Below are 46874 nucleotides of genomic sequence, written 5' to 3'. Positions count from 1 at the left end.
AGCCGGAGTGGTGGTCAAGCAGTAGTTATTATTCCATAATAGCTACTAGAGGAAGCGTAAATCTGAGCATGTAGTGATAAGGACTGAGCGAATTTTGCTCCGTTTTTTTAGTCCCACATATATCTGTCAGTAATTGTTCGATTGGTTCAAAGGCCTTTAATCATCCCCTTGTGGTACTAACAATCAGTGGGGAATAACAATACCCCCACTGATTGAAGTTTCACTTTATTGGATATGTGAACATCAGCGATCTCTAAAGCAGAACCCTTTTTTCAGAGAAGTTTTATTTTATAATATAAAATTATTTGTATTTAAAGTATAATTACAGTACAAAGCTTTACTTAATTGTCTAGTAAAAAGGAAGGTAATTCATGACGGAAGAGAATATAACGCGGATACATATAGGAAATAAAGAATATATCTTAATTGGAACTGCCCATGTTTCTAAGCATAGTGCTGAACAGGTAAAGAATGTGATTGAAGCAGAAAAACCAGATGCTGTCTGTGTAGAATTAGATGAGCAGCGCTTCCAATCGGTTCAAGATGGTAATAGCTGGCGGGAAATGGATATATTTAAGGTAATTAAAGAAAAGAAGGCAACCTTATTATTAATGAATCTTGCGATATCTTCTTTTCAAAAACGAATGGCGAAACAGTTTGGTATTAATCCAGGTCAAGAAATGATTCAAGGCATTAAGTCTGCAGAGGAGAATGATGCAAAACTTGTGTTAGCAGATCGAAATATCCAGATTACCTTTTCGCGAATATGGCATAATATTGGATTAAAGGGAAAAGCAATATTATTAACGCAAGTGATAGCTAGTATCTTCAGTAGGGAGAGTATTTCCGAAGAAGAGTTAGAAAAAATGAAGACACAAGATACTATAAATACCATTTTGCAGGAGTTTACCGATACATTTCCTAAGTTAAAAGAGCCGTTAATCGATGAAAGGGATCAATATTTAGCGCAAAAAATTAAAGATGCCCCGGGTAATAAGGTCGTTGCTGTACTCGGCGCAGCTCATGTCCCAGGAATTAAAGAAGAGATTAAGCGGGAGCACAATTTGCAAAAACTAGCAGAAATTCCACCAAAGTCGAAGATTCCCAAGATTATTGGTTGGTCTATCCCTGTGCTTATTCTCGCTATCATTGCTTATACGTTTTTTGCGAATCCAGCAGCTGGGTGGGAACAAACGCTGAGCTGGGTGATTTGGAATGGAAGCTTGTCCGCAATTGGAGCTTTAATAGCATTTGGTCACCCGTTAACAATTCTTACTGCATTTTTGGTCGCTCCTCTTACTTCATTAAATCCATTGTTAGCAGCTGGTTGGTTTGCCGGCTTTGTTCAGGCCTATATTCGCAGGCCACATGTGCGGGATTTTGAAACACTTTCGGAGGATGTATTCACCGTTAAGGGCTTTTGGAGGAATAAAGTGACAAGAGTATTATTGATTGTGGTTCTTGCTAATTTAGGAAGCTCACTCGGGACTTTTATCGGTGGTGTAGATGTCATCCGTGTGTTTCTAGAGAACCTATAACAGCTTAATGCTGAAAAGGAGTTTTGGATCACAGTGGATAAGGAAGCACGTATTATCGATGATTTGATGGAGAAAATGATTAAAAAAGCAATGGAGCCAGGAGAAAAGCTCCCCTCAGAAAACCAGCTAGCAACTGCCTATCGTGTACCACGAATTACTGCCAGAAAAGCTCTTATGGTACTAGAAGAACGTGGTTATATATACTCTGTGCATGGGAAAGGACGTTTTTTAAAGGAGGCACCTATTCCCATTCAGCTACATTTAACGGGGAAGGTAAGCTTTACAGATAAAATGAGGCAAGCTGGCTACAATCTAACAACAAAGAATGCGTTTTGTAAGAAAATCGATTATGAAGAGAAAATATTCAAGATACTAAAGGCAACCAACCGAGATACCGTTTATCAAATAGGTAGACTTCGATTGATTGATGATGAACCAATTGCCATTCACCAATCCTTTGTAAACGAGTTGAAGTTCCCGCAAATTGCTGAAGATGGCCCTAAGATTAAGTCGATGTTTTCTTATTATCGAGAATTAGGCTATACACAATTTACGAGTAATCAAACATTGCTTAGTATTACGTTCCCTACTTTTTCTGAGCAGCAATTATTATCTTGTAGCAGTATGGTACCACTTATTATCGTGGAAAGTGACTGCTTGGATGTAGAGACAGGGGATGTCCTCGAGTATACGAAAATACTCTACCGGAGTGATAAATTTAAATACGATATTACGATGCAATAGGAACTAGTAACACTCCTTATTTATAGGATAGCCAATAAGAAAAACGGAGCAAAATTCGCTCAGTCCTTATCACTACATGCTCAGATTTACGCTTTCTCTAGTAGCTATTATGGAATAATAGCTACTGCTTGCTTGACCACCACTCCGGCTACCCACTTCCCTTTCCGTGGGGTTTGTCCTTCAGCTAACTTTTTTAGCAAAACCCGCTCAAAAAAGTGGATCTTCAGGTCAAACATTTCCCACAGGAGTTGAAGTGGCCGGCCTTCGCTATTATCAGGCTCTACAACGCTAGCATGAAGTAACACAACTGCTTTTTATACTCACGGATAACGATTTTCACTTTACCCATTGTAAAAAAAGTCAACCTATTACTTATGACAAGAATTGTTGCACTTTCTCATAGCGGAGACTAATTACGTAGACTCCTGTGGGATTAGCGCGAGCCGAAAATCCACTTTGCAACGTGTTCTTCTTTGCAAAGTTAGTTGAGGCCGTGCCCGCCGAAAGCGAAGTGATTAGTCGGAGCATTGCCAATATACATCAAACATTTCAAAATAACTACTTGGCTTAACGCAGTCATTGCACTGATTTTATACTTTCTTAACTTATAAAAAAAACTAGATTCGTTTTACTTTACCTCTTTAGATAAACCAATATCTAAAGAGGTATTTTTATCCCATCTATTACTGGCAGTAAGACCCCCACTTTCAATTACTAATGAAATGGGAGATCGCCTGACAGTAAATGTCTGATTGGTTCAAAGCAAAGACCTCTAGGTCATACCCTTGTGGTACTAACAATCAGAGGGTAATAAACAAAACCCCTACTGATTGAAGGTTCGGGATTTTTAAAATATGTCGTCTTACACATACGATAGGATGGTGAAAATGGATGAAAAACAGGAAAGTAAAGGTACGCTTTCGATGAAAGAGAAAGCAGTTTCGTTTTTACGACTCGTAGCATCAGGGAAAGTCAGGAAAGCGTATAGTAGTCACGTCGGTCCAGGCTTTTGCCATCACCCCCCTTATTTTCGTGGTGATGCTAATTCACTTATGTTAGCAATGGAGGAAAATGCAGCAGAGAATCCTGACAAGCTATTTGAGGCCAAACGTATTATTGGAGATAGCGAATTCGTTGCGGTTCATTCACTTGTCAAACAAAACAAGGATGACCTTGGAGGTGTTGTTGTTCATATTTTCCGTTTCCAGGATGACAAGATTGTTGAATTGTGGGATGTGGGTCAACCCATTCCAGAGGATTCCCCTAATGAGAATGGGGTGTTTTAAACTCCTGAAAATGTGTATACCAAACGCTCTTTTCATCAATTCGGTCTCCTATAATTCGGTAATCTTAAATAGAATTTAGCAAAGATATCTTTAAAAATAAAAACCAGCTAAACCTTCTTCTGTGAAGATAGCTGTTTTTTTGATGTGTGAAATTGTATATACGAAACATGCCGGGATTAAATATTAAAAATTTAAAATATTGTAAATTTAGTGTAAATTAACAGCGATACGTCTTGTTTTTTATGTATAGCTCGTAGATAATGTGATTGTAATAAAACACCTTAACATTTAAATATAACTTATTTGAAATAAATTTACTACCTAAGGTTTTTATTTTTAAATTATATGTAATATTCAGATAATAAGTTATGGCTAATTTAGGAGGGCTCCATATGAAAATAATCTTAAAGAATATTTCCATGAAATTTGATGATGTAATTGCTGTAGACAAGCTTAATGTAACGATGGAGGAAGGTAGCCTAGTTTCTTTGCTAGGACCAAGTGGATGTGGAAAAAGTACTACCTTGTTCATGTTGGCTGGATTATACCAGCCTACTTCTGGCCAATTATTTTTTGGTGATCAGCTCGTCAATAACATCCCACCAGAAAAAAGAGAAATTGGTATGGTTTTTCAAAATTATGCACTATACCCACATATGACGGTGCTTAAAAATATTATGTTTCCTCTAAAAATGGAAAAGGTGCCAAAGAAGATTGCTATGGAAAAAGCTCGTGATATGGCGTCGCTCGTACATATAGATCACTTATTAGATCGAAAGCCTGGCCAATTGTCAGGAGGTCAGCAGCAGCGCGTTGCCATCGCTCGTGCACTTGTAAAAAAACCGAAGTTACTCTTGTTGGACGAGCCATTATCTAATTTAGATGCTCGACTAAGGTTGGAAATGCGTGAAGAGATTAAACGTATTCAACAAGCCACAGGTATTACGACCATTTTTGTGACACATGATCAGGAAGAGGCGTTAAGCATTTCAGATAAAATTCTCTTGATGAAGAATGGCAGATTTCAACAGTTTAGTGGGCCACAAGATATTTATGATCATCCTAAAAACGAATTTGTCGCACAATTTCTCGGGAATCCACCTATTAATCTTTTATCAGCAACTCTCAGTGGAGATAGGTATACCGTTCAGCTCACGGAAACGGGAGAAGTTATTCAACTTCCATACCCAGTTTCAAAGGAAGTTAAGTGGAATGAATTATTGCTCGTTGGTATTCGACCTGAGGATTTATATATAGAAGTCGATGAAAACAAGCAGGGTATTGGAGGAAAGGTGCTTATAGTCGAACGAATTGGTAGGGATAACTTGGTAAGTTTCCTTATAGGTGAACGAAAGGTAAGAGCAATCGTTCCGCTGGATGCCTCCATTACACAAGGACAGCGGGTTAAATTCGGATTACATCCAAATCGCTTTCATATTTTTAGAGAAACAGATGGAGAGAATCTATTAACAGGAAAATCGCTTAAAACCAGCCATCAGCATAGTGAGGAGGAAGTAGTTTGAATGAAAGTTCTACTATAAGAAAAACAATAAAAGCATTTTTCTATCTGCTTCCAGCATTGGCGGTGCTTATCGTATTTAACTTATATCCGATTATAAAGTCTTTTATCATGAGCTTTTATACGGATTACGACTATTTTAAAGACGAGGTATATGCTCGTGGGTTCGACAATTATCAGTATATCCTTCAAGATGATGAATTTTGGCGCTCTATGTATAACACGTTGATATATGTGATAGGGGTAGTACCGATTTCCATTCTATTATCATTAGGTATTGCTGTGATGCTAAACCAGAACATCCGTCTCAGAGGATTGTTCCGAACCATTTATTTTGTTCCGTTTGTTACCTCCGTTGTTGCAGTATCTATTGTTTGGCGATGGATTTTTCATACAGAATACGGCGTTTTGAATTATTTCTTAAGCTTTATTGGAATTGACGCGATTGAATGGCTAACAGATCCGCAGTGGGCAATGCCTTCATTAATTATTCTTGCAATTTGGAAGGGGCTCGGCTATAACATTATTATTTTTCTAGCAGGACTGCAAAATGTGAACAAGCAGTATTATTTAGCAGCACAGATAGATGGTGCTTCTAAATGGGAGAGATTTAAAAATATTACAGTACCACTAATCTCTCCGACGACCTTTTTTATTTCTATTATCTCGATTATCAATGCATTCAAGGTGTTTGATGAAGTGTTTGCACTGTTTGGCGGGCAGCCAGGTCCTGCTGGTAGTGCTCAAACCATTGTGTATTACATCTTCAATAGATTTTATGGGGGTTGGGACTTTGGCGTTGCTTCTGCTGCCGCGTATATGTTGTTTTTGGTAATCTTTATCTTTACCTTCATCCAGCTATATGTTGGGAAGAAAAAGGTAAATTATTAATAGGGAGGATGCGAAGAAATGGTAAAGAAAGAAGCGATGTCTAAAGGATTTATTTATCTGTTACTAACGCTAGGTGCTTTATTAATGCTCCTTCCATTCGTCTGGATGATTAGTACTTCATTAAAGGCCTCTAATGAAGTTATGATTATGCCTCCACAATGGATTCCTGGAGATTTTCAGTGGGAGAATTATTCGAAAGCTTTTGAGGTTGCCCCATTTGCGCGCTATGCCTTTAATAGTTTTTTTGTATTGATTGCAAGTACGCTAGGTGAATTAATAACGACCATTTTGGCAGCCTATGCTTTTTCGAGAGTTCAATTTTATGGGAAAAATATCATTTTTGCCATACTACTAGGAACCATGATGGTTCCAGGAGAAGTACTATTGACACCAAATTTTGTTACGTTGGTAAACCTAGGTTGGATTGATCAATATGAAGCTTTAATTGTTCCATGGCTTGCAAGTATATTTTCGATTTTTTTATTACGTCAGTTCTTTCTTGGAATTCCCCAAGAACTTTCCTATGCTGCCAAAATTGACGGTTGCAGTGATTTCAAGTTTCTTTGGACAATCATGGTACCACTTGCAAAGCCTGCGCTAATAACCATTGTAATACTAAAAGCAATTGGTAGCTGGAACGCATTCCTTTGGCCATTAATTGTGACTAATTCAGAGGAAATGCGGACACTTCCAGTAGGCTTGACTGCTTTCAGTACAGAAACAGGTACTGTCTATGAATTATTAATGGCTGCTTCGACTATGATTATTCTGCCGATGATCATTTTATATATTATTTTGCAAAAGTACATTATTGAAGGGGTAGCAAAGGCTGGTTTAAAAGGATAAGTTCGACTATCGGTGTGATGGAACCTCGAGCTTTACGTTCTAAAGCAGGGGCGGGTAGGTAGGTGCTAATTGTTCAACTTACTTCTGTTAGAGGAATCAATGCTCTACAGAGTGACGTTTTTACAATATAAAATACATAATGATGGAGGGTATAATATGAAAAAGTTTTTATTCGTTTTGCTTGTAGGTCTAATCGCAATTAGCTTAGTAGCATGTGGGAATGCTGAGAAACCAAATGAGGACAAGAAAAAAGAAACGGCTTCTGTTCCAGAAGAGCTAACAGGTCCAGTAGAAATTGAATTTTGGCATGCTATGACAGGTGGTCTAGAGGAGACGTTAAAAACAATGACAGATGAATTTAATCAGTCTCAGGATAATATTACGGTAAAGCTTGTTAGCCAAGGATCGTACGATGATTTGTCAAAAAAATTAATGGCTTCTGCTAAAGCAGAAAACGCGCCCGTCATGGCACAGGCTTATGAAGACTGGATGACGCAGTACATTGAGAATGATTTAATCACTGACCTAACACCATATATGGAACATAAGCAGCATGGTTGGTCTAAAAATGAATTAAACGATATTGTTTCGGTTTTCCGTGAAGCGAATACATGGGAGGACAAGATGTATGGTGTCCCATTTAATAAGAGTACTGAAGTTCTTTACTACAATACAGACATGCTAACAGAAAAGAATCTAGAGATACCAGCAACCTGGGAAGGTTATCAGGCTGCAGCAAAAGCACTTACAACGAATAAAGACGGTAAGCAAGTGGTTGGATTAGGCTTTGAGAATTCAATAGGGCTATCCTTCCCAACGTATGTGCGCCAAGCAGGAGGCAAAACAATCGATGGTGCAGTGGATGAAGTAACCTTCAATACTCCAGAAGCCAAAACAGCGCTTGAATTTTTAAATGGGATGATTGCAGAAGGTACTGCCAGGCTTGCTGGAGAAGATGGTTATATGTCGAGTCCATTTGGTCGGGGAGACGTTGCAATGTATGTAGGATCATCAGCTGGAATATCCTTTGTTGGTGCTGAAGCGGAAGGAAAGATCAACTGGTCTGTAGCACCATTACCTAAAGGTAAAGCAGCAGCAATGGCTTTTCAGGGTACCAATTTAGCTATATTTAATTCTGCAACCGACGAAGAAAAGCTTGCTGCTTGGGAGTATATGAAGTTTCTAACAAGTACGGAACAGACTGTTTTTTGGGCAAAATCCACTGGTTATGTGCCAGTACGTACGTCTGCATTAGAGACGGATGAATGGAAAAAGTATGTAGAGGAAAATCCAGCCTATGGAGTAGCAGCTTCCCAATTTGATGCTGGCTACTATGATCCCCATATCAAAGGGAAGTCTGGTATAAATGAAGCTTTGAATAAGGAGATCCAATCCGTATTATTACAAGAAAAGTCAATTGAAGATGGACTAAAGGACTTGCAAAAATCGGCACAGGATGCTGTAGATAAAGCAAATTAGTAGGTTTAAGCAAAAAGTGGAAACATTAAAAGTATATGGCAAGGTAGGAGCTGAACAGGCTCCTCCTTGAAATTATAAGAAGGTAGGCGAGTAGGTTGAAAGAAGCATGTAATCACACAAAAATCCGCTTTTGGGGAGGACTGCGTACGATTGGCGGTACAATTGTATCCATTGAATACAAAGAGAGTCGTGTAATTTTTGATTTTGGTTTAATCTTTAGTCCAGATACCAGTATGTTGGATGAGAAAATAGAAGAGCGATCAAGCAAGATCGTGAAGGATTACCTGAAACTCGGATTGATACCACCGATAGATGGTATCTATCAGGCTGAAGATCTCGAGGGATTAGCTGATCCTCTTCCAGAAGAACGGGACGCAAGGCATACAGCTGTGATTGTTTCTCATTTACATTTGGATCATATGGGAGGCGTGGGTATGCTGTCACCACAAATTCCTGTCTATTTCACAGAGGACTCCTTGAAATTGTATCGGTCATTGGAAGTAGTAGGGGAAGCCGTAAAGGGGCATAAACCAAGCCTTCGTGCTTGTACATATAATGAGACGTTTCAAATTGGCGAGATTTGTATTACGCCAATTCGGGTTGATCATGATGTCATAGGTGCCTGTGGTTTTCATGTGCAGACACCAGATGGAGCCGTATTTTACACCGGTGATTTTCGTCTTCATGGAAAAAATCCTCAATGGATGGAAACCGCGATCGAAAAAGTGAAGGACCGAGGCTTTGATGTACTCATCATGGAAGGAACAACATTACGGGGAATCGAAGAAAGGAAACAGCCAATTATTGCTGATCGAGCATTGCCTACGAGCTTAGTAAAGGAAGCTAGTATTGCTGGTCATATGATGGAAATCTTACAGGAGACAACCGGTCTCGGGTTATTTAATATCTATCACCGCAATATTGAACGTTTAAAAACAATGCTGGAAGTTGCCAATCTAGCTAAGCGAAAGCTTGTGTTTGAATTAGAAACAGCATATATAGCTGAACAATTTCTCGGCAAAAGGAATTTTTCAGTATATCTTCCAGCAAATACGAAGCATGAGAGCATCATAGGGACATTACCTGGTTGGAAGGAGGATTTAATGAGTCGCTATGAAACAGTGGATGCAAGCGTTATTAACAGAAATCCATCGGCGTATTTATTACAAATGAGTTATGAAAATTCATTAGAGCTATTTGATTTACATGTAAGTCAAGGAGTGTATCTTCACTCTAACGGTACACCTTTAGGAGATTACGATCCGGCTTATCATCATCTGATAAATTTATTGAATATGCTTGGTGTGCCAAGATTTTTAGCAGGTACTGGAGGGCATGCCATTCCGCAGCATTTAAAGTATATATTGGAGAGGTTGAACCCAAAAACATTGATCCCGTTACATAGTTTTCATCCCGAACGACTCATTCCAGACCATGGTCGGCTAGTAATGCCTGAATATGGGGTAACGTATGTATTGAAAAATAATGAACTCTATAAATCTAACGGTTGAGACCGGGAATAGCATTAGTATTTCCGGTCTTTTTGTTTGTCTCGTTTTATCCCACATCTAACTGGCAGTTAGACCTCATCTAATTTGAAGCTTCACTTTATGTGAAAATAGTATCCTTTGGTATGCTGTTTTGTTATATGGACTAAAGGTCATCTGTCTTCGTTCGTTTACATGATAAAGGATTCCTTTACAAATTCTTTACGATATTTTAAAACACAGCAACTTGGCAACAAGTTACGATGGGTTTGTAAAGGAGGGTGCATGAAATGAAGAGGCGCAGAAGAACCGAAATTCTTATTCAAGATGATACAACATTGGCAAAGCAGCTCGCAGAAGGCCTTTTACAGAACTATACTTATCGGGAAATTGTCGCTCCGCACTACGGATTAACGATGGTTAAGATGCGAGAGTCGGCTAAGAACTCCTTATTCTATATTGGCGAAGTACTTGTAACAGAAGCAAAAGTAGAAATCAATCAGCATGTCGGCATTGGTGTTGTCCAGGGAATGGAAGACGAATTAGCATTACAGCTTGCCATTATCGATGCTGCTTACAATGCCAATTTACCGCAAACGAAGGAATGGCATGATTTACTTCTACAGGCAGAGGCCGAAATAACGATGAAAAAAGCTAAAAAACAGGCAGAACTATTTGAAACAAAGGTAAACTTTGAAACGATGGACAATTGAGTTGAAGCTAATAGGGAAGTCTCAAAAGGTACAGGTAGACACAACGACTAGAAGATACCAGACTCCTGGGAAAGAGTTATCGTACGGAACGAGTAGTTGTTGACCGGTAGCAATCAGTGGCGGATAAACAAAACCCATACTGATTGAAGTTTCAGTTTATTAAAAATAGGGGATTAGGGGAGATTGTATGGCTATAGATCAAGTGCATGATTTACAGCAAGTATATAGGAAGATCTTGTATAGTATGTCTCGACCTGGTGACATTTCAATTCTTCGAGAACAGGCAGAGCAGGTGGATTATCAATTACCATGTTATGATGCTACTTTACTTAGCGCAATGGCTTTATTAGATGGAGAGGTTTCCTTTCATCTTATATCAGAAAAACAGCAGCAGGTTGGCGGAAAAATATCGGAATATACCTTAGCAAAGCAAGCACCTGCTGATAAGGCAGATTATATTATCGTTTTACAGGATGCAACGGAGCTATCCATCTTACAGGCGATCTATCAGTGTAAAATAGGTGATTTAATTGATCCCCAAAATTCCAGCACGTGGATCATCGAAACAACAAAACTTTCGAATACGGCTGAATTGAAATTAATGGGACCCGGTATTAAAAATGAGGTCAAGCTGTTTACGGGCATTTATACAAAAGCATGGCAAGCTCGTAAGGAACGAATAAATGAGTACCCCTTAGGCATCGATCTGATTATAACAGATGCGCAGGCACATATCGTTTGTATCCCTAGAACGACTACAGTTGAAATTACGGGGGTGGAATAAATGGGGTATGTAGCAGTTAAAGGTGGAACAAAGGCGATTGAGGCTTCGATTAAACGATTAACCTATGAGCGTTTAAAGGAAAGTGAGATTATTGAGGTTAAAACGATAATGGCAACAATGCGATCCCTATTGGATCAAGTTATGTCGGAGAGTAGCTTGTATTCTCCCTTTCTAGCAGCATTATCCATCAAACAGGCTGAGGGAAGTATGGAAGAGGCCGTTTTTATTATGCGAGCACATCGATCAACCTTGCCTAGACTATATTACAGTCAAACCGTAGAATCGGAGTCAATGTTTGTTGAGCGTCGTATCTCTGCAAGCTTTAAAGATATTCCTGGGGGGCAATTGCTAGGAGCAACCACAGATTATACACATCGATTATTGGATTTTTCTTTATTGGATGAGCGTGTTAAGCAGAATGAAGAATGGGTAAAAGCTTATGAACGGGAGCTTGCAAACATAAAAGCTACGGATAAGGTTAGCTATTTCCCTAAAGTGGTGGAATATCTAAGAAAAGAAGGGTTATTTGATACCTATGAGGCTGATGATACGAAACCGGTTGATATCACGAAGGAAAACCTTCCATTCCCTGCTCCAAGAAGTGCAAGGCTGCAAGTATTAACTCGTGGTCAAACAGGAGCGGTAACTGCATTGGGATATGCATCTTTACGGGGATATGGGCAAGTACATCCAACCGTTGGAGAAGTACGTGTGGGCGCACTACCTGTCTATGTTGACCAGCCGAATGGTACAGGACAGAATCATGAAGATCCATATTATATTGGGGAAATTAAAGTTTCGGAAGTGGAGTCGTTTGTACCAGTATCAACGAAAAACCAAAAGAATGAAGCGGAATTGGAATTTGAAATCGGATATGGTGTTTGCTATGGCCAAAATGAAACGAAGGCAATTGCAATGAGTATTTTAGATCAATGCTTGGAGCATCCTGAATCCAATTTTCCTACACATGATGAAGAGTTTGTACTGCTACATATTGACTCTGTTGAGTCTACTGGTTTCATTTCACATTTGAAGCTACCACATTATGTGACCTTTCAGTCTAAGCTGGATAGTGTTCGTGAAGTGAAAAAGGAGGGGAAAGAGTAATGAAAACAATGACACACTTTGCCTTTTTCGATGAAGGTTCTAAAAAGGAGATTCGTCGCGCCACGTTAAAAGCAGTCGCTATTCCAGGCTATCAAGTCCCTTTTGCTTCGAGAGAAATGCCGATAGCAAGAGGCTGGGGGACAGGAGGACTTCAGCTTACCCTATCCTTAATCGGCAAGACAGATATCGTAAAAGTAATTGATCAGGGGGCTGATGAATCCGTAAACGCTGTTAGCATTAAGAAGTTGGTGCAACAAACAACCAATGTAGCACTAACGGAGAACACAGAAGCAGCATCACTTATACAATCAAGGCACCGAATCCCGGAAGTACCATTAACGAAGGAGCAAATACTTGTATTGCAAGTACCAACTCCAGAACCACTTCGACAAGTGGAAGCTAGTGAATATATAACCAAAAGATTACATGCGGAAGATGAATATAGTGGAGCATGGCTGCTTTTGTTTGAACAAATTATGAAGTACGGAAAGACAGCAACAGGGGCGGATCATCCGGTTTATGTGAATGGGCGTTATGTAATGGCCCCTAGCCCAATTCCGAGGTTTGATAATCAGAAATTGCATTATTCTGAAGCTCTTATTCTTCTGGGTGCAGGGAGAGAGAAGAAAATTTATGCTGTCCCGCCATATACAGATGTAAATTCACTTGCGTTTGAGGATTATCCTTTTACAGTGGAATCCTTTGCCGATCATACATGTTATTTATGCGGTGCTGATGATGTGTTTCTCGATGAGCTAATCGATGAAACTTCTGGTAAGAGCTATTATCAATGTAATGATACAAGCTATTGTGTCGATCGGTTAAATTCACTGAAGGAAAAGGAGGCTGCACCCACTCATGCATGAACAACCAATCTTATGCGTTCGGAATTTAAATAAACAATTCGGTGGTGGTTGTCAGGATTGTAGAGAAACGTCCACTCGAAAACTAGAGAGAAATTATTGCTCCACATGTGGGACGGTATATGCTTGCCAGGATATATCCTTGGAATTATTCCCTGGTGAAATCCTTGGGATTGTAGGAGAAAGTGGCAGTGGAAAATCTACGATGATGCAGTGCTTATATTTTGATGAGCCAGTTACTTCCGGAGATGCATATATTCATGATGTTGAATTGGAAGGGCAGAATGTATTTAATCTGTCTTCACAAAAGAAACGATATATTCGTAATCATAAATACGGAATGGTCTATCAAAATCCGGTAAAAGGATTAAAAATGAATTTTTCTACCATAGGTAATATTGCAGAAAAACAAATTGCTGCAGGTAATCGTAACGTTACAACGATGGAGAGGACGGGTAGTGAGTTGTTAGAAAATGTCCATATCCCATTGTTTCGAGCGAAGGAGGAGCCACGTAATTTTTCCGGTGGTATGCAGCAGCGTGTTCAAATTGCAAAAGCACTTTCGAATAATCCGCCCATTCTATTTCTCGATGAAGTTACAACAGGTCTTGATTTGTCCGTTCAAGCAAATGTATTGGACTTGATTAAGAGGATTCAAAGAGAATCTGGAATTAGTATGATCGTTGTATCGCACGATCTAGCAGTTATTCGAATGCTGGCAGATCGCACAATTGTCATGCTGAACGGAGCCATCATTGAACAAGGGCTAACAGATCAGATTATGGAAGATCCACAACATGCGTACACGCAACGATTGGTTTACTCATTATTATAGGAGGGATAGCTACGGTGTATATTATTCATAATGGAAAAGTGATTACAGAAGAAACGATTTTAGAAGGATATGCTGTTGTTGTGGAAGGTGATCATATCCAAGCGATTATTCCTGAAGAAAGCATTAATGAATATAAAGCTGCAGACCACATAAACGCAAATGGTGGGTATATTTCACCTGGATTTATTGATATTCATTCTGATTATATTGAGACAATTGCTTCTCCACGGCCAACGAGTATGATGGATTTCCATATTAGCTTACGTGAGGCCGAAAAAATACTAATTAGTCATGGAATAACGACGATGTTCCACTCGCTTTCCTTCTATCGTGAGGATGTATTTACACATAAGCCAATGCGTTATCCAGAGAATGTGCAGCGCATGGTAGATGCTATTGCAGCTACTCATAATGAGCTTCATTTAATCCGCCATCGACTGCATGCGCGGTTTGAGATTGATAATGTTTCAGAAGTTGATCGACTGATTCAAAATATAAACGATGATAAAGTCCATTTATTGTCTTTTATGGATCATACACCTGGGCAAGGACAGTATCGTGATTTAGAGGTATACAGACAAACCCTTCAGGGATATCGTGCATTATCAGATGATGATGTACAGACAATTATTTTAGAACGTCAAAATATGAAATGCTTGTCGATCGATCAAATAAAAGAAATAGCTGACATAGCTTTAGCAAAGGGAATAGCTGTAGCCTCGCATGATGACGATAATGTGGAGAAGCTGGATTTAGTAGCTTCATTTGGAACCACAATTAGCGAATTTCCAATAACCCTTGATATTGCCAAAAAGGCTAGAGAATTAGGGCTAAAGACAATTGCTGGAGCTCCTAATGTAATGCTTGGAGGTTCTCATTCTGGCAATCTATCTGCTGCTGAGGCAATTGCTGAAAACAGTATTGATATTCTTTGTAGTGACTATTATCCAGCAGCATTATTACATGCCATCTTTACATTAAGTGAGTCGTACAGCAATGATTTACACGAGATGTTTATGAAAGTCACGCTTAATCCTGCTAAAGCCGTACGCATGGATGGAGAGATCGGCTCTATTAAGGCTGGAAAGAAAGCAGACATTATCATCATTGAACGGATGGATGATGGGTATCCAATGCTGACAGCTACGATGGTAAATGGAGCGTTAATTACAACGACAAACTACCGTACCAATTAAAGACGTAGGAGTAAGGAGGAATGAGTCGATGGCATTATTAGAGGTTAAGAATTTCGGTAAGCAATTTACGATTCATCATCTGGGGAAAACGATGCAAGCTGTGGAGAACATTCATTTTTCTTTGGATAAAGGTGAATTTATAGGGATTGTTGGCAAAAGTGGGAGTGGCAAATCTACTATTTTAAAAAGTATCTACCGAACCTATCTGCCCGATACTGGAAATATAGTATATGATTCAAATCGGTTCGGAAAGATTGATTTAGCGAAGGTAACGGAGAGAGAAATGCTGTATTTGCGAAAGCATGAAATCGGCTATGTATCTCAGTTTTTGAATGTCATGCCTCGTACAACATCTAGACAGCTCATAGAAAAAGCGTTACTAGAAATGGAGGAACCAGCAACTATTGCCAAGACTGAGGCTGAGAAAGCATTAAAGCATTTTGAATTGGATCGAAAATTATGGGATGCGTATCCCAATACGTTTTCAGGCGGGGAGAAGCTTCGATTAAATATTGCAATCGCAACAGTGAAGAAACCAAGGTTACTGCTACTTGATGAACCTACTGCAAGTTTAGATCAGCAATCAAAAGTGAAGGTACGTGAGATTATCGAGAAACTAAAAGCAGATGGTACTACATTAGTCGGTATTTTTCATGATATCGAATTTATGGATGGGCTTTGCGATAAGGTGTACGATATGAAATCTAGTCCTGTATCTCTACAGGAGGAAGGTGTTCTATGTGAAGGCTGATCTCCATGTTCATAGTACGTACTCCGATGGGGCAGATTCTGTTTATGAAGTTCTACAAAAAGCAGCTAATCATGGGGTCAATTACGTAAGCTTTGTGGATCATGACAGTACGATGGGGCTGGGGGAAAAACAAGTGCTTGGTGCCGAACTAGGGATAAAAGTGATTCCTGGAATAGAAATATCAGCATATGATTTTAAGCGTAAACGAAAGGTTCATATCCTTGGTTATCATTACCATGAACAGGCTAAACATATTGAAGCACTTTGTCGGCCTGTACGAGAAAGGCGTAGAAAACATACTCTTTGGCAAATCGAGCAACTAAAGCGTGTAGGCTATCGATTGGATCAACAAGCTATTATTTCGTCGGCTCTACCTAGTCTAACAGTTTATAAACAACATGTTATGAATTATTTAACAAAATCTGCTTACACTTCTGAAGCATATCAACAACTATATCAAAGTCTGTTTAAAGGTAATGGACCTGCTTCTGGAGATATTGAGTATGTGGATGCGTTTGATGCGGTGAAAGCCATTGTAGCAGATGGTGGGCTTGCAGTAGTTGCACATCCCGGCCAACTTCATTCGTATGATATCATTCCTGAACTAGTCGAGGTTGGGTTAGGTGGCATTGAAAGGAATCATCCAGATCATACGAAAGTAGATCATCAACATGTGGAAGAACTAGCTAACACATATCAACTCATAATGACAGGTGGAACAGATTATCACGGTGCATTTGGTACTCCAATCACTGTAGGATCTATCGTTAGTCCTCAGATTCCGATTGAACGAACGGTTAATTATTAAGGGTATGTAAACAAGCTTAAATAATAGTTAAAAAAATGTAAATATAAACTATTTTTAGATTATTTATGTTTCAATGATATAGGACAAATCAATAGAATCGTGAATGCTATCCCCCTGTTTCGTCTATTGGCTTGTCAGATAATCTATGGATGAGGAGCGTTAAGGATGAAAAAAACAATAACGAGGATTGCTGTTTTGCTTTTATTAGCTATTGCTGCGGTTGGTTGCTCGACAGGTAATGCCAACGGAGAGGCTGAAGTTGATGATGTGATTGATATTGTTTGGTATCCAAATGAATCTGGTGAGGATTTGAAATCATCTCGTGATGAAATTGGTAAGGTAATTGCAGACGCAACCGGAAAAGAAGTAGAGCATCACTTAACGACAGATTATGCCATTGCTATTGAGACTTTGGTGAATAATAATGCAGATGTTGCCTTCATGGGGGCACAGGGATACATTGAGGCCAATAAAAGTAATGACGCTATTCAACCTTTAGTTGTTCCTACAGGCCCATCAGGAACATTAGATGATGCGGTATACCATAGCTGGTTAGCGGTAAACATTGATGATCAGGAGAATTACAAAAAGGATGGAGAATTTTCACTTGATACCATTGCTGACAAAAAGTTTTCCTTTGTATCAAACAGTTCTACCTCAGGATTTAAAGTACCTTCTTCAAGTATATTAGCACATTTCACTGAACAGGATGAATATGCAGATTTAACGGAAGAAGATCTAATGGAAGCTGGTCCACTGTTCTCTCAAGTATTGTTTGGGAATTCTCATCAGGGATCTGCGGTGAATTTATTATCGGGTAATGCAGATGTTGCTGCATTTTGTGATACATGTGTAGAAAATTACGTGGAGGTTGCGGAAGGTGAAGAAAATACAGTAGGTTCTGTTTATCGCGTGAAGGACGATGCTGCAGAACCATTTAATAAGGTAACAGATAGCGAATTTACACTAATGAGTGTAACCCCAGTATTAAATGCGCCCTTTGCTGCAAATATGGATACGTTAGGTGAAGAAGATTATAAAAAATTACAAGAGGTTCTAACCTCAGATGAAGTTGCGAATAACCAAGGAATTTTTGTACCAGAGGATTCGGAAGACTCCGCATTATTCTTCAAATCCGATAAGGAACGATTCGCGCCAGTAGAGGATGCTTGGTTTGATCCAATACATGAAATTTCGAAGTAAGATTGGTGGATAGATGATGGTTGAAAGAGTATGCACCTTTTTCTGGGCATACTCTTCATTTTACAAATGGAAGGGAGAAGCTATCATGTCATTGTTGCAAGTAGTTGGTCTTGGGAAATCGTACGATACAGAAACAAAGGTATTAGAGAATGTGAATTTTGATATAGAAGCTGGTGAGTTTGTATCCATCATTGGTCCTTCAGGAGCTGGAAAATCAACATTGCTTCGATGTATCAATCGGATGGTGACAATTAGTGAAGGAAATGTCCTATTCGATGGTGCTAATGTGGGAACTCTTGGAAAGAAACAGTTACGACGACTACGGACAAATATTGGGATGGTATTTCAACATTATAATTTAGTACCTCGTTTAACCGTAATTGAAAATGTCCTTCACGGGCGTTTTGGATATAAAACAACATTGCAGGGGGTCTTAGGTAGATTCACGGAACAAGAAAAAAAGCGTGCCTTTTATCTTCTGCAAAAGCTAGGCATTGAAGAGCATGCTTATAAGCGCTGTGACCAACTAAGTGGAGGGCAGCAGCAACGAGTGGGAATCGCCCGCGCGCTTATTCAAGATCCAAAGCTTGTACTATGTGATGAACCAATAGCTTCACTTGATCCGAATGCTTCCAAGGTTATTATGGACCATCTGAAATCAATTACTTCCGAGCTGGGTATTACCTGTATGGTGAATTTGCATCAAGTGGAAGTAGCTCAACAATATTCGGATCGCATTATTGGTCTAAATCAAGGGAAAGTTGTATTCGACGGTTCCAATCACCCATTAACAGATGATCGAATTAATCGTATTTATGGAACACAAACAAGAGAATTAATTACGGTGTGAGGAGAAATCGACTGTGAATCAAAAAGTGATGCAAAAACGAAAATGGCAATCTACTTTGTTTCTATTAATTATTATAGCTGTCACGTATCTTTCAGCTGTCATAACTAACTTTAATTTTGTGGATGGCTTAGCCGCTTTTCCTGCCGCTATCGGCTGGATCATCTCCAATTTGTTAATTACACAAGAGTCATTGGAACGACTGCCAACCATTCTAGAAAAGCTAAACGAGACTGTATTCATGTCTATTGCAGCAACCACAACAGCTGCAGTTATATCGATATTTTTAGGATTAATGGGATCTAAAACAACAAGCTTGAACGGAATATTAAGTGTAGTGGCTCGATTCATTGCAGCTGTTTCAAGAAATATCCCCGTTGTTGCATGGGCGCTGATTTTGCTTCTGTCATTTGGACAAAATTCGGTAACGGGTTATTTAGCTTTGTTTGTCGGGACGGTCGGTTTCTTAACTCGAGCTTTTATCGAATCCATTGATGAAGCTAGTCAAAGCTCTGTTGAAGCATTGACGGCTACTGGAGCGACGTATTTTCATATTGTCAATAAAGCGGTCATTCCACAATGCTTGCCTCAGATGATTAGCTGGATTCTATTCATGATCGAAACCAATATTAGAAGTGCAACACTGGTAGGTATTCTAACTGGTACGGGAATAGGCTATACCTTTGATATGTATTATAAGTCGATGAACTACAATGCGGTAGCGCTTGTGACATTTAGTATTGTCATCGCAGTGATCATCATTGAACTAATCTCAAATTATATACGGAAGGTGATTTTGTAATGGAAACTATAACAAAGCCAACGTATATGAAGCGAAAAAAAGATGGCAGTATTTCTCTTAAATCTGGTAGTAAGTCAGAGCGAGTAATGCGCTGGACAATAATTTTATTTATTCTATTGACGATTGTAGGCTTTCTATTCTTTGATTATACGGGTCTGCATCTAACTACTGCCATTACAGAGACGGCATATAATTTGAAAGTAATGTTTCTAGAGCCTGCCTTAAATCACTTTAGTTGGGGAGAAGCACTTTATCAAATAGGGATTACACTTGGGTTAGCAGTTCTTTCAACCGTGCTTGGAGCAGTTATTGCTCTCTTTCTTTCGTTGATGGCGGCTACAAATCTGTCCAAAGAGTGGATTTCTAAAATTGTTCGGATTATCGTTGCCTTTATTCGAGCAGTGCCCACCGTTCTCTGGGTCTTGATTTTTGCAATTGCAGCAGGATTAGGTAGTGAAGCTGCGGTCCTTGGTATGCTCTTTCATTCCATTGCTTATCTTGTAAAAGCTTTTTCAGAAGCATTTGAAGAAGTAGATAAAGGAATACTGGAAGCATTGCGAGCTACCGGGTCGAATTGGTGGCATGTAGTAATGCATGGTGTGCTTCCTTCCACATTTACATATTTATTATCATGGACGTTTTTACGTTTTGAAATTAACTTTTCAGTTGCTGTAGCGATGGGAGCTGCTGCTGGTGCAGGTGGTATTGGGTTTGAGTTATTTATGGCCTCCGGTTTTTATTTTGACTTGAGTGAGGTTGGATTTATTACGTATGCTATTCTTCTCATAGCCATTATTTTAGAAGTATTATCGACGCGGCTGAAAAAAAGATATTTTCCTGCTTCTGTACGTCACTAAATAATTTTAATGTAGCATCATCAAGCTTGGCGGTCTTCCAAAATGGGAATGACTGCCGAGCTTTTTTTGTTTTAGCCTAGGAAATGCCCAAGTGGATAAATATGGGCGTGTTGAACCGCGTCCATCACCAGCGCCCAGAAACGGGGCGACTTCACGAATCGCCCTAATCTAAGTCATTTCGGCTCGTAAGCTCACCGTGATTTCCTTATCTCCGTTGACTCGCTCTAAACGCTACGTTTCTATTCGGGCGTTTGCGCTTTTGTTCAATGATCCATCTGACTTTTACGGCATCTTTTTGTATGACTCGGATAAAAGCGTTGAACAAATGCGTATTAGCTATAGATATAGAGTTTCTAAATCGATAAGTTAGAATAAAACATGCATTTGTCGGTGTGTATCTTACAAATAATCTGAATAAAAAGTTAAGCTATAAAATAATGGAACTGACGTAAAATTGATATTAATTGGTATTTAGAATTCAACTCCCTTTATCGGAATAAATAATCATATAATTACAGTTCCATATGCTTAATTTGAATTACCTTGTTCTCTTAACTTATGTCTTAAAGGCCTGTAAAGTAAAATTCCCACAGCAATAAACAATACTGCTGTCAGGTTTAGTAAAAGAACTGTACCAATAAAATTAAAAATGGTTGCTAAAGCCATTCCGGCTAAAGTAGCCAAGGCTATCATTGTATTATACGAGCCAAAAACACGACTTAGGTAATCTTCAGGAACATGCTCCTGAAGTAATGTTTCTAACCTTACACTAAATATGATATTAGGCACTCCTAGTAGAACATTTAGGATTAAAACGATTAACAGATACGGTAAATTGAACATGAAAAGAAACATAATTCCAGTAAGCAACAAACTGATCATAATAAGTGGAAATGGGTTTACCTTTTTATTTAATTTTAACAATAAATAGCCACCTATTAATCCACCGACTCCTTCAGCTGATTCTATCCAACCAAATTCAACTGAACTTTCACCCATTACATCTAATACATAGGGTACAAATAGGACATTGATCATACCTTGAGCAAGCCAAGTAATAGATGACATCCAGAAAATGACTAGAAATAATTGATTTTTTCGAACGATTTTAATACCCTTCCACCAGTCATTCCAAAACTTTAACCATTTTACCATTAGTGTCGATTTTTCTTTGGATTCTGCTTGTTTAACAACTGATAATGTGATTAATGATATAAGGATGCTTGAGATGATGTATGATAATATATCAATTGCAATTGATATATGAAGTCCACCGATACCTAGTAATGCACCACCTAAAGAAGGGCCAACAAGACGGATAATATTGTCACTTACAATTGTGATTGAATTAGCATCAACGATGTGCTCTCGTTCTACAATATCTACCATCAATGAACGGTGAGCTGGCATAAATACAGTGCCAATCATGTTTTGAATAAAAACAATCAAAAAAAAGACCCAGAGGTGATCGGCAGGAATGACAAATAAGCCACACAATATGATCCCACGAATTAAATCCGTAAAGACCAATGTCCATTTTTTATTTAATCTCTCAACAATAGTCCCTGCAATGGAACCAAAGAAAAGTCGTGGAATCATCTGAGTTATAAACATCGTACCAGTTGCGATAGTTGATCCTGTCAGATTATGTATGTATAGAGGCAAAACAATTAATAAAATCCAATCACCCAACGCCGAAGTTTGGCGGGCAGCCCAAATGAACAGGAAATTCTTTTGACGAAGTAAGTGTGTAACCACAATACATCACCTCGCTTTCATAAGATAAATTATTAATATTTTAGGGAAACTTTTACGTTTAAGAAGAATATTAGTGTTAAATACTAAAATGTGCTACGAAGTTTAACCAAGGTACTTTTGTGAAGAGCAAAATAATGTTAGTTAAGCTTAGTGCCCCAATCATATAAAAACCTCCTTATCTATATGATAGGAGGTAGTATATGAATCAGTGACCTATGCAATGTTTCCAAGCCTCGGCCTGTAACGCTTTCCCCTTTTTATCAAAACGCCAAAAAGTAGGAATTAATACCGTATGGGTTAAATTCTGTCTAGGAGTTATATTAAATGACAATGTTCGTGACTCTTCTTCCAAACTTTCAACTAACATCTCATTAGGTGAAAGTTGAAATTCACGATGTACAATACAAAGACCAAAAATATCTTCCAGACCAAGTTCTATTAATGTACTAGAAAATTCATTGAGAAAATCATAACTATTCCTAAGTGTTAGTTCATTATTGATTGATTCCTCTGTTAATGTATTAACTTTAACAAATTCTAGGGGATACCAAAGAAGATTCCCATTTTTATTTTTAGATAGCTTCCATGTAAAAGGAATAACTTCATCATTATTAAGATTGGATAATGGTTTTATTACGGAACTATTGTCTCTGACTTCCTCAACTAATTGTTCTCCATCTCTAACACGAAAATGTCTATGAGCCATTGTAATACCAACTACATCTGTAAGTCCATGGCGATGGACTACTTCTCCAAGCTTTAGTAAATACTCTTCTGCTCCTTTATCCAAAAAACGTTTTCTAGCGATGTCTAATTCATTTAAATTGTCGAATACTGTGCTGTCATAATTTGTTAACATAGTAGTCGCCTCCTAAATTTTTAAACTAGTCAAACATCATGCAAATAATAGCAAAGTTAGTTTAAATAGTCAATGTTTAATTATAATTTTGACAACAAATAAAATATTATGTGATTTACTACATTATTTTAAATCTCAAAGTAATTTATTAATTTATACGAATTAAAAATATAGCTCCTTTACAGGCATAATATTAGACAAGAAAAGGTTTTAACTTACCGGCATCATAAAAAACAATTAAGCATAGGCTATAGTAATCAGACACTGGATGGAGGAATAACATGGATATTCTTAGCAAAATGAAGCAGCATCGCGAAGAAGAACAGCTTCTGAAGTGGGAAGGGACGTTCGCGGAATATCTGGAGATCATTAAAGAAAGGCCAGAGGTGGCTCAAACTGCTCATTCACGGATTTATAATATGATTAAGTGCTCTGGTTTAACTGAAAAAGACGGTAAGAAGATGTATGATTTTTTTGGTGAAGAGATTTTCGGGCTTGAAGAAGCGATTGAAAGATTGGTAGAAGAGTATTTTCATCCTGCAGCTAAACGTCTAGATGTACGTAAGCGTATTTTATTATTAATGGGGCCTGTAAGTGGTGGGAAATCGACTATCGTTACTATGTTAAAGCGTGGCTTAGAAAGCTATTCTCGAACCGATGAAGGAGCTGTCTATGCCATTAAAGGTTGCCCTATGCATGAAGATCCACTGCATTTAATACCACATCATTTAAGGGAAGAATTTGCAGAGGAGTATGGGATACGTATTGAGGGCAGTTTATCTCCGCTAAACACGATGCGATTAGAGAAGGAATATGATGGAAAGATTGAAGACGTACGTGTGGAACGCATTTTTCTTTCTGAAGATAAACGGGTAGGGATTGGTACGTTTAGTCCGTCTGATCCGAAATCACAGGATATAGCTGATCTAACTGGTAGTATTGATTTTTCCACAATTGCCGAATATGGTTCCGAATCAGATCCTCGTGCCTATCGGTTCGACGGGGAATTAAATAAGGCCAATCGAGGAATGATGGAATTTCAAGAAATGTTGAAGTGTGATGAGAAGTTCTTATGGCATTTACTATCACTTACACAGGAGGGAAATTTTAAAGCGGGCAGGTTTGCGTTAATTAGTGCAGATGAATTAATTGTTGCGCATACGAATGAAGCAGAGTACCGCTCATTTATTTCAAATAAAAAGAACGAAGCATTGCATTCTCGAATTATTGTGATGCCAATACCGTATAATCTGCAAGTTACGCAGGAAGAAAGAATCTATAAAAAGATGATTAAGGAAAGTGATATGGCACATGTGCATATTGCTCCACATGCTTTAAAAGTAGCGGCTATCTTCTCTATTCTGACTCGCTTGGAGGATTCTAATAAACAAGGAGTTGATATCGTAAAAAAGATGCGGCTGTATGACGGCGAGAGTGTTGAAGGCTTTAATCAGATGGATGTAGAGGAATTGAAGAAGGAATCTCCAGTGGAGGGGATGAATGGCATTGATCCACGTTATGTGATTAATCGCATTTCTTCGGCAATCATTCGTAAAGAGGTACCAGCAATCAATGCTCTTGATGTTTTACGTTCCCTAAAGGAAGGGTTAAGCCAGCATGCTTCTATATCTCAAGAAGATAAAGAAACATATATGAATTATATTTCCATTGCCAGGAAAGAGTATGACGAGATCGCCAAGAAAGAAGTTCAGAAGGCGTTTGTGTATTCCTATGAGGAGTCAGCTAAGACATTAATGGATAATTATTTGGATAATGTAGAGGCATATTGTAATAAGAATAAGCTGCGTGATCCGCTCACTGGGGAAGAAATGAATCCGGATGAGAAGCTAATGCGGTCGATTGAAGAACAAATTGGTATATCAGAAAATGCAAAGAAAGCGTTTCGTGAGGAGATTCTTATTAGGATTTCTGCATTTGCTAGGAAAGGAAAACGCTTTGACTATAATTCACATGAACGTTTACGTGAAGCAATTCAGAAAAAGCTGTTTGCGGATTTGAAAGATGTTGTAAAAATAACAACCTCTTCAAAAACACCAGACGAGTCACAATTGAAAAAGATTAATGAGGTCATTGCCAGATTGGTCGATGAATATGGATATAATTCAGTTTCTGCAAATGAGCTGCTTCGCTATGTTGGCAGTTTATTGAATAGATAGTGTTGCTACAACCTAAATAGGTATAGACCTTACTAATTAAGAGACGAAAACCAAAGAATGAAGGAACAACCAAAAAACGAAAAGATAATTAATTTGAATTAATTATCTTTTCGTTTTTTAATAGAACAATTCATTTAGAACCTGAAATAAGCGAGACTCCGGCGGGAACAGCACGAGTCCGAAGATCCACGTGGTAACGTGTTTTTCTTTATCAAGTTAGCTGAGGCCGTGCCCGGGAAGTGAGTATATTTTCACGGTGCGGCGATGATACTCCTATTGATAACCTGATTATTCGTATTTTGAGTAAAGAAGTGTTTTGTCCCAACCTTGTTACGGTCTAAGAAATTAAAAAATTATCCCATGCGGATATCAATATGGGCGTGTTGAGATGCGTCCAGCGCAGAGAAACGGAGGCGACTTCACGAATCACCCTAATCTAAGTCATCATCGGCTCGCAAGCACACCGTGATTCCTTTATCTCCGTTGACTCGCTCCAGTCTGCTACGTTTCTAATCGGGCACTTGCTTTAGTTCTTCATTGGCTGGGACAGGTTGGAACATAACTCTAAAACGAACCATTCTAAAGACAAACAATAAACAGTTGTTTTTGATTAAAACTTATTAGCAACGGCTATTTTTTAAAATAGTTTAAATAATGCAATAATAAACTTGTACGTGCATAGGATAAAGAAAGCATCAAAAGGCAAGTAGATCAAATTATATAGGAGGGGAACGCATGCAGGAAGATAGTGGGAACTTCGTCGTTTCAAAGGAAAACTGGTCCCTCCACCGTAAAGGTTATCAGGATCAAACACGTCATATGGATAAAGTTAAAGATGCTATCAAGAATAATTTACCCGACTTGGTGAGTGAAGAAAATATTATTATGTCCAATGGAAAAGATGTTATAAAAATTCCAATTCGTTCTTTAGATGAATATAAGATTCGCTATAACTACAATAAATCAAAGCATGTAGGGCAGGGGAAAGGAGATAGCAAAGTAGGGGATATCATTGCTCGAGCTCCTCAGGGAGAAGAGGAGGGACAAGGAAAAGGTAAGAAGGCAGGCGATAAACCAGGGGAAGATTATTATGAAGCTGACGTATCCTTAGAGGAAATCGAAGAAGCACTCTTTCGGGAGCTTGAATTACCAAACCTAAAAGAAAAAGAACAGCAGGAGATAACCATCGAGAAGATTGAATTTAATGATGTTCGCAAAAAGGGGTTAATGGGTAATATTGATAAAAAGCGTACTATCCTGACAGCAATCAAACGTAACGCCAGAGAAGGTAGGCCAGGGATTACACCAATTTACAATGATGATTTACGCTTTAAAACATGGAATGATGTAACGAAGCCGGAATCAAAAGCTGTTGTTCTCGCCATGATGGATACGAGTGCTTCTATGGGAACATTTGAGAAATATGTAGCTAGAAGCTTCTTCTTTTGGATGATCAGGTTTTTACGTACAAAATATGCATCTGTTGAAATTGAATTTATTGCACATCATACAGAAGCCAAAATTGTATCGGAGGAGGATTTCTTTTCCAAAGGGGAAAGTGGTGGAACAATTTGTTCATCTGCCTATAATAAAGCGTTAGAACTGATAAATAATAAGTATCATCCATCTCGTTATAATATTTATCCATTTCATATTTCTGATGGAGAAAATATCACTTCTGATAATCCTTCCTGTATTGAGTTGGTGAACGAGATCATGACTCATTCGAGTATGTTTGGATATGGAGAAGTAAATGGGTACAGTCGCAAGTCAACCCTAATGCGAGCTTTTGAGGAAATTAATGATCCTAAGTTCAGATATTATATTGTGAAAGAAAAAGCAGATATTTACCAAGCTTTAAAGACCTTCTTCCAAAAAGAAGAGGCATTAGTATAAAAGATAAACCGGGCAAATATGATCCAGTATTGCCCGGTTTTCTTATAAGTTAAGAAAGTATAAAATCAGTGTAATGACTGCGTTAAGCCAAGTAGTATTTTGAAATGTTTGATGTATATTGGCAATGCTCCGACTAATTACTTCGCTTTCCGTGGGCACGGCCTCAACTAACTTTGCAAAGAAGAACACGTTGCAAAGTGGATTTTCGGCTCGCGCTAATCCCGCAGGAGTCTACGTAATTAGTCTCCGCTATGAGAAGGTGCAACAATTCTTGTCATAAGTAATAGGTTGACTTTTTTTACAATGGGTCACTAGCGTTGCATTAAATTATGAAACTAAAGTCAAGCAATAATTATTATTTCAAGAATAATGTTAATTTTTCTATTAAAAGCCATAAAAAAACCTTATAATTAGGGTATGGTAGTCCTGTCCAAATCCCTAACTATAAGGAGTTCACATGGACAATCATACCATAAAAACGGTATTCAAGGAATACATTCATCCATTAGATTCAAAAATCATACAAAAAATGATTGAACACACTCAACTTGATAAATATGTTAAAAAGCTTGATGTGCTTACGTTTATGAACACGTTTATTTATGCTCAGTTGAAGCAGCTGGATAACCTTCAGCGGATAAGCGATACGATTAAACAAACGGGCGAAATAACGGAACGAAGTTGTGCTAGAATTGGGCCAAATGATGGAATATTAATCTGGTTAAATAAACTTTATGAGAGTTGTATTGAGAAGAGGGGTTGTGTTGTTATGAAAAAGGCGTTATTTCTTATATTGGACGAGTATGCAGATTGGGAAGGTGCTTACTTGTCGTCGGCATTAAATCAAAGAGAAGATTGGTCTGTTGATACTATTTCTTTAGATGATAGTGTAAATTCAATAGGTGGTTTTAAAACTTCTGTTGATTATATCATTGGTTCAGAACCTAAGGATTTTGATTTATTAGTTATGATTGGTGGGAATTCATGGGGAAATGATAATAAAAAGCTCTTGCCATTAATCAAAACTACATTTCAAAACAATATTCCCATAGGGGCTATATGCGGTGCAGTGGACTTTTTGGCAAAGAATGGTTTCCTAAATGATCATAATCATACCGGAAATTCCGCTTATATCTGGAAAGATTATGAAAATTATAATCCTAAGGGTAATTTCCTAGAGGAACAGGCAGTAAAGGATAAAAAATTGGTCACTGCAAATGGAACGGCTGCTATTGAATTTACTCAATTAGTTTTGGAATTGATTGAATTTGACACACCAGAGAATGTCAAAAAAATGATGTATATGAATAAGCACGGGTTTTATAATTACTGCGAAAAATATGGAAACCCATTTTTGGCTTAATATACAGTAACCATTGTTTCAGAATCGGTCCAGTTTGTTGGAGAAGTGATTTTTTCATTTCCCAATTAAAATTATAAGGAAATATAAGCGGGGGAAATAGCATGATTGTAGTTAAAAGAGGATTGCCAGAGCATGTTGAAGGTATTTCTAAAGTTTGTTCCGAAGGTTGTCTGGACACATATGAGGGTATTAGAAGTCCAGAAAATATAAGAAGGAATAATGAGACATTTTATAATTATGACCGTATACTTCATGAGTTAGATGAAGTGGACGATTGGGACGGCTATTTTGTAGCACTCGACAATGGAGTTGTTGTTGGGGCTATTGGTGGTGGCATGATAGATGATGATAAAAGTGAAGTTTATGTTTTATACTTGGATCCTGAACGCCGTGGGGAAGGGATCGGTACTCAACTTTTAAACAATTTAACAGATATACAACAGACAAAAGGTTCTAAGGAACAGTGGGTATCCGTTCAAAAGGGAAATAATAAAGGTATTCCATTTTATGAAGCAAGAGGGTTTAATTTTATGTACGAAAAAGAGGCATTTAGTAATGCTGAAGAAGAAGATTATATTTCTTTAAGATACCGACGAGAAATATAAAAATTGTACTTTGAGAAATAGTCTCCCAACCTTCTCCAATAGACTTAAACAAACGGGTGCTTTTCCAAATAAGAATCTATGCTCTATTTTAGAATAGGGCCAGATTGTTATATAAACACAGGAGGGGAGATATGAAGCATATTCTCCAATATACAATGGGGCATTTAGGATATTTCATAATAGGGTATATGGCGTTAAGGGTTATGATTATTCAAGATGATAAAGTTGGGTTTACTATATTAGTTGTTGGATCTTTTTTACTTGTGGGCTATGTGCAATTTTTAGAAAAACGGCATGGAACACCAAAATATAGTGGTTACATAAAGCTAATTTTAGTTATAGTATTTTTAATTTCAAGTTTTATAATGCTTATTTAAGCAAACGGGAGAGATTCCAGAACAAGAACCAGCGCCCTTATTACGGATTAGGGCCAGATTATGGAATAAGCAACAATTCAAGAAAAAGTGTAGGTTAGTTTTTAGAAGGTTATTAATGTAAACATTAAAATTGAACGGGGATATTACACATGGATATATTAATTGAGAAGTTACATGCCACAGATGCGGAAGATTTGTATAAGTTTGAACTTGAAAACAAATATTTTTTCGAAAAAATGGTACCGACCCGAGGAAACGAATACTATAAGTTTGAGATTTTTAAAAGAAGACATGAAACATTACTTAAAGAGCAAGCTGAAGGAGTTTCATATTTCTATTTAATTAAAGATAAAATGGTTCTATTTTAGGAAGAATTAATTTAGTTGATATTGATAGATCTCAAAAAATTGGTTATCTAGGCTATAGAGTAGGACAACTACATACTGGAAAAGGTGTTGCTAAGAAAGGATTGAAATTATTATTAGAAACATTAACAGATCGAGATATTGAACAGGTTAAGGCAAAAACAACAACCAATAACATAGCATCCCAAAAGGTTTTAGAGAAAAATGGATTTGAGCAAACAAAAACCAGTGATCAAGAATTTGAAATGAATGGTCAGAAGTTAAAATTTGTGTATTATAAATGGACCAAATAATCTTGAAAAAGAAACGGCTTGATTGTTGTATAAAACTTAAGAAATTAAGAAATTAGGCGCGTGTTGAGCCGCGCCCAGCTTCAGCACCCAGAAACGGGGGCGACTTCACGAATCGCACTATGATAAGTCATTGTCGGCTACACTAACACACCGTGATTCTTTTATCCCCGTTGAGTCGCTCCAGTCGCTATGTTTTTAATCGGCGGGTGTATGCGCTTTTATTTATCTGGAAGGCTATGGATGCTAATCTGCTATTTCGATGGTATAGATGGCACGATCTGTTACCAAGGCAAAACGTGAGCCGTCAAATTGGTATAGGGATGTATCCTCCAGTGGAATTTCGTACATAGAAGTTGGCAATTCTTCAAAATGATTGGAAGCATTTTCGACTTCACCCATTCCATTCAGTTGTAGAGCATGTAAGGGCTGGTAATCATCAATTCTACGTGTGTTTGTCTCATAAGAAACTTTAGATAGATCCATAATCGTTTCATCATAATCGTGAAGCTCCTGTTTTGCAATCTTCACACGTTTTCCACTCCACTTTTTCAAAAGCTTATTAAACTGTTCAATTGTTAAAAATTGATCTGCCATAGTGATTCCTCCTATGAACTAGCTTTTCCCGATTGAGGAGAATCATACAGTTGAAGTTCACAATAAGATTGATTAGTTCACAAATAGCAATATATTAAAAAATAAACCAAGGAATTCCGATGAGGAAGTCCCTTGGTTTATACCCGATTAGAATTGCACTACGGCCTGTCCTTATGCTGACTGTTGTATGGTTTCTTCCTTACTATTTCTGAATTTCCGTGTAATAACTCCTTGTTTTGGACTGAACAAGAAAGCTGCAAGGAATAGTACACCTGTTGCTACTGCCATTGATCCAGCAATGGATACATTTAATTGAACGGCAAACCAATAGCCCATTAGTGCAGATAGGATACCGATCACACCACTTAGGATGAGTAATACAAGAAATCGATCGGTTAGCAGATAGGCGGTGGCCCCTGGTACAATAAGCATGGCTACCACTAGTATTGCTCCCACACTATCAAAGGATGCTACCGTAGATAGGGATACCATTGTCATTAATAAATAATGAATTAAGACGACAGGTACACCAATTAATGTTGCAAACTGTGCATCAAATGTTGACATTTTTATTTCTTTATAAAACAGAATAATCAATAGTAAGTTAATAATCAGCACTGCCCCAAGCATCCAAACGGCAACGGGTCCATAGCTGACACCATTGATTGTCAGAGTATCCCACGGTACAAAAGCAATTTCTCCCATAAGTGCGTGCTGTACATCCAAATGTACTTGGTCTCCAATAAAGGATATTAGTACGACACCTAGGGCGAACAAGGATGTGAATACAATCCCAATTGCAGCATCTGATTGTACGCCTGAGGAGTGTAGCATTTCAACAAATAGAGCCGTTAAAATACCAACGATACCAGCTCCAATTAGCATGGGAACCCCATTTAACGATTGGGTTACGAAAAATGCTCCCACGATACCTAATAAAACAGTATGACTGATCGCATCTGCAATCATTGACATTTTACGTAATACAAGGATAGACCCAGTTACACCACAGGTTACACCTACAAGACATCCAGTTAATATAATCCACATTGTATACGTCATGCGTGCCTCACTCCTTTAAATAAAAGCCCTTTTCTTGATCCAAAAAGTAAGGAAATGAAAAAGATAAGTGATGCACTTAGAACAATCACCGGACCTGTGGGTAGATTATGAAGAGCAGTACTTAAGACAGCGCCGCTCACACCAGAAATGGCTCCAAAAATACCAGCTAGGATGGTCATTAACCCGAGACGATCCGTCCAATATCTTGCTGAGATCGGTGGTGTAATTAATAGTGCTGCAATTAAGACAACACCTACCATCTGAATACCAATTACAACGACGGCAACTACTAGAAATAGCAGAACCCCATTGAAAAATGTTACTGGTAAACCAATTCCACGTGCAAATTGCGGATCAAAGATACTAATTTTAAATTCTTTAAAGAACAAAGCAGTAAGAATGATTAAAACGAATGCACCAATGGCAATTAGTTGAACATCACTTCGTACTAACGAAGCAGCTTGCCCAAAGATGAATGAATCAAGCCCAGCTTGGTTACCACTTGAATTTTGCTGGATATACGTCAGTAAAACAATTCCAAGACCAAAGAAAACAGATATGATTATTCCGATAGCAGCATCGGTTTTAATGCGCGACCTATTTACAATCGTTTGAATCGATTGCGTTGCAATTAAGCTTGTAACCGCCGCACCTGCTAATAAAAAAGGTACAGATTTTACTTGAAACAGAATATATACAATACATACCCCTGGTAAAGCTGCATGGGCCATGGCATCACTGATAAGGCTTTGTTTTTTGAGTAAAACAAAACTGCCGATGACACCACTAGCAAACCCTAGAAGTAAGCTACCGATGAGCACCCATTGCAGGTTAGCGCTGGAGAAAAAGGATGTTACTGCTTCCATTTTACGTATACTCCTTTACTGTTGAAGGGGCTTTTTGTAAAAATGCAATTTTCCCGCCATATGCCTGTTCCAAATTGTCTAACGTAAATACCGACTGTGTTTCCCCATAAGCAATTGGTGATTTATTTAATAATAATACATGATCAAAATAATCATTAACTGTCTGTAAGTCATGGTGTACGACAAGTACTGTCTTACCTTCTGCTTTCCATTCTTTCATTAATTGAATAATAGCTTTTTCGGTTGAAGCATCTACTCCTGCAAATGGCTCATCCATAAAGTATACTTTGGCATCCTGTGCCATGGCTCGGGCAAGAAATACGCGCTGCTGTTGCCCCCCTGATAATTGGCTAATTTGGCGTGTAGCGTAATCTTGCATTCCCACTTTTTCAAGGCATGCTTTTGCCCATGCCACTTCTTTTTTGTTTGCTCGTTTAAATAATCCAATATGATTGTATCTCCCCATTAATACCACATCTAGAGCATTAGTTGGGAAGTCCCAATCAACTTCACTTCGTTGAGGGACATAACCAATGATTTTCTTTTGTGTGCGTATAGGCTTATTAAATATCTCGACACTACCTGATAAAGTAGGTAGTAATTGTAGAATAGATTTAATAAGTGTCGACTTACCAGCACCGTTTGGACCAATAATCCCTGTTATCGATCCCTCCGGTACAGCAAAAGACACGTTCTCAAGGGCAAGCTGTTTATCATAGGTTACCGATATATCTTTTACTGATAATGCGTACATACTAACTCCCACCTTATTTTAGAGATTCAACAATGGTTTCCACATTGTGTTTAAACATTCCGATATAAGTACCTTCTTCAGTACCTGCTTCTCCCATTGCGTCAGAATATAATTCACCGCCAATGGATACTTCTTGACCTTCTTCCTTCGCACCTTCTACCACAGCGTTAATCGAGCGTTCGGAAACACTGCTTTCTACAAATACACCTTTAATATTTCGTTCTACTAATACGTTAATAATACGCTGGATATCATTTACTCCATAATCTGACTCTGTGCTTAAGCCTTGTAATCCCATTACTTCAAAGCCATAGGCTTTTCCAAAGTAATTGAATGCATCGTGAGCGGTTACTAGTACACGGCTTTGCTCTGGAATTTCCTCGAATCGTTCCAGCGCATAATCATTTAATTCATCAAGCTCTTTTAGATAAGCCGCTGTATTTTGGGTGTACGTTTCCTTATTATCGGGGTCCAACTCAATTAATCCATCTCGGACAGCTTCTGCTGCATATTTCCAGAGATTAATATCAAACCAAACGTGTGGATCACTAATATCTGGGCTTTCCGGATCAGCTAATAATTTTTCTTTTGGTATATTTTCTGCAACGGGAATAGTAGGTTTTTCCTGTTTCATTTCTGCAAAAATCTCTCCCATTTGTCCTTCTAAATGAAGTCCGTTATAGAAAATGATATCTGCCTCTGTCATCTTCTGAATATCACCTTGAACTGCATTATATAAATGCGGATCGACTCCAGGTCCCATTAAACTATTTACCTCAACAAGATCTCCGCCGATATTCTCGGTTATATCTCCAATTTGGGCTATCGTTGTAACGACGTTTATGGGATTCTCTTCCGATCCATTAGCTTCATCAGATCCGGAAGAACAACCCACGATCCCAATGATAAGTAATACGGTTAAGCAAAATAATCCTATCTTCCTCAATGTAGTATTTCCCCTCTCTAATAATGTTTGTCTAAGGCAAAACAAGCCTAAAAAAAATCTACTTGTATCTTATGTTAGTAATTCTCTTGTTGTATTATGTCCAAAACATTTTATCAGGATTAAAATGTTTCCTATAGGCAAATTATATGGTACTGGTTTAAAAATAGCAATACTTTTGATCAAAAATTTTACGTTAACATATTTTAACTAGGTAATAAGTACTCATTTTGTATAAGAAAGCAAATTAAAAGTACAAGTAATTGTACATGCAAATCTTATTAACTGTAATCATTCTAGTATTTGTTCATAAACTGTATAAAGTACGTTTGGGGGGATCTATTTGACAGAGATGAAGGAGCTTCATCGTGCCATTGATGAAATTACAGAAATTGCATCAGGATTTGGATTAGATTTTTATCCAATGCGTTATGAAATTTGCCCAGCCGATATTATTTACACATTTGGTGCTTATGGTATGCCGACGCGTTTTAGTCATTGGAGCTTTGGTAAACAGTTTCATCGAATGAAGCTACAATACGACCTAGGTCTAAGCCAAATATATGAACTTGTTATCAATTCTGACCCATGCTATGCTTTTTTGCTTGATACGAATAGTCTTATTCAGAATAAATTAATTGTAGCGCATGTATTGGCGCATTGTGATTTTTTCAAAAATAATGTCCGTTTCTCGAATACAAGAAGAGACATGGTAGAAAGTATGACGGCTACCGCTGAACGAATTGCACATTATGAGATGGTTTATGGAAAAAGGGAAGTGGAGAAGTTTTTAGATGCGATTCTTGCAATTCAAGAACATATTGACCCATCCATCGTAAGGCCAAAATTACCTGCTTATTATATGGAGGACGAAGAGGAAGAAGATACATCTGCTCCTAAAACACCTTATGATGATTTATGGAGCTTAGATGAGAAATCAGATGATAACAAGAAGAGGGAAATAAACAAGCGGAAGAAGTTTCCTCCTCAGCCAGAGAAGGATCTATTATTGTTTATTGAAGAATACAGTAGAGACCTAGAGGATTGGCAACGGGATATCTTAACAATGATGCGTGAGGAGATGCTATATTTTTGGCCACAGCTAGAAACAAAAATTATGAACGAGGGCTGGGCATCTTATTGGCATCAGCGTATTTTACGTGAGATGGATTTAACAAGTGATGAGACCGTTGAATTTGCTACATTAAATGCCGGTGTTGTGCAGCCTTCGAAGCATCAAATAAATCCTTATTATTTAGGGATAAAAATTTTTGAAGACATTGAGGAGCGGTATAATCATCCGACGAAGGAAATGAAGCAATTAGGCATAAAAGAAAATTCAGGAAGAGAAAAGATTTTTGAAGTAAGAGAGCTGGAATCGGATATCTCCTTCATCCGTAATTATTTAACGAAAGACTTGGTAGCGAGAGAAGATATGTATTTATTTGAGAAAAAGGGGAGAAACTATCAAATTACCAATAAAGATTATGAAGCAGTACGTGATCAGCTTATTTCCATGCGAGTAAATGGAGGATTTCCATATATAACCGTAGAAAATGGAGATTACTTGCGGAATGGGGAGCTCTATTTGATTCACAATTATGAAGGGATAGAATTAGATCTAAAATATTTAGAGCATGTGCTTCCTTATATTCATCAGCTTTGGGGCAAAACAGTATATTTAGAAACCTATGTGGAGGATAAGAAAGTTATTTATTCCCATGATGGGAGGAAAACGTATCATCGGCAGCTTTAGTTATGAATATATCTATTGAAATAAGTTGGGACATAACGAAAACAATCCGTTTTTTAAAAGTTAAGAAAGTATAAAATCAGTGCAATGACTGCGTTAAGCCAAGTAGTTATTTTGAAATGTTAGATGTATATTGGCAATGCTCCGACTAATTACTTCGCTTTCCGCGGGCACGGCCTCAACTAACTTTGCAAAGAAGGAGTTGCAAAGTGGATTTTCGGCTCGCGCTAATCCCACAGGAGTCTACGTAATTAGTCTCCGCTATGAGAAGGTGCAACAATTCTTGTCATAAGTAATAGGTTGACTTTTTTTACAATGGGTAAAGTGAAAATCGCTATCCGTGAGTATAAAAGCAGTTGTGTTACTTCATGCTAGCGTTGTAGAGCCTGATAATAGCGAAGGCCGGCCACTTCAACTCCTGTGGGAAATGTTTGACCTGAAGATCCACTTTTTTGAGCGGGTTTTGCTAAAAAAGTTAGCTGAAGGACAAACCCCACGGAAAGGGAAGTGGGCAGCTGGAGTGGTGGTTAAGCAGTAGCTATTATTCCATAATAGCTACTAGAGGAAGCATAAATCTGAGCATGTAGTGATAAGGACTAACCATTTTGCTCAGTTTTTTTGGTAATGATCATGCGTAGTCTAATATCGTGAAGTTTCTAGTCGTGCCTGTTACCCTATAAAAGAAGGTAAAGTTAAATACTAACGGAAATGGTGATATCATGTTGTATAATCTAGAAGATAAAGTTGTTCTTGTAACAGGTGCATCTAGAGGGCAAGGCGAGGCACAAGTACGCTACTTCTTATCGTTAGGTGCTCGTGTAATCATTGCTGCACGGGAGCTGAATGATGCGGAAAAACTGTCACAAGAATTTGATAAGAATAAAACACTTCCTGTTAAGCTTGATGTAACAAATGAAGTACAATGGGAAAGGTCAATTCATGCTGCCATAGAAGCATTTGGTAGGATAGATGTTCTCGTGAACAATGCAGGATTATACTACAATGCTGCGTTGACGGAGACAGAACTTCATCAATATCGTGAAATTATTAATGTTAACCAGATTGGTGTATTCCTTGGCATGCAATCGGTTATACCGATAATGTCTCAGCAAAAGAAGGGCTCCATCATTAACAATGTCTCTATTTCAGCATTTGCACCTTTAGATGGAACGGCTGCATATGCTTCTACGAAAGCAGCCGTTGTGGCAATGTCAAAAGCGACGGCTGTAGAGGTAGGGAAAGATGGGATAAGAATAAATATCGTACACCCTGGCGGAATAAATACGGGAATGGCTCAAACAAGTGGAACAATACCTATTTATTCTCAAACTCCTCTAGGAAGAATCGGTGAACCAAAAGAAGTTGCACATGTTATTGGGTTCCTTGCTTCAGATCAAAGTTCTTATTGCACCGGTGCCGAAATTGTTGTTGATGGCGGATTAACACTAGGTACAAGAATAGAATGATCGAACATCTGTCGCTTCTTTAAACTCAAACATGTATGGAATATTCCTTAAATGCCTTATTAAGAGAAATAGTATATGACGTTTTTTGTAATCGCAGCCTTTACACTATCAATTTACTAAATTCTGAAAAATAGGATAGACAAATGATACAGAAGTGATAGAATTTATAGTAATAGATACAAAGGAGTGCGCTCTAAAATGAAGCAATGGATGAGAAAAATAGCTGTTGTTCTTATCACAATTATGACATTAGGGATGTACGTTCCAACTTCATTAACGGCAGATCCTGAGGAGCATAAAGAACGTTATGATTCAGGGTCAGGTCTAGACGAAGCTACACCTGTCTCGGTATTAGAAACGCCAGAAGATGTCGTCCCTATTCAAGCATATACCATAGATCAATTAACGGAAAAGGCGAAAGAACAGGCATTAATAAAGATGGGTCCAAGAATTTCACATCGAATTGAGGACGAGTTTACAGCCGTTATTTTACCGAACATAGAAAAAGTGATGGAGACAATTTTATTTGATGATAAAGCGCCTGTGACTTACTATGACATATCGGAGGATCCCGCTGATGGCTATGGAGAAAGAATATTTAATATTTATGACTTGAAGGCGCAGGAAAAAGTGGCTAAATTCCATGTGAGAAGGGATCATCGTCCATTAGAAGGTCATTGGTTTAATTTCCATTACCATCTCCAAGCTGATAATTTTGAAAAACACTATGACATTGGTGAAATATATTGGGATAAAAACACACCCCCTAAATGGATGACGTAATAAAAAAGAGGCTAAGACAATAGAATGAAGAAACAATAAAAAACGAAAAGACAATTAATTTGAATTAATTATCTTTTCGTTTTTTGGTTAGAATCATTCATTTAGCACCTGAAATAAGCGAGACTCCGGCGGGAACAGCACGAGTCCGAAGATCCACTTGGTAACGTATTTTTTCTTAACCAAGTTAGCTGAGGCCGTGTCCGCGGAAAGAGCGTATATCTTCACGGTGCGGCGATGATACTCCTATTGATAACATGATTATTCGTATGTTGAGTAAAGAAGTTGTGTTTTGTCCCAGCACGTTTTTAATCACCATACAGAAAAGTTGTTTATCCCGCATATAACTGGCAGTAAGCTCCCCACTTCAAGGAATAAAGTGAAACCAATAAGGATAAGTGTGGGTTCGACTGCCAGTAAATGTCCGATTGGTTCACCTAACCATCCGTGGGGATAAGCAACCCCCCCACGGATGGAAGTTTCAATTTATAGTTTAGATAACTCAATTATCTTGCTTCTTACTGGTCTAATTCAGTTAATACGTCTCCTATTTGTCGATTGTGTATGAGCATATCTGCGTAAGCATCTAATGCAGTAGGTTCTTGATTAATGATGACTAATCTCGCACCACCTTCTTTGGCGATTAACGGAAATTGATTTGCCGGTGTTACACTTAATGATGAGCCAAGGACCATAAATAAATCAGCTTTTTCTGATTCAGAGAGTGCCGCTTGAAAAGCTTGGGCAGGCAATGTCTCTCCAAATAATACAATGGAAGGACGTAAGATGCCACCACATTTACAAAAGTAGTCTTTGTGTACATATTCTTCACTACTATATTCCTTCTGGCAGGATTGACAGTGGAGCCTTTGCAGCGTGCCATGAAGCTCAGCAACACGATTACTCCCAGCTTGCTGGTGAAACTCATCTACATTTTGCGTTATAATCGATTGTATGGTACCGGCCTTCTCCCAATCTGCAAGAATATAATGGCCTTTATGTGGTTTATAGGATTTCACTCCCAATACTCGCTCTCGATAAAATGTTGTAAATGCCTCAACGTTATTATTTAATGCATCAGTACTAGCGATTTTAGCAGGATTCTGCTTGTTCCACAACCCTTGATTAGCTGAACGAAAGTCTGGCAAACCACTTTCTGTCGACATCCCAGCTCCCGTGAAAACAACCGTATATTTCGCTTCGTAAAGCCATTGTTTTAGCAAGATATTCCCTCCAATCTCGCACTTCTATAGTTAATTATCTTCCATTTGAGCATTCCCGTTTTTCTTTTTATGTAATCGGACCGGTACGATAATAAGTACAGCAATTAAAAACAGACCTAAATAACCAATTAGGGGGTAGAAAAAGGAGACCAATTCTGTAAAGCCAACAAAACTTAAAGCAAATGCGGTAAGAATTGTGAACACAATAAACATACGAAATGACTTTGTTTCACTTTTCATAAACCGAGATCCAAATGAAAAGAACATGCTAACAGCGGTATTAAAAATCATGCCAAAAAGAATGATGGAATATAGCATTCCAAGTATAGGAGAAAGATCATCCGCGATTTTTAAAATAGGCATCTCGTAGCCAACAACTGCTTCCATATTAGAAAAAATCGCTAAATGGTTAAAAACAATAAGTAAACCGATCCCGAGACCGCCGAGTAGTCCGCCAATGGTAGCAATTCTTTCATTTTTTTCAGATCCCCCCATAACTAGTGCCATAGGTGCACCTAAAGCTATATTAAACGATACATAATTAACGGCAGAGATAAACCAGTTCGATAAAGCAGCTGGCTGATTTCTAGCAATTGGTTCCATTGCTGCAAAGGAAGTATCCATTGTCATCATGCTATAGATGGAAAGTAAGATGACGGTTAGAATTAAAAAAGGTGTAATGCTTGCAATAACCGCAATTACACGATTGACATTCATCATAACGGTAAGGATAACGAGTATCGTCATTACGGTAATTCCAGCAAAGGATGAAAGCCCAAATTGTTGACTAAAGATTGATCCAGCCCCTGCGATCATGACTACTCCTACACCGAACAATGTAAAGACAATAATGTAATCAACCATTGTCCCTAAAAAGCGCCCGCTCATCAGATAGATGACTTCTCGATGCGAGGTTGTTTGATACTTGCTCCCAAGTCGTGTAAGTGTCATACCTAGATAGGCGAATAAACCAGTGGAAACAATGGATCCAATTGTCCCAATGTAACCAAAGCTAGTAAAGTACTGCAAAATTTCTTGTCCAGAAGCAAAGCCTGCTCCAACGACTATTCCGATAAATGCACTGGCAATCTGTAAAATTCTTTTCATGTTGTTTCCTCCGTGCTGATGTTGTTTGTAAGTAGTTAAATGGAATGATATAAATTTTAATCTTGCTCGTTTTCTCTATTATAATAATAGTAAGTGTAATGACTCCCTTCAGCTTTTTCACATAATTGTATTTATTATCGTATCATATTTTTTTAACAGATGAAGGGATCTTTTATTTAAAAGGGGTAGATACATATAGTTGAAATGTCCCAATTACGAAGAACTCAAAATAAGCAGTCATAATAATGGGGGTATATATTAATCATGTCAATTATAAAGAGATTTATAAAAATAATGAAGATTGAAAGAACCTAATCAACATTATCTAATAAACACCACACATTTGAGATGGTGGAAGAGCAACAAAAATTCAATGAAGCCTTACAACAATCATTTGATCGGTTAAATTAATCCGTGGGGGATAAACAACTCCCACAGATTGTTAGTACCATAGAGGTTAGAACCAATCGGACATCTACTGGCAGTTGATTACCACTTCGGATTAATCGAAATGATGGAAACAATCATAAATAAGTTGAATAATCTAGAAACCTCTTGCTTAAGGAGGTTTTTTTTCGAGTAATGGACAGCCTTACATCTTCTATCACCAGCTTTCTCATAAACTTCTCATTTTTTGCGAATTATCGAGCAGGGGTTCAATGTATTTGATCATATTCCCAATTGGCTATTCATGATGATTATGTTAGTGATTGCGGTGACAAGCCATTTATATGTACATTCACATACCACAAGAGCAATTATTTTTATTCCAAGTATTATTGTATTTAGTGAGTCCATAGGGCTAAACACTGCGGCAGTTGTTTTCTTGAGTTTACTTGGAATGAACTATTGTTTAACATTTCCAGTTAGTTCAAAAGCAATATTACTATTCTATGAAGAAGGTGATATGACGATTGACGCAAAACAATTGCTTCAATTAAGTACAATACTTATGCCAGTTTATATCCTTGTTATGATTGTATTTTATTTTACGTATTGGCAATGGACCGGATTACAACTATGAGTATGGAGCTGCCCTCAGCTCCATACGTACACGAATGGACATATACTTTCCCCAAAACGGGCTTTTTCCACTTATGAAACATCACATTTTAACTTCTAAAGCTTCCCACCTTAGAAGCGTTCTGTCCTTCTTAGTTGTTATATAAACCGAACCATTTGAGACACAATTCTATTAGTTGTCTAATTGTAGTTCGTGTAGTCCTTGTATGTCCACAATTTGCTCATTTTCCATTTCATCTAGAGGAAAGATAGTGGCTGTTGTATTTTTTTCATGTAACGATTTGATGTAGACTGGGATTCCTCGATAGCGGACTTGTATCATCTCTGCTGCATTCATTATTTCTTGAGCTCTTTCCTTATCCATCTGAATCCACCTTCCTTTCTGTTAGTAGCGTATGTTTATGCTCCAGTGAAGTAGTTTCGTCTTATTTTTTCTAACTTTCACCTAAAATATGTGCAGGATTATAGGGTTAAGCTCACAGTGGTTTGGCCCAGTGAAATGGTGGGAAATATAATGTATCATAGGTAAATGACTGACATATCCTAACAAGTATATGAACTTACATAAGGAGGAAGACATACGTGATCATTGCGATCATTATTTTATTATTTGTATCTTTTTTCTTTTCAGGCAGTGAAACGGCATTAACCGCGACAAATAAAATGAAATTACAGACAAAAGCTAAGAATCATGATAGACGATCTGGGAAGCTGCTTGAATTAGTATCCAAGCCAGAACAATTTATTACAGCAATTCTAATAGGGAATAATATTGCAAATATCTTACTACCGACGCTCGTTACTATGGTAGCGATTGACTACGGTATAAATGTAGGGATTGCTTCAGCGTTATTAACGATTACGATTATAATCTTTTCAGAAGTAATTCCTAAATCAGTAGCGGCCGCCTTTCCTGATCGAATTGCACATGTGGTCTACCCAGTTATTCAAGCAGTCGTTACTATTTTTAAGCCATTAACCATGCTGCTTAATGGAATTACTGGTGCTATCATTCGCTTTTTATCAAAAGGACAGGAAGATAGTACATCTGTATCGAGAGAAGAAATTCGGGCTATGGTGGATATAGCGCGTACCGAGGGTATTTTTAAACAGGACGAGACCTATCGTATTAAAGGGGTACTGGAATTTAATAATCTTAATGTGAAGGATGCATTGAAGACACCCCGTGTGGATATTATGGCACTTCCTTGTGATTCAACATTTGAAGAGGTTAGAAATATTGCTATTGATAACCCATTTACAAGGTATCCAATTTATGAAGAGGAGATTGACAATATTGTAGGTGTATTCCATTCAAAGTATCTGTTGTCTTGGGCGATGGAACCGGAAAAATCATTAGAGTCGTTTAGCGATATGAACCCGTTAATCGTTTTCGAATTCCATTCGGTTGATTGGGTATTCCGAAAAATGATACAGGATAAAAAGCATATGGCAATTGTTCTTGATGAGTATGGTGGTACGGAAGGGATCATAACCCATGAAGATATAATCGAAGTCTTGATTGGTTTAGAAATAGAAGATGAAACAGATAAGGGTAACGAATCATTGGTAGAGAAAGTCACAGACTCTGAAATTATATGTCATGGAAAAATTCCACTTCATCGCTTGAATACCATCTTTCATACTGACATCCCGGAGGAAGAGGATGTCCTGTCTGGGTTCTTGCTTAAAGCCTTTCATTATTTTCCAGAGGCAGGTGAGGAAATATCAACAGATCATTTATGGTTTAAAGTTTTATCTGTAGAAGATCGTACAATTAAACGAGTACAAATTAGAAAGCGGGAAATACGGAAACATACAGAACCAAGTCATGAGTAAGGGGATTCCATTCCCCTCAGTTATCAAGATAGATTTGACTCAGTATTAGGGAGAGGAGGAAACACTGCTGTCTGTTATGGCCCCGGATAATTTTCGATCGTTCGTGAAGGGATGATAGTCTGATTCCATAACTTGGCACAGAAGACAGAATTAATGGGAGAAATAGCTTGTTCAGGTAGGAAAACGAGGAGACGGTTCAATCGCTGTCTGTACCTGTTGTGAAATCAACTGTATTTCTATATTTGTATACAGATCATTTGGAGTTTTTTAACGAGAAATGATTAAACGGATTTTTGGAATAAATAGGTAATTAGGTTGGTAGTGGTTTCACTAAAGATCTGCATTCTTTTTAAAGTTAGAGTGCACAATAAGCTTTTGTTTATGCTATGATGGGACAAAGGAGCGAAGTAAGTATGAAATACGATGAAAAAGTAATGAATCGAATGAAACGAATTGAGGGTCAAATTCGTGGGTTATTAAAGATGATGGAAGAACAAAAGGATTGCCGAGACGTTGTAACACAAATGTCAGCTGCTAGGAGTGCATTGGATCGCACAGCAGCACTCATTGTCAGTCAGAATCTAGAAAAATGTATTCGTGAAGAACAGAGAAATGGTGAAAATACGGAGGAATTAATAAAAGAAGCAGTTAATCTACTTGTAAAAAGTAGATAGTAACTTGGAAGCTGACATCTTTCATGCATAAGCATGAAGTGGTCAGCGTTTTTTATAGTCTAGTAAATTAAAAAATTAGCCCATGTGGATAAATAGGCGTGTGTTGAGCAGAGTCCAGTTCCAGCGCCCAGATAACGAGGCGACTTCACGAATCGCCCTAAGCTAAGTCATCATCGGCTTGCAAGCTCTTTATCTCCGCTGATTCGCTCCAGTCGCTACGTTTCTAATCAGACGCTTGCGCTTTTGTTATAGTAATACATAAGGAATAAATATCTTGAATATATAAGTATATACTTATATACTTATATTAATGAGGAGGGTGTTTATGCAGGATACATCAGTAGAAACAGATCGTGCTGCTTTGATCTGTAAATTATTAGGAGATAAAACAAGGCTAATCATGATGAAGATCCTTGATGATCAAGATTGCTGTGTTTGTGAATTTGTTGAGATCTTTCAAGTTAGTCAACCATCCATTAGCCAGCATTTACGTAAGTTAAGAGATATTGGTTTGGTACAGGAGGAGAGAAAAGGTCAGTGGATATTTTATTCCATGAATAAAAATAGTTCGGAATATCCTTTCATCCAAACACTACTTGATCAGCTTCCAGATCAAAGTTACCAGTTAAAACAATTGGAAGAAAACGGAACAAGAATTAATTGTTGTAAGTAGGAGGGAGTATGTTGACATCATCGATTTTTCTAGCATTAGTTATCTTTATACTAACTCTCCTGTTTGTCATTTGGCAGCCTAGGGGGTTATCCATTGGGTGGTCCGCATGTGGTGGGGCTATCCTGGCGTTGCTACTGGGAGTTGTTAGCTTTAATGATGTGATTGAAGTAACTCAAATTGTCTGGAATGCGACCTTAGCATTTGTAGCTATTATACTTATCTCACTGATTTTAGATGAAATAGGATTTTTTGAATGGGCATCCTTGCATATGGCAAGATTAGCTAAAGGTAACGGAGTTAAGATGTTTATTTACATCAGTATTTTAGGTGCCATCGTTGCCGCCTTTTTTGCCAATGATGGGGCTGCACTAATTTTAACACCAATTGTTTTGGCAATGGTTCGTAATTTAAATTTTAAAGAAAAAATGATATTTCCGTTCATTATTGCTAGTGGATTTATAGCTGATACAACTTCACTTCCTCTAGTCGTAAGTAACCTTGTTAATATTGTTTCGGCAGACTTTTTTCAAATTGGTTTTGTAGAATATGCCTCTAGAATGATTATTCCAAATCTCTTCTCCCTTGTAGCTACGATCGGTATCTTATTGCTTTACTTTCGAAAATCGATTCCGAGAAGCTATGCAGTCGACCAGCTTAGAGAGCCGAAAACAGCTATCCGCGATCTAAAGATGTTTCGACTATCATGGTTCATTCTTGCAATTTTATTAATCGGTTATTTTGTGAGCGAATTGATCAGTGTGCCAGTCTCCATCGTAGCTGGGATTATTGCCATATTCTTTCTATTGATGGCTCGTAAAAGCAATTCAGTCAATACAATGATGGTAATTAAAGGAGCACCTTGGGCTATTGTGTTCTTTTCGATTGGAATGTATGTCGTAGTATATGGTCTACGGAATGCTGGTCTTACTGAAATGCTGGCAAGTATAATTCAAGCAAGCGCAGATAGAGGATTATTCGTTGCTACAATTGCAATGGGATTTATTGCTGCGATTCTATCATCAATTATGAATAATATGCCAACAGTAATGATTGATGCTTTAGCAATCGCTGAAACTAGCACTTCTGGAGTAATAAAGGAAGCGCTGATTTATGCAAATGTAATTGGATCGGATCTAGGTCCAAAAATTACACCAATCGGATCACTCGCTACCCTGTTATGGCTTCATGTGCTATCACAAAAAGGAGTAAAAATATCGTGGGGCACATATGTGAAGACAGGCATTATATTAACTGTCCCAATTTTGTTTATTACACTCATAGGACTATATATTACGTTATGGTTATTTTAAAAGGAGGATGAAAATGACGAAAAAAATAATTTACTTTTTATGTACAGGAAATTCATGTCGTAGTCAAATGGCAGAGGGCTGGGCTAAGAGGTATCTAGGTGAAGATTGGGAAGTAAGAAGTGCTGGTATAGAAGCTCATGGGGTCAATCCTCATGCCGTGAAGGCAATGAAAGAGGTTGGTATTGATATCTCTGATCACACGTCGGATATTATTGATCCGACTATCTTACAGCATGCTACCATCGCTGTGACGCTATGTGGAGACGCTAAGGACAAATGTCCTGTCACACCTTCGCATGTACATCGGGAGCATTGGGGCTTTGATGATCCAGCAAAGGCGGAAGGAACGATAGAAGTGAAGTGGCAGGTATTTCAACGAGTAAGAGATGAAATTGGCGCTCGAATAAAGCGATTTGCTGAAACAGGTAAATAGCTGCGTCCAGCTCTAGCGCCCCAGAAACGATGTGACATAACGAATCGTCCTAATCTAAGTCATCATCGGCTAGCAAGCACACCATGATTCCTTTAACTCCGTTGACTTGCTCCAGTCGCTACGTT

46 protein-coding genes and 2 pseudogenes are annotated in these 46874 nt (G+C 38.0%); 37 read left to right on the top strand and 11 right to left on the bottom strand.

Features of this window, described 5'->3' with window-relative positions:
- Positions 1–371: 371 nt before the first annotated feature.
- Both ABDZ84_RS18970 and ABDZ84_RS18965 read left to right on the top strand, forming a co-directional pair.
- Positions 372–1538 carry a TraB/GumN family protein gene (locus ABDZ84_RS18970; RefSeq protein WP_121604100.1) on the top strand — a complete coding sequence of 389 codons (1167 nt, stop codon included), beginning with the start codon at positions 372–374 and terminating at the stop codon, positions 1536–1538.
- A 33-nt stretch (positions 1539–1571) separates the two neighbouring features.
- Positions 1572–2282: a GntR family transcriptional regulator gene (locus ABDZ84_RS18965; RefSeq protein WP_308036005.1), complete on the top strand. Its 711-nt coding sequence runs from the start codon at positions 1572–1574 to the stop codon at positions 2280–2282.
- A 107-nt stretch (positions 2283–2389) separates the two neighbouring features.
- Here ABDZ84_RS18965 and ABDZ84_RS18960 read toward each other — a convergent pair whose 3' ends face one another.
- On the bottom strand, positions 2390–2587 hold the full coding sequence (locus ABDZ84_RS18960) for a hypothetical protein (RefSeq protein WP_343782630.1): 198 nt from the start codon (positions 2585–2587) through the stop codon (positions 2390–2392).
- Between the two features lie 582 nt (positions 2588–3169).
- On the opposite strand from ABDZ84_RS18960, the gene ABDZ84_RS18955 reads away from it, so the two are divergent.
- The 18 genes from ABDZ84_RS18955 (at position 3170) to phnE (ABDZ84_RS18870) (ending at position 20556) form a co-directional block, all read left to right on the top strand.
- On the top strand, positions 3170–3568 hold the full coding sequence (locus tag ABDZ84_RS18955; RefSeq protein ID WP_321133533.1) for a nuclear transport factor 2 family protein: 399 nt from the start codon (positions 3170–3172) through the stop codon (positions 3566–3568).
- A gap of 392 nt (positions 3569–3960) precedes the next feature.
- Entirely contained in the window at positions 3961–5091 is a 1131-nt protein-coding gene (locus ABDZ84_RS18950; RefSeq protein ID WP_343782628.1) for an ABC transporter ATP-binding protein, read from the top strand.
- Positions 5088–5978: a carbohydrate ABC transporter permease gene (locus tag ABDZ84_RS18945; protein WP_343782626.1), complete on the top strand. Its 891-nt coding sequence runs from the start codon at positions 5088–5090 to the stop codon at positions 5976–5978. The genes ABDZ84_RS18950 and ABDZ84_RS18945 overlap by 4 nt, the downstream gene beginning before the upstream one ends.
- 18 nt (positions 5979–5996) lie before the next feature.
- A complete protein-coding gene (locus tag ABDZ84_RS18940) occupies positions 5997–6824 on the top strand; it encodes a carbohydrate ABC transporter permease (protein WP_026681889.1) in 828 nt (275 codons plus the stop codon).
- A gap of 156 nt (positions 6825–6980) precedes the next feature.
- Positions 6981–8303, top strand: a complete 1323-nt coding sequence (locus ABDZ84_RS18935) for an ABC transporter substrate-binding protein (protein ID WP_343782623.1) — start codon at positions 6981–6983, stop codon at positions 8301–8303.
- Positions 8304–8398: 95 nt separating this feature from the next.
- Positions 8399–9814 carry an MBL fold metallo-hydrolase gene (locus ABDZ84_RS18930; RefSeq protein WP_343782622.1) on the top strand — a complete coding sequence of 472 codons (1416 nt, stop codon included), beginning with the start codon at positions 8399–8401 and terminating at the stop codon, positions 9812–9814.
- A gap of 266 nt (positions 9815–10080) precedes the next feature.
- The gene (phnG, locus tag ABDZ84_RS18925; protein ID WP_026681886.1) at positions 10081–10503 is read left to right on the top strand and encodes a phosphonate C-P lyase system protein PhnG; all 423 of its coding nucleotides are present in this window, start codon (positions 10081–10083) and stop codon (positions 10501–10503) included.
- Between the two features lie 187 nt (positions 10504–10690).
- Positions 10691–11287 carry a phosphonate C-P lyase system protein PhnH gene (gene phnH, locus ABDZ84_RS18920; protein WP_343782619.1) on the top strand — a complete coding sequence of 199 codons (597 nt, stop codon included), beginning with the start codon at positions 10691–10693 and terminating at the stop codon, positions 11285–11287.
- Positions 11288–12394 carry a carbon-phosphorus lyase complex subunit PhnI gene (locus tag ABDZ84_RS18915; protein WP_343782617.1) on the top strand — a complete coding sequence of 369 codons (1107 nt, stop codon included), beginning with the start codon at positions 11288–11290 and terminating at the stop codon, positions 12392–12394.
- Positions 12394–13260 carry an alpha-D-ribose 1-methylphosphonate 5-phosphate C-P-lyase PhnJ gene (locus ABDZ84_RS18910; protein WP_121604092.1) on the top strand — a complete coding sequence of 289 codons (867 nt, stop codon included), beginning with the start codon at positions 12394–12396 and terminating at the stop codon, positions 13258–13260. Before ABDZ84_RS18915 ends, ABDZ84_RS18910 begins: the two co-directional genes overlap by 1 nt.
- Positions 13253–14092: an ATP-binding cassette domain-containing protein gene (locus ABDZ84_RS18905; protein WP_166529895.1), complete on the top strand. Its 840-nt coding sequence runs from the start codon at positions 13253–13255 to the stop codon at positions 14090–14092. Before ABDZ84_RS18910 ends, ABDZ84_RS18905 begins: the two co-directional genes overlap by 8 nt.
- A gap of 14 nt (positions 14093–14106) precedes the next feature.
- Positions 14107–15288, top strand: a complete 1182-nt coding sequence (gene phnM, locus ABDZ84_RS18900) for a phosphonate metabolism protein PhnM (protein ID WP_026681881.1) — start codon at positions 14107–14109, stop codon at positions 15286–15288.
- A 28-nt stretch (positions 15289–15316) separates the two neighbouring features.
- Positions 15317–16039 carry a phosphonate C-P lyase system protein PhnL gene (gene phnL, locus ABDZ84_RS18895; RefSeq protein WP_343782613.1) on the top strand — a complete coding sequence of 241 codons (723 nt, stop codon included), beginning with the start codon at positions 15317–15319 and terminating at the stop codon, positions 16037–16039.
- Positions 16029–16847 carry a PHP domain-containing protein gene (locus ABDZ84_RS18890; protein WP_026681879.1) on the top strand — a complete coding sequence of 273 codons (819 nt, stop codon included), beginning with the start codon at positions 16029–16031 and terminating at the stop codon, positions 16845–16847. The genes phnL and ABDZ84_RS18890 overlap by 11 nt, the downstream gene beginning before the upstream one ends.
- A 165-nt stretch (positions 16848–17012) precedes the next feature.
- Complete coding sequence (locus tag ABDZ84_RS18885; RefSeq protein WP_343782610.1) at positions 17013–18050, top strand: PhnD/SsuA/transferrin family substrate-binding protein; 1038 nt, start codon at positions 17013–17015, stop codon at positions 18048–18050.
- A gap of 85 nt (positions 18051–18135) precedes the next feature.
- Entirely contained in the window at positions 18136–18900 is a 765-nt protein-coding gene (gene phnC / locus ABDZ84_RS18880; protein ID WP_343782608.1) for a phosphonate ABC transporter ATP-binding protein, read from the top strand.
- Positions 18901–18913: 13 nt separating this feature from the next.
- On the top strand, positions 18914–19699 hold the full coding sequence (phnE, locus tag ABDZ84_RS18875) for a phosphonate ABC transporter, permease protein PhnE (RefSeq protein WP_026681876.1): 786 nt from the start codon (positions 18914–18916) through the stop codon (positions 19697–19699).
- Positions 19699–20556: a phosphonate ABC transporter, permease protein PhnE gene (gene phnE / locus ABDZ84_RS18870; protein WP_026681875.1), complete on the top strand. Its 858-nt coding sequence runs from the start codon at positions 19699–19701 to the stop codon at positions 20554–20556. Before phnE (ABDZ84_RS18875) ends, phnE (ABDZ84_RS18870) begins: the two co-directional genes overlap by 1 nt.
- Positions 20557–21084: 528 nt before the next feature.
- Here phnE (ABDZ84_RS18870) and ABDZ84_RS18865 read toward each other — a convergent pair.
- Positions 21085–22314: an MFS transporter gene (locus ABDZ84_RS18865; RefSeq protein WP_026681874.1), complete on the bottom strand. Its 1230-nt coding sequence runs from the start codon at positions 22312–22314 to the stop codon at positions 21085–21087.
- A 205-nt stretch (positions 22315–22519) separates the two neighbouring features.
- A complete protein-coding gene (locus ABDZ84_RS18860) occupies positions 22520–23173 on the bottom strand; it encodes a hypothetical protein (protein WP_026681873.1) in 654 nt (217 codons plus the stop codon).
- A gap of 281 nt (positions 23174–23454) precedes the next feature.
- On the opposite strand from ABDZ84_RS18860, the gene ABDZ84_RS18855 reads away from it, so the two are divergent.
- The 7 genes and pseudogenes from ABDZ84_RS18855 to ABDZ84_RS18825 all read left to right on the top strand — a co-directional run bounded on the left by ABDZ84_RS18855 (position 23455) and on the right by ABDZ84_RS18825 (position 30249).
- On the top strand, positions 23455–25350 hold the full coding sequence (locus ABDZ84_RS18855; RefSeq protein WP_026681872.1) for a PrkA family serine protein kinase: 1896 nt from the start codon (positions 23455–23457) through the stop codon (positions 25348–25350).
- A gap of 735 nt (positions 25351–26085) precedes the next feature.
- Complete coding sequence (yhbH, locus tag ABDZ84_RS18850; protein WP_026681871.1) at positions 26086–27246, top strand: sporulation protein YhbH; 1161 nt, start codon at positions 26086–26088, stop codon at positions 27244–27246.
- Between the two features lie 457 nt (positions 27247–27703).
- Positions 27704–27889: pseudogene (locus ABDZ84_RS18845) on the top strand (DUF4372 domain-containing protein); the annotation flags it as partial.
- A 126-nt stretch (positions 27890–28015) separates the two neighbouring features.
- Positions 28016–28609, top strand: coding sequence for a type 1 glutamine amidotransferase family protein (locus tag ABDZ84_RS18840; protein WP_026681870.1), 594 nt, complete (start codon positions 28016–28018; stop codon positions 28607–28609).
- Positions 28610–28710: 101 nt separating this feature from the next.
- Positions 28711–29214, top strand: a complete 504-nt coding sequence (locus ABDZ84_RS18835; RefSeq protein WP_026681869.1) for a GNAT family N-acetyltransferase — start codon at positions 28711–28713, stop codon at positions 29212–29214.
- Between the two features lie 131 nt (positions 29215–29345).
- Positions 29346–29591, top strand: coding sequence for a hypothetical protein (locus ABDZ84_RS18830; RefSeq protein ID WP_026681868.1), 246 nt, complete (start codon positions 29346–29348; stop codon positions 29589–29591).
- Between the two features lie 149 nt (positions 29592–29740).
- Positions 29741–30249 (top strand): annotated as a pseudogene (locus tag ABDZ84_RS18825) (GNAT family N-acetyltransferase).
- Positions 30250–30492: 243 nt separating this feature from the next.
- Here ABDZ84_RS18825 and ymzB read toward each other — a convergent pair.
- The 5 genes from ymzB to ABDZ84_RS18800 form a co-directional block, all read right to left on the bottom strand.
- Entirely contained in the window at positions 30493–30843 is a 351-nt protein-coding gene (gene ymzB / locus ABDZ84_RS18820; RefSeq protein WP_026681867.1) for a protein YmzB, read from the bottom strand.
- 171 nt (positions 30844–31014) lie between these two features.
- A complete protein-coding gene (locus tag ABDZ84_RS18815) occupies positions 31015–31905 on the bottom strand; it encodes a metal ABC transporter permease (protein ID WP_026681866.1) in 891 nt (296 codons plus the stop codon).
- A complete protein-coding gene (locus tag ABDZ84_RS18810; RefSeq protein ID WP_121604077.1) occupies positions 31902–32771 on the bottom strand; it encodes a metal ABC transporter permease in 870 nt (289 codons plus the stop codon). Before ABDZ84_RS18810 ends, ABDZ84_RS18815 begins: the two co-directional genes overlap by 4 nt.
- Position 32772: 1 nt before the next feature.
- A complete protein-coding gene (locus tag ABDZ84_RS18805) occupies positions 32773–33525 on the bottom strand; it encodes a metal ABC transporter ATP-binding protein (protein WP_026681864.1) in 753 nt (250 codons plus the stop codon).
- Between the two features lie 13 nt (positions 33526–33538).
- The gene (locus ABDZ84_RS18800) at positions 33539–34471 is read right to left on the bottom strand and encodes a metal ABC transporter solute-binding protein, Zn/Mn family (RefSeq protein WP_026681863.1); all 933 of its coding nucleotides are present in this window, start codon (positions 34469–34471) and stop codon (positions 33539–33541) included.
- Between the two features lie 349 nt (positions 34472–34820).
- Here ABDZ84_RS18800 and ABDZ84_RS18795 point away from each other — a divergent pair, with 349 nt between their 5' ends.
- From ABDZ84_RS18795 to ABDZ84_RS18780, 4 genes are all read left to right on the top strand, one after another.
- On the top strand, positions 34821–36224 hold the full coding sequence (locus ABDZ84_RS18795; protein WP_166529937.1) for a SpoVR family protein: 1404 nt from the start codon (positions 34821–34823) through the stop codon (positions 36222–36224).
- Between the two features lie 337 nt (positions 36225–36561).
- Positions 36562–36759, top strand: a complete 198-nt coding sequence (locus ABDZ84_RS18790; protein WP_121604076.1) for a hypothetical protein — start codon at positions 36562–36564, stop codon at positions 36757–36759.
- A 184-nt stretch (positions 36760–36943) separates the two neighbouring features.
- Entirely contained in the window at positions 36944–37687 is a 744-nt protein-coding gene (locus ABDZ84_RS18785) for an SDR family NAD(P)-dependent oxidoreductase (protein ID WP_026679716.1), read from the top strand.
- Between the two features lie 198 nt (positions 37688–37885).
- Positions 37886–38470 (top strand): YpjP family protein, encoded by a 585-nt coding sequence (locus ABDZ84_RS18780; protein WP_026679715.1) that lies wholly within the window; start codon positions 37886–37888, stop codon positions 38468–38470.
- 515 nt (positions 38471–38985) lie between these two features.
- On the opposite strand, the gene ABDZ84_RS18775 is transcribed toward ABDZ84_RS18780, so the two are convergent.
- A complete protein-coding gene (locus ABDZ84_RS18775; RefSeq protein ID WP_026679714.1) occupies positions 38986–39690 on the bottom strand; it encodes an NAD-dependent protein deacylase in 705 nt (234 codons plus the stop codon).
- A 30-nt stretch (positions 39691–39720) separates the two neighbouring features.
- The gene (locus ABDZ84_RS18770; protein WP_026679713.1) at positions 39721–40797 is read right to left on the bottom strand and encodes a YkvI family membrane protein; all 1077 of its coding nucleotides are present in this window, start codon (positions 40795–40797) and stop codon (positions 39721–39723) included.
- Between the two features lie 691 nt (positions 40798–41488).
- Between ABDZ84_RS18770 and ABDZ84_RS18765 the strand changes: the two genes are divergently transcribed.
- Positions 41489–41821, top strand: coding sequence for a hypothetical protein (locus tag ABDZ84_RS18765; RefSeq protein WP_121604073.1), 333 nt, complete (start codon positions 41489–41491; stop codon positions 41819–41821).
- Between the two features lie 171 nt (positions 41822–41992).
- On the opposite strand, the gene ABDZ84_RS18760 is transcribed toward ABDZ84_RS18765, so the two are convergent.
- Positions 41993–42184 (bottom strand): H-type small acid-soluble spore protein, encoded by a 192-nt coding sequence (locus ABDZ84_RS18760; protein WP_166529912.1) that lies wholly within the window; start codon positions 42182–42184, stop codon positions 41993–41995.
- A gap of 218 nt (positions 42185–42402) precedes the next feature.
- Between ABDZ84_RS18760 and ABDZ84_RS18755 the strand changes: the two genes are divergently transcribed.
- The 5 genes from ABDZ84_RS18755 (at position 42403) to arsC (ending at position 46749) form a co-directional block, all read left to right on the top strand.
- Entirely contained in the window at positions 42403–43659 is a 1257-nt protein-coding gene (locus ABDZ84_RS18755) for a hemolysin family protein (protein WP_026679710.1), read from the top strand.
- Between the two features lie 413 nt (positions 43660–44072).
- The gene (locus tag ABDZ84_RS18750; protein WP_026679709.1) at positions 44073–44333 is read left to right on the top strand and encodes a metal-sensitive transcriptional regulator; all 261 of its coding nucleotides are present in this window, start codon (positions 44073–44075) and stop codon (positions 44331–44333) included.
- A 325-nt stretch (positions 44334–44658) separates the two neighbouring features.
- On the top strand, positions 44659–45006 hold the full coding sequence (locus ABDZ84_RS18745) for an ArsR/SmtB family transcription factor (RefSeq protein ID WP_026679708.1): 348 nt from the start codon (positions 44659–44661) through the stop codon (positions 45004–45006).
- Positions 45007–45017: 11 nt separating this feature from the next.
- Positions 45018–46316 (top strand): arsenic transporter, encoded by a 1299-nt coding sequence (locus ABDZ84_RS18740; RefSeq protein WP_026679707.1) that lies wholly within the window; start codon positions 45018–45020, stop codon positions 46314–46316.
- A 13-nt stretch (positions 46317–46329) separates the two neighbouring features.
- A complete protein-coding gene (arsC, locus tag ABDZ84_RS18735; RefSeq protein WP_026679706.1) occupies positions 46330–46749 on the top strand; it encodes an arsenate reductase (thioredoxin) in 420 nt (139 codons plus the stop codon).
- The last annotated feature ends 125 nt before the right edge of the window (positions 46750–46874 follow it).

The organism is Virgibacillus salarius (assembly GCF_039521925.1).
Lineage (GTDB): Bacteria > Bacillota > Bacilli > Bacillales > Amphibacillaceae > Virgibacillus > Virgibacillus salarius.
The sequence above is the reverse complement of the archived record's forward strand: the minus strand, read 5'-3'. Positions and strand labels throughout refer to the sequence as shown.

Bases quoted from the DNA above. Each gene is read 5' to 3' on its own strand.
- ABDZ84_RS18910 (WP_121604092.1), top strand. From the start codon at position 12,394: ATGAAAACAATGACACACTTTGCCTTTTTCGATGAAGGTTCTAAAAAG.
- ABDZ84_RS18840 (WP_026681870.1), top strand. From the start codon at position 28,016: ATGAAAAAGGCGTTATTTCTTATATTGGACGAGTATGCAGATTGGGAA.
- phnG (WP_026681886.1), top strand. From the start codon at position 10,081: ATGAAGAGGCGCAGAAGAACCGAAATTCTTATTCAAGATGATACAACA.
- phnC (WP_343782608.1), top strand. From the start codon at position 18,136: ATGTCATTGTTGCAAGTAGTTGGTCTTGGGAAATCGTACGATACAGAA.
- ABDZ84_RS18745 (WP_026679708.1), top strand. From the start codon at position 44,659: ATGCAGGATACATCAGTAGAAACAGATCGTGCTGCTTTGATCTGTAAA.
- ABDZ84_RS18750 (WP_026679709.1), top strand. From the start codon at position 44,073: ATGAAATACGATGAAAAAGTAATGAATCGAATGAAACGAATTGAGGGT.
- arsC (WP_026679706.1), top strand. From the start codon at position 46,330: ATGACGAAAAAAATAATTTACTTTTTATGTACAGGAAATTCATGTCGT.
- ABDZ84_RS18815 (WP_026681866.1), bottom strand. From the start codon at position 31,905: ATGACGTATACAATGTGGATTATATTAACTGGATGTCTTGTAGGTGTA.
- ymzB (WP_026681867.1), bottom strand. From the start codon at position 30,843: ATGGCAGATCAATTTTTAACAATTGAACAGTTTAATAAGCTTTTGAAA.
- ABDZ84_RS18940 (WP_026681889.1), top strand. From the start codon at position 5,997: ATGGTAAAGAAAGAAGCGATGTCTAAAGGATTTATTTATCTGTTACTA.
- ABDZ84_RS18830 (WP_026681868.1), top strand. From the start codon at position 29,346: ATGAAGCATATTCTCCAATATACAATGGGGCATTTAGGATATTTCATA.
- ABDZ84_RS18805 (WP_026681864.1), bottom strand. From the start codon at position 33,525: ATGTACGCATTATCAGTAAAAGATATATCGGTAACCTATGATAAACAG.
- ABDZ84_RS18770 (WP_026679713.1), bottom strand. From the start codon at position 40,797: ATGAAAAGAATTTTACAGATTGCCAGTGCATTTATCGGAATAGTCGTT.
- ABDZ84_RS18765 (WP_121604073.1), top strand. From the start codon at position 41,489: ATGATGATTATGTTAGTGATTGCGGTGACAAGCCATTTATATGTACAT.
- ABDZ84_RS18760 (WP_166529912.1), bottom strand. From the start codon at position 42,184: ATGGATAAGGAAAGAGCTCAAGAAATAATGAATGCAGCAGAGATGATA.
- phnL (WP_343782613.1), top strand. From the start codon at position 15,317: ATGGCATTATTAGAGGTTAAGAATTTCGGTAAGCAATTTACGATTCAT.
- ABDZ84_RS18810 (WP_121604077.1), bottom strand. From the start codon at position 32,771: ATGGAAGCAGTAACATCCTTTTTCTCCAGCGCTAACCTGCAATGGGTG.
- phnH (WP_343782619.1), top strand. From the start codon at position 10,691: ATGGCTATAGATCAAGTGCATGATTTACAGCAAGTATATAGGAAGATC.
- ABDZ84_RS18860 (WP_026681873.1), bottom strand. From the start codon at position 23,173: ATGTTAACAAATTATGACAGCACAGTATTCGACAATTTAAATGAATTA.
- ABDZ84_RS18915 (WP_343782617.1), top strand. From the start codon at position 11,288: ATGGGGTATGTAGCAGTTAAAGGTGGAACAAAGGCGATTGAGGCTTCG.
- ABDZ84_RS18955 (WP_321133533.1), top strand. From the start codon at position 3,170: ATGGATGAAAAACAGGAAAGTAAAGGTACGCTTTCGATGAAAGAGAAA.
- ABDZ84_RS18855 (WP_026681872.1), top strand. From the start codon at position 23,455: ATGGATATTCTTAGCAAAATGAAGCAGCATCGCGAAGAAGAACAGCTT.
- ABDZ84_RS18780 (WP_026679715.1), top strand. From the start codon at position 37,886: ATGAAGCAATGGATGAGAAAAATAGCTGTTGTTCTTATCACAATTATG.
- ABDZ84_RS18935 (WP_343782623.1), top strand. From the start codon at position 6,981: ATGAAAAAGTTTTTATTCGTTTTGCTTGTAGGTCTAATCGCAATTAGC.
- phnE (WP_026681875.1), top strand. From the start codon at position 19,699: ATGGAAACTATAACAAAGCCAACGTATATGAAGCGAAAAAAAGATGGC.
- ABDZ84_RS18950 (WP_343782628.1), top strand. From the start codon at position 3,961: ATGAAAATAATCTTAAAGAATATTTCCATGAAATTTGATGATGTAATT.
- ABDZ84_RS18795 (WP_166529937.1), top strand. From the start codon at position 34,821: ATGAAGGAGCTTCATCGTGCCATTGATGAAATTACAGAAATTGCATCA.
- ABDZ84_RS18905 (WP_166529895.1), top strand. From the start codon at position 13,253: ATGCATGAACAACCAATCTTATGCGTTCGGAATTTAAATAAACAATTC.
- yhbH (WP_026681871.1), top strand. From the start codon at position 26,086: ATGCAGGAAGATAGTGGGAACTTCGTCGTTTCAAAGGAAAACTGGTCC.
- ABDZ84_RS18885 (WP_343782610.1), top strand. From the start codon at position 17,013: ATGAAAAAAACAATAACGAGGATTGCTGTTTTGCTTTTATTAGCTATT.
- ABDZ84_RS18835 (WP_026681869.1), top strand. From the start codon at position 28,711: ATGATTGTAGTTAAAAGAGGATTGCCAGAGCATGTTGAAGGTATTTCT.
- ABDZ84_RS18970 (WP_121604100.1), top strand. From the start codon at position 372: ATGACGGAAGAGAATATAACGCGGATACATATAGGAAATAAAGAATAT.